This is a genomic window from Mycolicibacterium wolinskyi str. Jessa 2025, from assembly GCF_049241375.1.
GTDB classification, from domain to species: Bacteria; Actinomycetota; Actinomycetes; order Mycobacteriales; family Mycobacteriaceae; genus Mycobacterium; species Mycobacterium wolinskyi.
Genome location: NZ_CP185960.1, coordinates 2,365,534 through 2,422,338, shown reverse-complemented (window position 1 = coordinate 2,422,338; position 56,805 = coordinate 2,365,534). Strand labels below are relative to the sequence as shown.

General features: G+C 67.2%; 52 protein-coding genes and 2 tRNA genes (1 of these 54 only partly in view). 29 read left to right on the top strand and 25 right to left on the bottom strand.

All coding sequences use genetic code 11. The features are described from left to right. The first annotated feature begins 92 nt into the window (after nt 1–92). A complete protein-coding gene (locus tag ACOI2T_RS12035; RefSeq protein ID WP_409501380.1) occupies nt 93–1,397 on the top strand; it encodes a nucleotide disphospho-sugar-binding domain-containing protein in 1,305 nt (434 codons plus the stop codon). On the opposite strand, the gene ACOI2T_RS12030 is transcribed toward ACOI2T_RS12035, so the two are convergent. Further along, the gene (locus ACOI2T_RS12030) at nt 1,283–2,845 is read right to left on the bottom strand and encodes an FAD-dependent monooxygenase (protein WP_409501379.1); all 1,563 of its coding nucleotides are present in this window, start codon (nt 2,843–2,845) and stop codon (nt 1,283–1,285) included. The two genes, ACOI2T_RS12035 and ACOI2T_RS12030, sit on opposite strands and share 115 nt — an antisense overlap. Before the next feature lie 56 nt (nt 2,846–2,901). Between ACOI2T_RS12030 and ACOI2T_RS12025 the strand changes: the two genes are divergently transcribed. After that, entirely contained in the window at nt 2,902–3,543 is a 642-nt protein-coding gene (locus tag ACOI2T_RS12025) for a TetR/AcrR family transcriptional regulator C-terminal domain-containing protein (RefSeq protein ID WP_409501378.1), read from the top strand. Nucleotides 3,544–3,597: 54 nt separating this feature from the next. Here ACOI2T_RS12025 and clpX read toward each other — a convergent pair whose 3' ends face one another. Beyond that, nucleotides 3,598–4,878 carry an ATP-dependent Clp protease ATP-binding subunit ClpX gene (clpX, locus tag ACOI2T_RS12020; RefSeq protein ID WP_067847333.1) on the bottom strand — a complete coding sequence of 427 codons (1,281 nt, stop codon included), beginning with the start codon at nt 4,876–4,878 and terminating at the stop codon, nt 3,598–3,600. 355 nt (nt 4,879–5,233) lie between these two features. Between clpX and ACOI2T_RS12015 the strand changes: the two genes are divergently transcribed. Continuing rightward, nucleotides 5,234–6,001, top strand: coding sequence for a hypothetical protein (locus ACOI2T_RS12015; RefSeq protein WP_409501377.1), 768 nt, complete (start codon nt 5,234–5,236; stop codon nt 5,999–6,001). A 7-nt stretch (nt 6,002–6,008) separates the two neighbouring features. Further along, entirely contained in the window at nt 6,009–7,580 is a 1,572-nt protein-coding gene (locus ACOI2T_RS12010; RefSeq protein WP_409501376.1) for an HD domain-containing phosphohydrolase, read from the top strand. Nucleotides 7,581–7,644: 64 nt separating this feature from the next. On the opposite strand, the gene clpP2 is transcribed toward ACOI2T_RS12010, so the two are convergent. The 4 genes from clpP2 to ACOI2T_RS11990 all read right to left on the bottom strand — a co-directional run bounded on the left by clpP2 (nt 7,645) and on the right by ACOI2T_RS11990 (nt 10,531). Continuing rightward, nucleotides 7,645–8,292 carry an ATP-dependent CLP protease proteolytic subunit ClpP2 gene (gene clpP2 / locus ACOI2T_RS12005; protein ID WP_067847342.1) on the bottom strand — a complete coding sequence of 216 codons (648 nt, stop codon included), beginning with the start codon at nt 8,290–8,292 and terminating at the stop codon, nt 7,645–7,647. Continuing rightward, a complete protein-coding gene (locus ACOI2T_RS12000; RefSeq protein ID WP_067847346.1) occupies nt 8,289–8,891 on the bottom strand; it encodes an ATP-dependent Clp protease proteolytic subunit in 603 nt (200 codons plus the stop codon). The genes clpP2 and ACOI2T_RS12000 overlap by 4 nt, the downstream gene beginning before the upstream one ends. A gap of 106 nt (nt 8,892–8,997) precedes the next feature. Then, nucleotides 8,998–10,416: a trigger factor gene (tig, locus tag ACOI2T_RS11995; RefSeq protein ID WP_409501375.1), complete on the bottom strand. Its 1,419-nt coding sequence runs from the start codon at nt 10,414–10,416 to the stop codon at nt 8,998–9,000. A gap of 41 nt (nt 10,417–10,457) precedes the next feature. Next, nucleotides 10,458–10,531, bottom strand: a tRNA-Pro gene (locus ACOI2T_RS11990). Between the two features lie 124 nt (nt 10,532–10,655). Between ACOI2T_RS11990 and ACOI2T_RS11985 the strand changes: the two genes are divergently transcribed. From ACOI2T_RS11985 to ACOI2T_RS11975, 3 genes are all read left to right on the top strand, one after another. Continuing rightward, nucleotides 10,656–10,729 (top strand) — tRNA-Gly (locus ACOI2T_RS11985). A gap of 243 nt (nt 10,730–10,972) precedes the next feature. Beyond that, nucleotides 10,973–12,154: a serine hydrolase domain-containing protein gene (locus tag ACOI2T_RS11980; protein WP_409501374.1), complete on the top strand. Its 1,182-nt coding sequence runs from the start codon at nt 10,973–10,975 to the stop codon at nt 12,152–12,154. A gap of 52 nt (nt 12,155–12,206) precedes the next feature. Continuing rightward, nucleotides 12,207–13,010: a hypothetical protein gene (locus ACOI2T_RS11975; protein ID WP_067847355.1), complete on the top strand. Its 804-nt coding sequence runs from the start codon at nt 12,207–12,209 to the stop codon at nt 13,008–13,010. 80 nt (nt 13,011–13,090) lie between these two features. Here ACOI2T_RS11975 and ACOI2T_RS11970 read toward each other — a convergent pair whose 3' ends face one another. From ACOI2T_RS11970 to ACOI2T_RS11955, 4 genes are read right to left on the bottom strand one after another with little or no spacing between them, the layout of a single operon-like run. Continuing rightward, nucleotides 13,091–14,782: a cation:proton antiporter gene (locus ACOI2T_RS11970; protein ID WP_409501373.1), complete on the bottom strand. Its 1,692-nt coding sequence runs from the start codon at nt 14,780–14,782 to the stop codon at nt 13,091–13,093. A gap of 53 nt (nt 14,783–14,835) precedes the next feature. Further along, nucleotides 14,836–15,630: an Fpg/Nei family DNA glycosylase gene (locus ACOI2T_RS11965; protein ID WP_409501372.1), complete on the bottom strand. Its 795-nt coding sequence runs from the start codon at nt 15,628–15,630 to the stop codon at nt 14,836–14,838. 3 nt (nt 15,631–15,633) lie between these two features. Then, nucleotides 15,634–16,113: a ribose-5-phosphate isomerase gene (locus ACOI2T_RS11960; protein WP_409501371.1), complete on the bottom strand. Its 480-nt coding sequence runs from the start codon at nt 16,111–16,113 to the stop codon at nt 15,634–15,636. Between the two features lie 18 nt (nt 16,114–16,131). Further along, a complete protein-coding gene (locus tag ACOI2T_RS11955) occupies nt 16,132–16,689 on the bottom strand; it encodes a TetR/AcrR family transcriptional regulator (protein ID WP_067847366.1) in 558 nt (185 codons plus the stop codon). Between the two features lie 86 nt (nt 16,690–16,775). Here ACOI2T_RS11955 and ACOI2T_RS11950 point away from each other — a divergent pair, with 86 nt between their 5' ends. Further along, complete coding sequence (locus tag ACOI2T_RS11950) at nt 16,776–17,702, top strand: aldo/keto reductase (protein ID WP_409501370.1); 927 nt, start codon at nt 16,776–16,778, stop codon at nt 17,700–17,702. On the opposite strand, the gene ACOI2T_RS11945 is transcribed toward ACOI2T_RS11950, so the two are convergent. The 4 genes from ACOI2T_RS11945 to ACOI2T_RS11930 all read right to left on the bottom strand — a co-directional run bounded on the left by ACOI2T_RS11945 (nt 17,658) and on the right by ACOI2T_RS11930 (nt 21,202). Beyond that, the gene (locus ACOI2T_RS11945; RefSeq protein WP_409501369.1) at nt 17,658–18,617 is read right to left on the bottom strand and encodes an isopenicillin N synthase family dioxygenase; all 960 of its coding nucleotides are present in this window, start codon (nt 18,615–18,617) and stop codon (nt 17,658–17,660) included. The genes ACOI2T_RS11950 and ACOI2T_RS11945 overlap by 45 nt on opposite strands. Further along, entirely contained in the window at nt 18,614–19,060 is a 447-nt protein-coding gene (locus ACOI2T_RS11940; protein ID WP_409501368.1) for a nucleoside deaminase, read from the bottom strand. Before ACOI2T_RS11940 ends, ACOI2T_RS11945 begins: the two co-directional genes overlap by 4 nt. Next, nucleotides 19,057–20,451, bottom strand: a complete 1,395-nt coding sequence (locus tag ACOI2T_RS11935) for a purine-cytosine permease family protein (RefSeq protein ID WP_409501367.1) — start codon at nt 20,449–20,451, stop codon at nt 19,057–19,059. Before ACOI2T_RS11935 ends, ACOI2T_RS11940 begins: the two co-directional genes overlap by 4 nt. A 61-nt stretch (nt 20,452–20,512) precedes the next feature. Beyond that, nucleotides 20,513–21,202: a GntR family transcriptional regulator gene (locus tag ACOI2T_RS11930; protein ID WP_067847381.1), complete on the bottom strand. Its 690-nt coding sequence runs from the start codon at nt 21,200–21,202 to the stop codon at nt 20,513–20,515. A gap of 196 nt (nt 21,203–21,398) precedes the next feature. Between ACOI2T_RS11930 and ACOI2T_RS11925 the strand changes: the two genes are divergently transcribed. Genes ACOI2T_RS11925 through ACOI2T_RS11890 form a run of 8 tightly spaced genes read left to right on the top strand, consistent with a single transcriptional unit; the run spans nt 21,399 to nt 28,673 of the window. Next, nucleotides 21,399–22,220, top strand: a complete 822-nt coding sequence (locus ACOI2T_RS11925) for a transporter substrate-binding domain-containing protein (protein WP_409501366.1) — start codon at nt 21,399–21,401, stop codon at nt 22,218–22,220. Between the two features lie 33 nt (nt 22,221–22,253). After that, nucleotides 22,254–22,916, top strand: coding sequence for an amino acid ABC transporter permease (locus tag ACOI2T_RS11920; protein WP_409501365.1), 663 nt, complete (start codon nt 22,254–22,256; stop codon nt 22,914–22,916). Next, nucleotides 22,916–23,623, top strand: coding sequence for an amino acid ABC transporter permease (locus ACOI2T_RS11915; protein ID WP_409501364.1), 708 nt, complete (start codon nt 22,916–22,918; stop codon nt 23,621–23,623). Before ACOI2T_RS11920 ends, ACOI2T_RS11915 begins: the two co-directional genes overlap by 1 nt. Then, the gene (locus tag ACOI2T_RS11910) at nt 23,620–24,348 is read left to right on the top strand and encodes an amino acid ABC transporter ATP-binding protein (RefSeq protein WP_409501363.1); all 729 of its coding nucleotides are present in this window, start codon (nt 23,620–23,622) and stop codon (nt 24,346–24,348) included. Before ACOI2T_RS11915 ends, ACOI2T_RS11910 begins: the two co-directional genes overlap by 4 nt. Further along, entirely contained in the window at nt 24,349–25,938 is a 1,590-nt protein-coding gene (locus tag ACOI2T_RS11905) for an N-acyl-D-amino-acid deacylase family protein (RefSeq protein WP_409501362.1), read from the top strand. It abuts the gene before it with no gap. A gap of 37 nt (nt 25,939–25,975) precedes the next feature. Then, nucleotides 25,976–27,112, top strand: coding sequence for a mandelate racemase/muconate lactonizing enzyme family protein (locus ACOI2T_RS11900; RefSeq protein WP_409501361.1), 1,137 nt, complete (start codon nt 25,976–25,978; stop codon nt 27,110–27,112). Beyond that, a complete protein-coding gene (locus ACOI2T_RS11895; RefSeq protein WP_409501360.1) occupies nt 27,109–27,717 on the top strand; it encodes a bifunctional 4-hydroxy-2-oxoglutarate aldolase/2-dehydro-3-deoxy-phosphogluconate aldolase in 609 nt (202 codons plus the stop codon). Before ACOI2T_RS11900 ends, ACOI2T_RS11895 begins: the two co-directional genes overlap by 4 nt. A gap of 2 nt (nt 27,718–27,719) precedes the next feature. Continuing rightward, the gene (locus ACOI2T_RS11890) at nt 27,720–28,673 is read left to right on the top strand and encodes a sugar kinase (protein ID WP_409501359.1); all 954 of its coding nucleotides are present in this window, start codon (nt 27,720–27,722) and stop codon (nt 28,671–28,673) included. On the opposite strand, the gene ACOI2T_RS11885 is transcribed toward ACOI2T_RS11890, so the two are convergent. Then, a complete protein-coding gene (locus tag ACOI2T_RS11885; RefSeq protein WP_067847406.1) occupies nt 28,670–29,287 on the bottom strand; it encodes a mycothiol-dependent nitroreductase Rv2466c family protein in 618 nt (205 codons plus the stop codon). The genes ACOI2T_RS11890 and ACOI2T_RS11885 overlap by 4 nt on opposite strands. A 198-nt stretch (nt 29,288–29,485) precedes the next feature. Between ACOI2T_RS11885 and ACOI2T_RS11880 the strand changes: the two genes are divergently transcribed. From ACOI2T_RS11880 to ACOI2T_RS11850, 7 genes are all read left to right on the top strand, one after another. Further along, nucleotides 29,486–31,489 carry a S8 family serine peptidase gene (locus ACOI2T_RS11880; RefSeq protein ID WP_409501358.1) on the top strand — a complete coding sequence of 668 codons (2,004 nt, stop codon included), beginning with the start codon at nt 29,486–29,488 and terminating at the stop codon, nt 31,487–31,489. Next, nucleotides 31,486–32,802: an MBL fold metallo-hydrolase gene (locus tag ACOI2T_RS11875; RefSeq protein ID WP_409501357.1), complete on the top strand. Its 1,317-nt coding sequence runs from the start codon at nt 31,486–31,488 to the stop codon at nt 32,800–32,802. The genes ACOI2T_RS11880 and ACOI2T_RS11875 overlap by 4 nt, the downstream gene beginning before the upstream one ends. 9 nt (nt 32,803–32,811) lie before the next feature. Next, on the top strand, nt 32,812–34,305 hold the full coding sequence (locus ACOI2T_RS11870) for a tyrosinase family protein (RefSeq protein WP_409501356.1): 1,494 nt from the start codon (nt 32,812–32,814) through the stop codon (nt 34,303–34,305). Beyond that, entirely contained in the window at nt 34,305–35,090 is a 786-nt protein-coding gene (locus ACOI2T_RS11865; RefSeq protein WP_409501355.1) for a copper chaperone, read from the top strand. The genes ACOI2T_RS11870 and ACOI2T_RS11865 overlap by 1 nt, the downstream gene beginning before the upstream one ends. A 145-nt stretch (nt 35,091–35,235) precedes the next feature. Then, complete coding sequence (locus ACOI2T_RS11860; protein ID WP_409501354.1) at nt 35,236–35,619, top strand: DUF732 domain-containing protein; 384 nt, start codon at nt 35,236–35,238, stop codon at nt 35,617–35,619. 37 nt (nt 35,620–35,656) lie between these two features. Continuing rightward, nucleotides 35,657–38,227: an aminopeptidase N gene (gene pepN / locus ACOI2T_RS11855; protein WP_409501353.1), complete on the top strand. Its 2,571-nt coding sequence runs from the start codon at nt 35,657–35,659 to the stop codon at nt 38,225–38,227. Between the two features lie 174 nt (nt 38,228–38,401). Then, the gene (locus tag ACOI2T_RS11850) at nt 38,402–38,746 is read left to right on the top strand and encodes an HNH endonuclease (RefSeq protein WP_409501352.1); all 345 of its coding nucleotides are present in this window, start codon (nt 38,402–38,404) and stop codon (nt 38,744–38,746) included. Between the two features lie 102 nt (nt 38,747–38,848). Here the strand turns inward: ACOI2T_RS11850 and ACOI2T_RS11845 are convergent, their stop codons facing one another. The 3 genes from ACOI2T_RS11845 to ACOI2T_RS11835 are packed head-to-tail and all read right to left on the bottom strand — an operon-like array spanning nt 38,849 to nt 40,251. Further along, the gene (locus tag ACOI2T_RS11845) at nt 38,849–39,334 is read right to left on the bottom strand and encodes a DUF5130 domain-containing protein (RefSeq protein ID WP_067847429.1); all 486 of its coding nucleotides are present in this window, start codon (nt 39,332–39,334) and stop codon (nt 38,849–38,851) included. Continuing rightward, complete coding sequence (gene ctaJ, locus ACOI2T_RS11840; protein ID WP_067847432.1) at nt 39,321–39,554, bottom strand: aa3-type cytochrome oxidase subunit CtaJ; 234 nt, start codon at nt 39,552–39,554, stop codon at nt 39,321–39,323. The genes ACOI2T_RS11845 and ctaJ overlap by 14 nt, the downstream gene beginning before the upstream one ends. A 52-nt stretch (nt 39,555–39,606) precedes the next feature. Continuing rightward, nucleotides 39,607–40,251 carry an HNH endonuclease gene (locus ACOI2T_RS11835; RefSeq protein ID WP_067847435.1) on the bottom strand — a complete coding sequence of 215 codons (645 nt, stop codon included), beginning with the start codon at nt 40,249–40,251 and terminating at the stop codon, nt 39,607–39,609. A 195-nt stretch (nt 40,252–40,446) separates the two neighbouring features. On the opposite strand from ACOI2T_RS11835, the gene ACOI2T_RS11830 reads away from it, so the two are divergent. The 4 genes from ACOI2T_RS11830 to ACOI2T_RS11815 are packed head-to-tail and all read left to right on the top strand — an operon-like array spanning nt 40,447 to nt 44,361. Further along, nucleotides 40,447–41,346: an alpha/beta hydrolase fold domain-containing protein gene (locus ACOI2T_RS11830; RefSeq protein ID WP_409501351.1), complete on the top strand. Its 900-nt coding sequence runs from the start codon at nt 40,447–40,449 to the stop codon at nt 41,344–41,346. Then, nucleotides 41,343–42,410 (top strand): quercetin 2,3-dioxygenase, encoded by a 1,068-nt coding sequence (locus ACOI2T_RS11825; RefSeq protein WP_409501350.1) that lies wholly within the window; start codon nt 41,343–41,345, stop codon nt 42,408–42,410. The genes ACOI2T_RS11830 and ACOI2T_RS11825 overlap by 4 nt, the downstream gene beginning before the upstream one ends. Nucleotides 42,411–42,418: 8 nt before the next feature. Beyond that, complete coding sequence (locus ACOI2T_RS11820) at nt 42,419–42,823, top strand: globin (RefSeq protein WP_084356558.1); 405 nt, start codon at nt 42,419–42,421, stop codon at nt 42,821–42,823. Next, nucleotides 42,823–44,361 (top strand): glycoside hydrolase family 13 protein, encoded by a 1,539-nt coding sequence (locus tag ACOI2T_RS11815; RefSeq protein ID WP_409501349.1) that lies wholly within the window; start codon nt 42,823–42,825, stop codon nt 44,359–44,361. Before ACOI2T_RS11820 ends, ACOI2T_RS11815 begins: the two co-directional genes overlap by 1 nt. A gap of 68 nt (nt 44,362–44,429) precedes the next feature. Here ACOI2T_RS11815 and ACOI2T_RS11810 read toward each other — a convergent pair whose 3' ends face one another. The 5 genes from ACOI2T_RS11810 to ACOI2T_RS11790 form a co-directional block, all read right to left on the bottom strand. Further along, nucleotides 44,430–45,083, bottom strand: a complete 654-nt coding sequence (locus tag ACOI2T_RS11810) for a DUF8185 domain-containing protein (RefSeq protein ID WP_409501348.1) — start codon at nt 45,081–45,083, stop codon at nt 44,430–44,432. Then, a complete protein-coding gene (locus ACOI2T_RS11805; protein ID WP_409501885.1) occupies nt 45,080–45,442 on the bottom strand; it encodes an acyl-CoA thioesterase in 363 nt (120 codons plus the stop codon). Before ACOI2T_RS11805 ends, ACOI2T_RS11810 begins: the two co-directional genes overlap by 4 nt. A gap of 44 nt (nt 45,443–45,486) precedes the next feature. Further along, nucleotides 45,487–50,331, bottom strand: coding sequence for an NAD-glutamate dehydrogenase (locus ACOI2T_RS11800; protein WP_409501347.1), 4,845 nt, complete (start codon nt 50,329–50,331; stop codon nt 45,487–45,489). A 139-nt stretch (nt 50,332–50,470) separates the two neighbouring features. Beyond that, a complete protein-coding gene (ettA, locus tag ACOI2T_RS11795) occupies nt 50,471–52,144 on the bottom strand; it encodes an energy-dependent translational throttle protein EttA (protein ID WP_409501346.1) in 1,674 nt (557 codons plus the stop codon). Nucleotides 52,145–52,263: 119 nt separating this feature from the next. Beyond that, the gene (locus ACOI2T_RS11790; protein WP_085143667.1) at nt 52,264–52,725 is read right to left on the bottom strand and encodes a single-stranded DNA-binding protein; all 462 of its coding nucleotides are present in this window, start codon (nt 52,723–52,725) and stop codon (nt 52,264–52,266) included. Between the two features lie 220 nt (nt 52,726–52,945). On the opposite strand from ACOI2T_RS11790, the gene ACOI2T_RS11785 reads away from it, so the two are divergent. Both ACOI2T_RS11785 and ACOI2T_RS11780 read left to right on the top strand, forming a co-directional pair. Beyond that, on the top strand, nt 52,946–53,536 hold the full coding sequence (locus ACOI2T_RS11785; RefSeq protein WP_409501345.1) for an ADP-ribosyltransferase: 591 nt from the start codon (nt 52,946–52,948) through the stop codon (nt 53,534–53,536). Continuing rightward, nucleotides 53,537–53,704 (top strand): hypothetical protein, encoded by a 168-nt coding sequence (locus ACOI2T_RS11780; RefSeq protein ID WP_157894379.1) that lies wholly within the window; start codon nt 53,537–53,539, stop codon nt 53,702–53,704. Nucleotides 53,705–53,730: 26 nt separating this feature from the next. On the opposite strand, the gene ACOI2T_RS11775 is transcribed toward ACOI2T_RS11780, so the two are convergent. Both ACOI2T_RS11775 and ACOI2T_RS11770 read right to left on the bottom strand, forming a co-directional pair. Next, a complete protein-coding gene (locus ACOI2T_RS11775; RefSeq protein WP_409501344.1) occupies nt 53,731–55,743 on the bottom strand; it encodes a bifunctional copper resistance protein CopD/cytochrome c oxidase assembly protein in 2,013 nt (670 codons plus the stop codon). A 47-nt stretch (nt 55,744–55,790) separates the two neighbouring features. After that, nucleotides 55,791–56,805, bottom strand: partial view of a glycerol-3-phosphate 1-O-acyltransferase gene (locus tag ACOI2T_RS11770; RefSeq protein WP_409501343.1) — the 3' portion only. The gene runs 1,334 nt beyond the window's last position; only the last 1,015 of its 2,349 coding nucleotides appear in the window; the start codon falls outside the window, past its right edge; it ends in the stop codon at nt 55,791–55,793.

Below are 56,805 nucleotides of genomic sequence, written 5' to 3'. Positions count from 1 at the left end.
TCTCCACGAAACCTCCAAGCTCGCCCACCCGGTGATCGCCGACGATCGGATCAACGTCGGACCGCACAGATCACCGCAAAGGGGAGCCCACGATGGCGGACATTCTCATCGCCGCACTTTCACCACTCGGACATATCGGACCACTACTGACGGTGGCGCGCGGGTTGGTGGATCGGGGTGACCGGGTGACCGTGCTGACATCGGCCAAACACGCGCCCGCGATCCGGGCCGCCGGAGCCGCCTCATCGGCGCTGCCCGCCGAGGCCGACCTGGACGACACCCGACTCGACGCGGACAATCCCGGCAGGGCGCAGACATCGGGTATCAAACGCGTCAACTTCGACATCATCCACTTCTTCGTGGCCCCGATGGCACACCAAGCCGATGCGTTGACAAAACTGTTGGCGCGCAACCACTACGACGCGGTGATCGCCGACTACGGCTTCTTCGGCATCATGCCGTTCCTCCTCGGCGACCGGAAGAACACGCCGCCGATCCTGGCCTATACGACCACGCCGCTGATGGTGAGCAGCCGGGACACCGCGCCGAGCGGACTGGGACTTCCGCCGTCATCGACGCGGCTCGGACGGCTGCGCAATCGTGGCCTCAATCTCCTGACGCAGCGGGTGCTGTTGCGCCCGGCGCAGAACGCGGTGAAGGAGCAGCTTCACCGGATGAACTCCCGCGCATTGCCGACTTTCGTATTCGACGCCGCGGTGCTCGCCGACCGGTTGATCGTTCCCACCGTCCACGAATTCGACTACCCGCGTAGCGATCTGCCGGCCAACGTGCGCTACGTCGGCGCCGTGCATCCGGCGCCCAGCCATGCCTTCCAGCCGCCCACCTGGTGGGGACAGCTCGATGCCGGCCGGCCGGTCGTGCACGTTACGCAGGGCACCATCGACAATGCCGACCTCGGCCGGCTACTCGAACCGACGATCGAGGCACTCCGCGACGAAGACGTCACGGTGGTCGCCGCCACCGGCGGGCGTGACATCGACCTGCTGAAGGTCGCGGTCCCGTCGAATACCTTTGTCGCCGAGTACATTCCACATGACGTGTTGCTGCCGAAGGTCGACGTGATGGTGACCAACGGCGGCTACGGCGCGGTCCAGCGCGCATTGTCCACCGGCGTGCCGCTGGTGGTGGCAGGCAACACCGAAGACAAACCCGAGGTGGCCGCACGGGTGGCCTGGACGGGCGCGGGCATCAATCTGCGCACCGGCACCCCGTCCCCGGATGTCATCCGGCGCGCGGTCCGCGACGTGCTCACCGACGATCGCTATCGCAACCGGGCGCGCGGGCTCGAGGCGGCTTTCGCCCAGCGGGACGGTGTGGCCGAGATCGGCGTGCTTGTGGACGAGGTCATCGCCGAGCGGCAGCCCGTTGCGACATGAGTTGCGCCGATCCGTTCTGCCGCCCGTTCGAGCCCGCTGTCCGACCCGTCGACCGAAACCCAGGCGACGTGCCCGTCGGGCCGTACGAGCACCGCGGGCGGGATCGGCACGCGACCGAAGAGTGGCACGCGCCAACTCGCGCCGATGGGTATGGCCTCGACCGCGTCGCGGCCGAGCCCCGCACCGAAGTCGATGAGCACTGGCCGCGCGTCGTGCAGCAGCTCGTAGAGTCGGCGCAGCGTGCCGCCGACTCTGATGTCGCAGTCCGGGATTCGCCGCCCGACGAGCACGTGGTCGGCGTCGGACCCGTAGCTGACATCGAGGCCTGAGATCGCCGCGCCGACACGCTCGTTGACCGCGTCTATGTCGAGCAGCCCGCGGAACGTATCGCGCATCGCGGTCACATTGGCGCCGCCGGCCAGCAACGCCGTCTGCGCCCTGGTGTTCTCCAGGACCCGCTGCGCCACCGGGTGCCGCTCATCGTGGTAGGTGTCGAGGAGTTCGCGGCTCGCGTCACCCCGGATGACGGCCGCAAGCTTCCAGCCCAGATTCGTGGCGTCTTGGATACCGAGGTTCATGCCCTGCCCACCCAGCGGTGGATGGATGTGCGCGGCATCGCCGGCCAGGAACACCCGCCCGGCGCGGTAGTTCGTGGCTTGGCGGGACACGTCGGCGAACCGCGACAACCACACCGGTGAGTGGACGCCGAAGTCCTTGCCCGCCACGGTGTTCAGCGCCGTTCGTAGGTCGTCGAGACCAAGCTCGCCCTTCTGTTCGGAGGGCTCGTACTCGGTCACCATGACGCGCTGCCAGGTCTGCCCTGACAACTGCCCGAACGGCAGGAACGTGACCACGCCGGTGTCCGTGCGCTCCAGGAAGGTCCGCCCCGGCGGCGGGTCACCGACTTCGACATCACCGAGCAGCGTGACGAACTCGGCGTCGGTGCCCTCGAACGGAATTCCCGCGAGCCCGCGGACCGCGCTGCGGCTGCCGTCACATCCGACGACGTAATCGGCACGTCGTCGCTGCGGGCCGTCCGGCCCTGCGGTGGTGACGACGACACCGGTCGCGTCCTGCTCGAGTCCGGTCACCTCCACTCCCCACTGCACGGTCACGCCCAGTTCGGCGGCGAACCGCTCCAGCACACTCTCGGTCTCGGTCTGCATGATGGCCAGCGTGTAACCCCGCGGGGTCGGAAGCGCGGACATGTCGAGCCGTATCCCGGAGAAATGGCCGGCGTCCATCGGTGTGCCCTGCGCTTCGAACGCGTCCAGCATGCCGCGCTGGTCGAACACCTCCATGGTTCGCGCGTTCACGCCGGCGGCGCGGGACGTCCCGGCGCGTTCTCGGGCGCGGTCGACGAGTTCGACCGACACCCCGCCGCGGGCGAGCTCACCGGCCAGCATCAAACCCGTCGGCCCTGCTCCGACAACAACCACATCCGCCATCTCAACCTCCCTCTAACGATGTTAGGGAAAACTCTAACAGTGTTAGGGTGAACCGTGTGGCGCCCAAATTGAACCGCGATGTCATCGCCCGCACCGGGCTCGATCTGCTCGGCGAGCACGGGCTCGACGGGTTGTCGATGCGCATCCTCGCCACCGCCCTCGGCGTTCAGGCGCCCACGCTGTATTGGCACGTGAAGAACAAGCGGGAATTGCTCGACATGATGGCCGACGTCATCGCAGGCGAGATCGGCGAGCGGCTCAGGCCACGGCGGCCCGACGAATCGGCGCACGACTGGCTCGCCGATGTAGCGAGGGCGATCCGGGCCTCGTTGCTGGCCTACCGCGATGGCGCCAGAGTGTTCGTCGGCTCGGCGACCCCGTCCGCCCGGCCCGCCAACGAGTTGGCGCTGCGCGAATTACAGGCCGCCGGATTCGATCTGGACGCCGCAGCGCGCGCCGTGCTGACCCTGCTGCACTACGTCACCGGCAGCACCATCGAGGAACAGGCGCGCCGCGGCCTCGACTACGACGACAATCCCTACCGCAACGCATACCTGTTGAACGCCAAGCACTTTCCCCTCGGCGCCCAGGTCCGGGACGTATTGTTCAACCCCGACGCCGACGCGTCGTTCGAAGCGGGCCTGACGGTCGTGCTCGCCGGCATCAGTGCGACGTTAGGACCGCGAGCAGACGCGTGAGTACCCCATCGCGGCCGATTCCGGGTACCTGCGCGGTCTGCTCGCGGGAAAGTCTCAGGCGCTCTTGTCGCGCCGCTCGGTGCGAGAGGGCTTGCGCGGCACGATGGTCGGCAGCACGTTGTCCTGCACGGTCTCCTTGGTCACGACGACCTTGGCGACGTCGTCGCGGCTCGGGATGTCATACATCACCGGCAGCAGGACCTCTTCCATGATCGCGCGCAACCCGCGGGCGCCGGTGCCGCGGTGAATGGCCTGATCGGCGATGGCCTCAAGCGCGTCACCGGTGAACTCGAGCTCGACACCGTCCATCTCGAACAGCCGCACGTACTGCTTGACGAGCGCGTTCTTCGGCTCCGAGAGGATCTTGACCAGCGAGTCCTTGTCCAGGTTGGTCACCGAGGCGACGACCGGGAGCCGGCCGATGAACTCGGGGATCAGACCGAACTTGATCAGGTCCTCGGGCATGACCTCGGCGAAGTGGTCCTGCGTGTCGATCTCGGCCTTCGACCGCACCTCGGCACCGAAGCCGAGGCCGCGCTTGCCGACGCGATCGGAGACGATCTTCTCCAGCCCGGCGAACGCACCCGCGACGATGAACAGCACGTTGGTGGTGTCGATCTGGATGAACTCTTGATGCGGATGCTTGCGCCCGCCCTGTGGCGGCACCGAGGCCTGCGTGCCCTCAAGGATCTTCAGCAGGGCCTGTTGCACACCCTCGCCGGACACGTCGCGGGTGATCGACGGGTTCTCGCTCTTGCGGGCGATCTTGTCGACCTCGTCGATGTAGATGATGCCCGTCTCGGCGCGCTTGACGTCATAGTCGGCGGCCTGGATGAGCTTGAGCAGTATGTTCTCGACGTCCTCACCGACGTAGCCGGCCTCGGTCAGCGCGGTCGCGTCGGCGATCGCGAACGGAACGTTGAGCATCTTGGCCAGCGTCTGCGCGAGGTAAGTCTTGCCGCAACCGGTGGGGCCGAGCATCAAGATGTTGGACTTGGTCAGCTCGACCGGCTCGGAACGGGAGTCGCGGGACTTCTCCCCCGCCTGAATCCGCTTGTAGTGGTTGTAAACCGCTACCGCGAGCGTCCGCTTCGCCGTGTCCTGACCGATGACGTAACCCTCGAGGAACTCGCGGATCTCCGCGGGTTTGGGCAACTCGTCGAGTTTGACGTCGTCAGCGTCGGCGAGCTCCTCCTCGATGATCTCGTTGCACAGGTCGATGCACTCGTCGCAGATATATACGCCAGGACCCGCGATGAGCTTTTTGACTTGCTTCTGGCTCTTCCCACAGAACGAGCACTTCAGCAGGTCACCACCGTCTCCAATGCGCGCCATGTGGGGAGGTCCTACTTCCTGTTCGCGGTCGGTCGTTACGCCACTCGGTGGGTCACCCCGGGCGTAAACCCGACGCTACCCGTTCGTTCCGTCACGGTGCGACCTTAAGGCCGAATCGCTCCGGTGGTATTTATCCGTGTGCAGGAGAACATATCGTTCCCGGTGGCATCCCACCCGTCGGCACGCTGTCTGTGTCCTTGGCGTGTCGCCACGGTGATGCGACAGAAGTCAAGTCACGGCATCCGAACCGTGGTGTTCGCCGGCAACCACGATACCGTGCGCCGCGTAGGCAACGGTCAGCGATTTGAGGCAAACGCCCCATGCTCTGGGCGAACATCCGGAGCAGCGTGGAGCCATGACCAAACCACGTACCCCGTTGGACGCCGCAACCGCTGTCCTGTCCGATCCGACCCTGCCCACCGGCGCCGACGAACGATTCGTCGGCTTCGGCGTCATGGGCTTTCCGTTCACCAGCGGCCACTATCTGGCATTGCGCTACTTTCCGGCCACCACGTTCTCGCCGGGCTACCGATCGGTGTGGCACCGCAGCCCCGACGGCGTCTGGACGTTCTACGCCACGACGCCCGGCCGGCAGAGCTGTGCCCGGTACTTCAGCTCGGCCACCCCGAACGACGCGGTGCAATGCGAGATCGACGTCGCATGGGTGAACCCGTGGACGCTGCTCGTCGCCATCCCGGGGTTGCTGGAATGGACCGTCGACATCCGGTCTACCGTGTCGAGCCGCCTGGTCAGCGCCATCGGAAGAGCGCTGCCCACCCGGTCGTGGACCAATCCGGCGATGCTCGACCTCATCGGCCGCACCGCCGGAACCCTGCTGCGAGCCGGCACCGTTCAGCTCGCCGGAAAGGCACCCAACGGCCAGCGCTTCATGATCGCGCCGACCCAGGTGTGGTTGGCGGACGGGCACGCGGTGTTGGACGGCACCGACCTGGGCCCGCCGGGGCCACTTGCCGAGCAGGCCGTCCTGGCCGACTTCCGGCCACCGCAGCGCGGGATATTCGTCGTCGGTTCGGGGCACTTCGACACGTTCGACGCGACCCGCCACCGCGCCGCGGATCGCACCGTGCTGTTCGACGGATCTGCACCCGACCCGCGCGCATAATCGGCGAATGGCTTCGCAGCCGGCTCCGCCGGAGCCGTCGACCGGGTCACCGAGTCGAGCCGAGTTGCTGGCTGCCCTGTCGGTGGCCGTCGACCTCGGGCTGGGCCAGCCAAGCGAGCACATGCTGCGTTCGGCGCTCATCGCGACCAGACTGGCCGACCGGCTGGGCCTGACCGGGTCGCAACGCGACTGCGTCTACTACACGACGCTGATCATGTGGATCGGATGTCACGCCGACTCTCACGAATACGCGCGGTGGTTCGGCGACGACATCGCGGTGCGCCGCGACAGCTACCACGTCGACACGTCCGGCCTGCCGTTCCTGCGTTTCCTGATGAGCAATGCCGCCCGCGGCGAACCGCTGGCACACCGGCTCAGCGTGATGGCGACGCTGCTCGTCGATGCGCGCGGTCACCTGTCCCGCATGATCCACTCGCACTGCACGTCGGCGGCGCTGCTGGCCGACCGGATGGGGCTCGGGCCGGAGGTGCAGGCGGCGCTGGCCTACACGTTCGAGCGTTACGACGGCGGCGGAATGCCCGTCGGTGCGCATGGTAACGACATTCCGATCCACATGCGGGTCGCCCAGCTGGCCGAACTGGCCGAAGTGCATCACCGCACGCGCGGCGTGGCCGGTGCGGTGGCGCTCGTGCGCGGCAGGCGCGGCGGCCAGTTCGACCCACGGGTGGTCGACGTATTCGTGCGCGATGCGGACGCGATCCTGGCCGGTCCGCCGGCGGGCGACGCGTGGGCCGTCGCGCTGCGAGAGGCGCCGGACCGCCATCAGAATCTCGACGAGCCGGGCCTGGATTCGTTGCTCATGGCGCTGGGCGATTTCGTGGATCTCAAGTGCCCGTTCACGCTTGGCCATTCGCGAGCCGTGGCCGCACTGGCCGCCGAGGCGGCCAGGGTTGCCGGTCTCGACGCCAACACCGTGGCGTTGGTGCGCCGGGCCGGCCACGTCCACGATCTCGGACGTATCGGGGTGTCCAACCAGATCTGGTCCAAGGCCGGGCCGTTGACGGCCGCGGAGTTCGAGCGGGTGCGCCTGCATCCGTACCTGACCGTGCGGATCCTCAGCCAGGTTCGCGGGTTGCGGCCGGTGGCCGAGCTCGCCGGCAATCATCACGAATGTCTCGACGGGTCGGGGTATCCACGCGGTCTCACCGAGAGTGCGCTCGGCCTGCCCGACCGGGTATTGGCAGCGGCGGTCGGCTACCAATCCGGTTGTGAGCCAAGGCCGTACCGTGCGCAACTGACACCGGCGGCGGCAGCGCGCCGGTTACGCGAGCGGGTGAGTGCCGGTGAACTCGACGCGGTCGCGGTCGAGGCGGTGCTGCACGCGGCCGGGCACCGCGCCGATCGACCGAACGTGCGACCGGACGGTCTGACCCCGCGCGAGATCGACGTGCTGCGCCTCGTCGCCCGGGGCGCGTCGAACAAAGAGATCGCACAGTCCCTGGTGATCAGCCAGAAGACGGCACGCAACCACGTCGAGCGCACCTACGCCAAGATCGGCGTGTCCAACCGCATCGGCGCCAGCATGTACGCGTTGCGCCACGGTCTGGTGAATCCCTAAGGGCCCCAACGCAACTGACACGGCCCCCGGTTGAACCGGGGGCCGTGTCAGTGGAACGTCGAACTCAGGCGGTCTGGGCCGACAGCTTGCGGTACTCGAGCACTGTGTCGATGATCCCGTACTCCTTGGCCTCCTCGGCCGTCAGGATCTTGTCGCGGTCGGTGTCCTTGCGGATGACGGCCGGATCCTTGCCGGTGTGGCGGGCCAGGGTGGTCTCCATGAGCGTGCGCATACGCTCGATCTCGGCGGCCTGGATCTCCAGATCGGAGAACTGGCCCTGGATCACGCCGGACAGCGCGGGCTGGTGGATCAGCACCCGGGCGTTCGGCAGCGCGAGGCGCTTGCCCGGCGTACCGGCCGCCAGCAGCACCGCGGCGGCCGAGGCGGCCTGCCCCAGGCACACGGTCTGGATGTCGGCACGCACGTACTGCATGGTGTCGTAGATGGCCATCAGCGAGGTGAACGAGCCACCCGGCGAGTTGATGTACATCGTGATGTCACGGTCGGGATCGAGCGACTCGAGCACGAGCAGCTGAGCCATGATGTCGTTGGCCGACGCGTCGTCCACCTGCACGCCGAGGAAGATGATGCGCTCCTCGAACAGCTTGTTGTACGGGTTGGACTCCTTGACGCCGAAGCTCGAATGCTCGATGAACGACGGCAGGATGTAGCGCGCCTGCGGCTGAAGACGGGGGTCCGTGTGGTCGGTCATTTGTCGAGTCCTGCTCCTGGCCCTGAGCCGTTGACGTTGGCGTTGGTGATGATGTGGTCGACGAAGCCGTACTCGAGGGCTTCCTGCGCGGTGAACCAGCGGTCGCGGTCCGAGTCGGCCTCGATGCGCTCGATGGTCTGACCGGTGAACTCCGCGTTGAGCCGGAACATCTCCTTCTTGATCACCGCGAACTGCTCGGCCTGGATCGCGATGTCGGCCGCGCTACCCGTCACACCGCCGAGCGGCTGGTGCATCAGGATGCGCGCGTGCGGCAGGGCGTAGCGCTTGCCCTTGGTGCCCGCCGCGAGCAGGAACTCGCCCATCGAAGCGGCCATGCCCATGGCGTAGGTCGCGATGTCGCACGGCGCCAACACCATGGTGTCGTAGATCGCCATACCGGCGCTGATCGAGCCGCCGGGCGAGTTGATGTAGAGGTGGATGTCCTTGGTCGGATCCTCCGCCGACAGCAACAGGATCTGCGCGCACAGCCGGTTGGCGATGTCGTCGTCCACTTGGGAACCCAGGAAGATGATCCGCTCGGAGAGCAGCCGCTCGTACACCGAGTCGACAAGGTTGAGCCCCTGTCCGGCGCCACGCATGTCAGTCACGACTGGATACCTGCTTTCTCTTACGTCTTGGTACTGACGACACTAACCAACCTGGGCCGCCGCGCATGCCCGTAGAGGCCCGCGTTCGCTCACAGCGTCACTTGGCGGTGTCGTCGGCCTCGTCGGCGTTGTCGCTGTCGGAGTTCTCGGCGCTGTCGTCGGCCGCCTCGTCGGAGCCCTCAACGGCCTGCTCACCCGACGGGCCGAAGAACTCCGCGGTGTCGATCACGGTGCCGTCGGTGTCGGTGACCGTGGCGGCGTGCACCACCGCGGCGATGGTCAGGCCACGGCGCACGTCGGCGAACATCGCGGGCAGCTGGTTGTTCTGCTGCAGGATCTGGATCAGCTGCTGCGGCTCGAGGCCGTACTGACGCGACATCAGCACGAGCCGCTCGGTGAGGTCATTCTGGCCGACCTGGATGTCGAGCTTGTCAGCGACGGCGTCCATCAGCAGCTGGGTCTTGACGGCCTTCTCGGCGTTGCTGCGGTTGTCGGTGTCGAACTCCTCGCGGCTGCTGCCCTGCTCGGTCAGCTGCTCGGCGAACTTGTCCTCGTCGTGGTCGAGGCCGTGGATCGCGTTGTGCAGGGTCTCGTCGACCTGGGCCTGCACGATCTTCTCCGGCAGCGGGACCTCGGTCTGCTCCAGCAGCGCCTCGATCGCCTTGTCGCGGATCTGCTCGGCCTGCTGCACGCTCTTCACCCGGCGCACCTGATCGACGAGGTTGTTCTTCAACTCCTCGATCGTGTCGAATTCGCTTGCCAGCTGGGCGAACTCGTCGTCGGGCTCGGGAAGCTCGCGCTCCTTGACGGACTTCACGGTCACCGTGACCTCGGCGTCCTGACCGGCGTACTCACCGGCGGCCAGCTTGGTGGTGAAGACCTTGGACTCACCAGCCTTCAGACCCTTGATGGCGTCGTCGAGGCCCTCGATCAACTGACCGGAACCGACCTCGTGCGACAGGCCCTCGGTGGCTGCCTCGGGTACCTCTTTGCCGTCGACGGTGGCCGACAGGTCGATGGAGACGAAGTCACCGTCCTGCGCGCCGCGCTCGACACCGGTCAGGGTGCCGAACCGGGCCCGCAGGTTCTGCAGCTCGGTGTCGACCTCCTCGTCGGTGACCTCGATCGGGTCGACCGTGATCTTCAGCGCCTCCAGATCGGGCAGCGTGATCTCGGGGCGGACGTCGACCTCGGCCGTGAACACCAGTTCCTCGTTGTCCTCGAGCTTGGTGATCTCGATCTCAGGCTGGCCGAGCGGCTTCACGTCCTGGGTCGAGACGGCCTCGCTGTAGCGGCTCGGCAGCGCGTCGTTGACGACCTGCTCCAGCACGGCGCCACGGCCGATGCGGGCCTCCAGCAGCTTGCGCGGAGCCTTGCCCGGGCGGAAACCGGGCAGCCGGACCTGCTTGGCGAGCTCCTTGAATGCGCGATCGAAGTCCGGCTCAAGCTCGGTGAAGGGCACCTCCACATTGATCCGCACCCGCGTGGGGCTCAACTGCTCGACGGTGCTCTTCACTCTTCTTGCTCCTAGATAGTTCTGTCGTACTGACGGGTGAGTCGGGGTGACAGGATTTGAACCTGCGGCCTTCCGCTCCCAAAGCGGATGCGCTACCAAGCTGCGCTACACCCCGTGTCCTGGTCGATCCGCCGGCCGACACGCCCGCGAAAAGGACCACGCGAGATACTACGTGCTGACGACACGGAGCATTCAATTGGATTTGATTCGGGGCGCACCGGTACAGTGCTGGTGCACATGCGGGCGTAGCTCAATGGTAGAGCCCTAGTCTTCCAAACTAGCTACGCGGGTTCGATTCCCGTCGCCCGCTCCAATGAACCGCCCATACCGGGCGGTTTTTGTTTTGCCGCCCGATTTCGGTGCCTGACCGACCGGCGCGCCCACACCGGTCACGGGCAAGTCTCGAACACCTTTCGATCGGCACAGCGGGGCTGCGTCGTGCTGGACGCGCCCTTACATTGAGTAACAGGCGGGGATCACCGAGCGATCTTGAAACCGACGGCGCGCGTCGACGTCGAAAACGCGCCCATTGCCGCCACACCCGTGCAGGAGTCGAATGCCCGAGATGAGCACCATCGCAGGCAGCTGCGCACCGGAGTTCGGCGCCGTCCGCGACGCGTTCGAGCAGAACTTCGCCGAGCGCGGTGAGATCGGCGCCGCCGTCGCGGTGTGGGTCGAGGGCGACCTGGTGGTCAATCTATGGGGCGGCCGGGCCGACGCCGCGGGCGCCCGTCCCTGGCGCGAAGACACCCTGGCCAGCGTCTTCTCCGGATCCAAAGGTCTCACCAGCACGTGCGTGCATCTGCTCGCCGACCGGGGCGAGCTCGACCTGAACGCTCCGGTCGCCCGGTATTGGCCCGAGTTCGCGCAGGCCGGCAAGGAAGACATCACCCTCGCGATGGTCCTCGGGCATCGGTCGGGGGTGATCGGCCCGCGTGAACCGATGGACTGGCGTGAGGTCACGGACTGGGACGGGGTGTGCGAGCGCATCGCGGCCGCCGAACCGTGGTGGGAACCCGGCACCGCGCAGGGTTATCACGTGGTCACGTTCGGGTTCATCCTCGGTGAGGTGATCCGCCGGGTCACCGGCCGGACGCTGGGCCAGTACCTGCGCACCGAGATCGCCGAGCCGCTCGGCATCGACGTGCACATCGGGCTTCCTGCTGCCGAACACCACCGCTGCGCGGAGATGGTCAACAAGCCGACGGTGCAGGGGCTGCTGGCCGACAGCGGGTTCGTCGTACCGCCGGACACCCTGGACGTGCACCCGATGGCCGGCTGGGCGGTGTCGATGAACTTCGTGCCCGACGACGAGCTCGGCGTCCACAATCTCGACACGTGGCGGTCGGCCGAGTTCCCCAGCACCAACGCGCACGTGTCGGCGTTGGGCATGGCGACGTTCTACAACGCGCTGGCGCAGGAGAAACTGCTGAGCCGCGAGCACATGGAGTTGTGCCGGGTCTCGCAGGGCGGGTTCGACACCGACGTGGTGCTCGGCCCGCGCGTCGCCGACCACGGCTGGGGGCTGGGTTACATGCTCAACCAGCGCGGCGTGGCAGGCCCCAACCCCCGCATATTCGGCCACGGCGGCTCGGGTGGGTCGTTCGCGTTCGTCGATCTCGAGCACCGGATCGGCTACGCGTACGTGATGAACTATTTCGACGCCACGAAGTGCAATGCCGATCCGCGAACGGTCGCACTGTCCAACGAGGTCTACTCCGCTCTGGGCGTAATTTAAGGGCCTGCTCACAGACCCGGAAACCCCGTTTCCTGTAGGTACGCTGGACGCCATGAACGGCTTCGTGCTGGTACTCATCATCCTCGTCATCGCCGCGATCGCCTTCGCGGTCTACAGCTCGTCGAAGGCGAACGGCCGCTCGGCCGAAACCCTGGCCGACGCCAAGGCCGATGCGCGGCGCCTCATCGAGCGGCTCGGCGGGCAGGTGCTCAACCTGACCGGCAGCGACGACGCCTCCAAGCAGGCGCTTGCCGACGCGTCGGAGCGCTACACCGCCGCGTCGTCCCAGATCGACCAGGCCACGACCGTCAAGCAGGCCGAACTCGCCAAGGAAAGCGCGATCGAGGGCCTGTACTACGTCCGCGCGGCCCGCACCGCGATGGGTATGGATCCGGGGCCGGAACTGGAGTCGCTGGCCGGCCAACGCACTGCGGGCGCGGTCACCGAGGACCGGCGCATCAACTTCGAGGGCCGTGAGATCGAGGCCTCCCCCACGCCGTCGCAGCGCACGCCGAACTACTACCCCGGCGGCCGGGTCGCCGGGCGTCCGGTGCCCGCGGGCTGGTACTCCGAGCCGTGGTGGAAGCCCGCGCTGATCGCCGGCGCCTGGGGTTTGGGATCGGTCCTGCTGTTCGACGCACTGTTCTCCGGCATGCACGGCGTTGACTACGGCGCGCAGGGCTTCGAAAGCGGTTACGGCGACGGCTATTCCGACGGATTCGCGGCCGGGCAGGACTCGGGGATGGACGGCGGCGGCGACAGCGCCGGTGACTGGGGCGGCATGGACACCGGCGGCTGGGATGGCGGCGGCGACTTCGGTGGCGGCGACTTCGGTGGAGATTTCGGCGGCTTCTGACGCCTGTTCCTTGCGCCAGCAGACGCGTAAGTACCCGTCAGCACGCGTTTTCGGGTACCGCAGTGTCTGCTCGCGGAGGATCAGAACCGGCTGTCGAGCCGCGCGGACACCCCGGCCTCCTGCAGATCGAGGCGTTCGAGCATGGCCCGCGCCGCCTCGTCTTCGATGTGGCCGGCATCGCGCTCGGCGATGAGCGCGGCCCGCTGCGCGGACAGCACTTCGCGGTAGAGCGCCGAGAACACCGCGGCCCGTTTTGTGAGGGCGTCGGGGTCGGGCATCTCGTCGGCGTCCTGCGAGTGCCGGGCGATCATGGCGTGAATCTCGGCCACCACACGAGGGTTCAAACCCGCAGGCGGGTTCGCGAGGAACTCCGCGAGGACGACGTCCGCCGCGTCGTGGACCACGCGCTCGGCCTTGAGTTCCTCTTCGCGGTCGGCCGCGTGATCGTCGGAGAACCGCGACAGATGCAGGCGCCGGATCAGCCACGGCAGTGACCAACCCTGGATCAACAGCGTGCCGACGCTGACCACGAAGGCGATCGCCTGGATGGTGGCGCGCTCGGGGAACGGTTCGCCCGTCACGGTGGTGGCCGGGATGGCCGCCGCGGCGGCGAGCGTCACCACACCGCGCATCCCCGTCCAGGACACGACGACGTTCTCGCGCCAACTCAGCGCCCGTCGATCGATCATGGTGCGCCACTTGGCCTTCGTCTTGCTGCGCGGCTTGACGCCGAGCGCGCCGCGGCCGCCGCGCATCGGGACGGGCACGCTGAACTTGTTCTCCATGTGCCGGGACAGCTTGTTACGCCCGAATATCGCGAACACCGACAGCGGCCGGATCACCAGGACGATCAACAGCACGATGGTCGACGCGACCGCGACCTCGGCGAGCGACTCGTGGGCCTGCCGAAGATCCTCCAGCACGAACCGCAGATGCAGTCCGATGTAGGCGAACACGAACGCCTCCAGCAGCACGTCGACCGAGTTCCACACATAGCGCTCCTGCAGCCGGGTCTGATAACCCGCGCCCAGATTTCCGTTGCCGACCACGAATCCGGCCACCACGACCGCCAACACACCCGATGCGTGCAGCTCCTCCGCCGCGAGGAACGCCGCGAACGGCACCACGAGACCCTGGATGGTCTCCAGGCCGGGGTTGGCCAGCCGCTTGCGGATCCACAACGTCACAACGCCTAGCACCGCACCGACGATGGGTCCGACGGTCGCGCTGTAACCGAACAACAGGAACGGGTTTTCGATGAAGGTGTGGCTGCCCGCGACCTGAGCGACCGCGATCGAGAACAGCGTGAGCGCCGCGGCGTCGTTGATCAAGCTCTCACCGGTGAGGATCGCCATGACCCGTTTGGGCAGACCGAGTTTGCGTCCGACCGCGACGGCGGTGACCGCGTCGGGTGGCGCGACGATGGCGCCGAGCACGAGCGCCGTCGCGAATGTCAACGGCACCACCACCAACCACGACGACACCGCGGCGACCGCGAAGGCCGTCACCACCACGAGACCGACACCAAGGCCAAGGATGGGGCGGATGTTGCGCAGGAACGTCGGGAACGAGAAGTCCAGCGCGGCGGAATAGAGCAGCGGCGGCAACACCACGGTCAGCAGGATGTGCGAATCCAATTCGGGCGGTTCGAACTCCGGCAGGAACGACACCGCACTGCCGATGACGACGATGATGAGCGCGGGTTCCAATCCGCGCCGGTGCGCGATGGCCGTGACGACGATGGCTCCGACGACGACGAGGATCAGTTCCACCCCGAGATTGTCCCGTCAAACTCCGTGACGTGCCGGACGGGCCGATGGCGGGCTCAGGCCTGACAGGTGGGGCACCAGAACAGGTTGCGGCCCTCCAACTCCATGGTGCGCACCGGTGTCCCGCACACGCGGCACGGCTCGCTCGCTCTGCGGTAGACGTACGTGCGAGGTCGCCCCGTCCGGTACGACGGTGCACCGTGGTCGTGTTCGGGCCGCACGACGACGATCTTGCCGCGGCGCACCCCGACCTTCATCAGCTCGACCAGGTCGGTCCACATCGCGTCGAACTCGGCCTGGTCCAACCGGGTTCCGGGCAGGTGCGGGTCGATGCGGTGGCGGAACAGCAGTTCGCTGCGGTAGACGTTGCCGACGCCGGCGATCACCGCCTGGTCCATCAGCAAGGCTCCGATCGGCCTGCGGGACTTGGCGATTCGCTTCCAGGCCAACGCAGGATCGGCGTCGGCCCGCAGTGGGTCGGGCCCGAGTTTGGCGACGATGTCGACGATCTCGGGTTCGGCGATGAGCTCGCAGACGGTCGGACCGCGCAGATCGGTGCCGTACTCGGCACCGATCATCCGCATCCGCACCTGGCCGACCGGTTCGGGTAACGGCACGGGAGCCTCGGTGAACGCTCCGTACAACCCGAGGTGGATGTGCACCACGCGGCCACCGTCGTAGTGGTGGAACAGGTGCTTACCCCAGGCGGACGCACGCTTGAGGATGTGGCCGCTCACCGCGGCCGCCCCATCGCTGAACCGGCCCTGCGGGCTGGACACGACGACGGGGGCGCGGCCGAAGCGGCGTTGATGCAGCCGGGCCAGCCGGTGCAGGGTGTGCCCTTCCGGCACGTGTCAGGCCGGGGCGCCCGGAACCGGGGGCGCGACGTGGGTGCGCTCGTATTCCGCCATGATGTCGATCCGGCGCTGGTGACGCTCGGCGTCCGACCACGGCGTGGACAGGAACGCGTCGACGATCGCGAGCGCTTCCTCGGTGGTGTGCATGCGGCCGCCGATACCGATCAGCTGCGCGTTGTTGTGCTCACGGGCGAGTTTCGCGGTCTCAACACTCCACGCGAGCGCGCAACGTGCGCCGGGCACCTTGTTCGCGGCGATCTGCTCACCGTTGCCCGAGCCGCCGAGCACGATGCCCAGGCTGCCGGGATCGGCCACGGTCTTCTCGGCCGCCGCGATGCAGAAGGCCGGGTAGTCGTCGTCGGCGTCGTAGGTGTACGCCCCGCAGTCGATCGGCTCGTGGCCGGTCTTCTCCAAATGCTCGATGATCGTTTTCTTGAATTCGAGTCCGGCGTGATCGGCACCGAGGTAGACGCGCATGGCGGTAACCCTAACGCGTCAGCGGTCCGGCTCCGCGCCCGCTCTGACGCCGGCCGCCAGGAGGTCGAGCATTCGCTGCGCCTGCTCGGCCGAGCCGCTCGCGAGGAAGATCCCGAGCAGACTCGACACCACGTCCTCGGCACGGACGTCGGCGCGCAGGCTGCCGTCGGCGGCCCCCGCTTCGAGCAGCAGCTCGACCGCCCCGAAGATGCTCGCCCGCGTGTCGTTGTGATCGACGGCGCCGGATTCGAACACCGCCCGAAGCGACTCGGCCATCCCCCGCTTCGCCGCGACGAATTCGGCGTAGCGGTTCATCCACCGGCGCAGCGCCACCGCGGGCGGGTGGGAAGCCAGAAGCTCGGTGGCCGAGGCCGACACCTCGGCGAGTTCGGCACGGTAGACGGCCTCGATGAGCGCCTCGCGGCTGGGGAAATGCCGGTACAGCGTGCCGATGCCGACGCCGGCGTCGCGGGCGATCGCCTCGAGGGTGACGACGCCGTCCGCAGCCGCGAACGCAGCCGAAGCTGCCGCGAGAAGCCGCTCGCGGTTGCGTTTCGCATCAGCCCGTTCCGCCATAGCGGAGGCACCTCCGTTTTGTTATCGTGACAAGAAGCGGAGGCCCCTCCGCATCGGTTTCCAGTATCGCAGGTCAGGAGCACATCATGGGCACATCGCATCCCGGCGGCATCGGCACCCTGGGCGGGCACACGGTCGCGCGGATCGGCTACGGCGCCATGGGACTCGGGCATCAACTCCCCCGGGCCGATGCCGTTGCGGTACTGCGCCGCGCCGTGGCACTCGGCGTCAACCACATCGACACCGCGTCGTTCTACGACGACGGCGAGGTGAACCGCCGCATCCGTGACGCGCTGTCGCCGTACGCCGAAGACCTCGTCATCGTCAGCAAGGTCGGCGCGCGGCCCGCCACCGGTCGGATCCCGCTCGCACTGGCCCAGCACCCTGCCGAACTGCGTTCTGCCGTCGAACTCGATCTGACCCAGCTGGGCCTCGACCGGATCCCGGTGGTCAACCTGCGGCGCGCCGACATCGGGCCCGGCGTGATCGCCGAGGGTGACCAGATCGTCGACCTCGACGATCAGCTGGCCGAGATGATCACGCTGCGCGACGAGGGCAAGATCGGCGCGATCGGCATCAGCAACGTCGATCTCGCCACCCTGCGGCGTGCACTGCCTGCCGGCATCGTGTGCGTGCAGAACGCTTACAGCGTGCTGAACCGCGAACGCGAATCCGAGCTGGCGTTGTGCGCTGAACACGACATCGCATGGGTGCCGTTCTTCCCGCTCGGCTCGGCGTTCCCGGGCTTTCCGAAGGTCGCGGAAAACCCTGTGGTGCAACGTATCGCGGGCGACCTCGGTGCCAGTGGCGCCCAGGTCGGGTTGGCCTGGATGCTGGCGCACGCACCCAACACGCTGCTGATCGCCGGCACCACGTCTGTCGAACACCTCGAAGAGAACCTGCGCGCCGGCGACATCAGCCTGTCGGCCGATCACCTCGCCGAACTCGACGCGGTGTGGGCGGGTGCGTCACCCCACGGTGATGGCGTCGAGGCGTTCTTTGATGAACGCTGACGACGTCACGGGCTCCAGTCCCGATACGCGGCCGACCGGCGGCTCAAGCGGTGTCACCAATGCATCGTGGTTGGCCTCGTAGAAGTAGATCAGCGACACCAGATCTTCTTCCGGCGCATGGGGTTGCGGTGGCAGCACGCGATGGCGTCCCGACGGCCAGCGCCTGCCGCTCCAGTATTCGAGGAGGTCGCCGATGTTGATCGTGAGCGCGCCGGGCTCCCACGGTGCGTCCTCCCAGCCCGCCGCCTCCGAGTACACCTGCAGGCCGCCTGCGCCGGGTTCGCGATCCAGGACGGTCACGGTGCCGAAGTCGGTGTGCGGCCCGATCCGGAACTGGCCGGGCTCGGGCTCTCCCACCACGCTCACGGGCGGGTAGTGGTTGATGTTCATCGTCCACGTCGGCCGGTCGGCCAGTGCCACAAACGGATTCACCGAAAGCCCGAGCGCGTGGGCGAAGAGCGCGAGCAGGTCGTCGGAGAGCTTGCGCATCGCCGCGGTGTACTCGGCGACCAGCGGCTGCAATGCGGGTACCTCGGCCGGCCACACGTTGGGCGCGAACCAGATCCGGTCGACATCCGGGTCGCCGGTCGCGGTCTCGGCGCCCAGGCTGTAGCTCTCCTTGAGGTCCGGTGGCGTCTCGGTGCCTTCTGCGTAGCCATTGGCCTCGGCGCCGGGCCCGATCCAGCCGTGCCCACCGACCGGCACCGAGTAGCGCTGCTTGACCTCGGTGGGCAGCGCGAAGAACTCCCGGCTCGCCGCACGCACCCGGGCCGCCAGGTCGGTGTCCACACCGTGGCCGGTGACCACGATGAAGCCGGCCCGTTGCAGGCCGGCGTCGACCTCGGCGGCAACGGCGTCCGCTTCGGCACCGCCGGCATACCAGCGCGATATGTCCACTGTCGCAATGGCACTCATTCAGCCACCCCGATGTCCTCGTTCCATAGTTCTGGCCATTCCGCGATGAACTCCTCCATCATCGACACGCACCGCTGATCCTCGAGCAGTGTGATCTTCACACCGTTTTCGGCAAGCCAGTCGTGGCCGCCGGAGAATGTCTTGGCCTCGCCGATCACCACCGCGCCGATGTTGAACTGGCGCACCAGGCCGCTGCAGTACCAACACGGCGAGAGCGTCGTCACCATGACCGTGGACCGGTAGTCCCGCTGGCGGCCGGCGTTGCGGAACGCGTCGGTCTCGCCGTGCACCGACGGGTCGTCGTTCTGCACCCGGCGGTTGCGCCCGCTGCCCAGCAGCACCCCGTCGGTGGTGAACAACGCCGCCCCGATCGGAATACCGCCTTCCGCCAAACCCTTTCGGGCCTCGTCGACGGCGACGTCGAGCATCTGTTCCGGCGTCACACTGCCACCTTCTCAGCTTGGACCTTGGTGCGGCACAGCGCCAGATAGCAACCCGCGGCGAGCGCGAATCCGACGAAGAAACCGATGTCACCGAGTTCGGGCAGCGCCCGGACCACATAACCCACGAACAACTCCTGGTTGCAGAACAGCAGTACCGACACCACCAGACCGATCAGGAACGACAGTAGCCCCGGCCAGTTGGAGTAATCGCGGTCATAGAGAAATCCGTCGACTCGGTGACCGCGGCGCAGATACTGATCGGCGAAGACGACGCCCAGCCAGGGACCGACCCAATAAGCGATCAGGAACAGGAAGCCCTTGTAACTGGTGGCGGCATCGGCCAACGCCCACCAGGCGACGAGGAATCCGGCGACCCCGAAGAATGCCGTGGCCAGCGCCCGCGCGATGTGGGCGGGCAGCTTGACGCCGGTGGTGACGAATGCCATGCCTGCCGAGTAGACGTTGATCGCGTTGGCGGCGATGGCCCCGATCGCGATGGCCAGCAGCGTGGCGCCGGCCAGCCACCCTGGCAGCGAGCTCGTGAACGCGTCCGTCGGGTTGTCCGTCGGCGCCGTCACGATGGTCACCGAGGCCGCACCGACGATCGCCAGGATCGTGCACGCCGAGAACAGCCCGGTGGCGGCGAACAGGCCGGTGCGGACCGGTGACACCGTGCTCGGCAGGTAGCGGCTGAAGTCGGCGGCATAGGGCGCCCAGCCCGCGACATAGCCGAATGTGGTCCCCACCGTGAGCAGGAAGCCGCCGAGTCCGCCCACGCCGCCGTCGACCGCGGGCGCACCCAGATCGGCTTTCGACATGATGATCACCGAGGTGATCGCGAAGATCACCGCGAGCACCGGGAACGCCCAGCGCTCGAACGCCTGCACCAGATTGTGGCCGAAGAAGGCCAGCGCGGTCTGCACGGCGACCACGAGTACCAGCGCCGGAAGCGGGCCGATCCCGAACAGCGTCGAGAGCGCGAACGCTCCGCTGACGCTGTTGGTGGCGAACCAGCCGACGCCTGCGGTGACCGCCATCAGCGTCGACGGCACCGCATTGCCCCGGAAGCCGAACGGCAAGCGCCCCAACACCATCTGCGGCACACCGAGCTGCGGCCCCCGCGCGGAGAGGAAGAAGTGCGCCAGCGCGCCGAGGCCGGCGCCCACGATGATGCCCGCCGCGGCCTGCCAGAAGTTCATGCCGAAATAGGAGACCGCGAGCACGCCGAGGAAGATCGTCGCGAACTCGAGGTTCGGCGACGCCCACGTCCACAGCAGTTGGCTGGGGCGCCCGTGCCGGTCGGCCTCGGCGATGTACTCGTTGCCGCCCGGCTCGACGGCTGCGATGCGGTCGCGATAGGAACCGTCGGTGGTGGGCTCGGGCGCAGTCATGCGTTACACCGTGGCGTGAACCGCGGTGTAACGCAACCTGAACGCGACAATACGGTCGCGGTCAGTCCGGCTGGGCAGCCGCGAGCAACTGCCGCGCGCTCGCGACGATGTGGTCGTCGAGAGCCGCCCGCCGGGTGTCCGGGCCTCCGGTGGTGATCGCCTCGAGCAGCGCGCGGTGCTCCTCCGGGATCGCGAACGGGCTGTCGTGTCGTTTGGCGAGCCGGTGGATCTGCATCCGGATGCGTGGCTGCACGCTGGTCCACAGCTGCATGGCGTGCTCGGAATGGGCGCTCTTGACGATGGTCTCGTGGAACTGCACATCGAGTTCGTTGAGCTGTTCGAGGTCATCGACGAGCGCCGCCTTGTCCATGAGCTCGACGAGGCGCCCGAGTTCGGCGAGCACCGCGGGGGCGGCGCTGGCCTTCTCCACCGCGAACTGCTCGATGGCGAGCCGCACCGGCAGTAACACGCCCAGCAATTCATCGGCACTCACCGCCGCGACGAACGCCCCGCGGTTGGGGATGTGATGAACCAGCCCTTCACTTTCCATCTGGCGCAACGCTTCTCGCACCGGCCCCGGGCTCGTCGACAAATGCGCGGCGAGGACGTCCTGCTTGAGCTGGGCACCCGGAGCCAAGACGCCTTTCACGATCTGTTCGCGCAACCAGTCCGCGATCTGATGCCGCCGCGAGGAAGCGAACGGGGCAGCGGCGGCCAGCGGTTCGATGGCCCCCAACACATCCTCCGTCATACGTATCTCTCCCTTCGCGACGGTTGCCCGCCGCCCTAATCCTATGCAGCCGCGTTAGGCGGCCAGATGACAAACACGACGCACTGTTGCGTTGATTACAGATTATAGATAATCTCTGATCCACGCCATCCCGGCTCCGGACCGACGGACAAACGCCCATCCGGTAGCCGTAACCTCCCCTGAACAAAGGACACTCATGCGCACAGGTATCCGTGCGGCGATCGCCGCGCTCGCCGCCACCGCCGCGGTGATCACGGCGGGCTGTACATCTTCCGACCAGGCCGGCCCCGCCTCATCCCAGAACAGCGTCTTGTCGAAAGTCCTGACCACCAAGAAGCTCACCGTCGGCGTCTTCGCCGACGCACCGCCGTACGGCGTGATGAACAGCTCGGGCGAGTACGAAGGTTTCGACATCGACAAGGCGCGGGCACTTGCCGAATCACTCGGCGCGGAAGTCGAATTCGTCAGCACCACGAACGCCAGCCGGATTCCGATGCTCGAGACCGCCAAGGCCGACGTCGTCATCGCCGCACTGACCAACCTCGACGAACGCGCCCAGGTGGTGGCGCTGACGAGGCCGTACGCGTCCGAAGGCCAGCTCGTCGTGGTACCGGCCGACAGCCCGATCCGCAGCTACGACGACCTCGCCGGCCGCACGGTTGCCGCGACGCGCGGCAGTGTGCCCGCCACGATCCTGGAGGCCGAGTTCCCGCAGGCCAAGCCCAGCCTGTTCGAGGCCGTGGCCGACTCCATCCAGGCGCTGCGCAGCGGAAAAGTCGACGCCCTGATGGAGAGCACCGCAGTGGTGGCCGACATCCGGGCCAGCGAGGGCGGTGCGGTGCGCGTGCTCGACGCGCCCGCGCTTGCCCCCTCGTTCGTGTCCTTCGGCGTCAAGATGGGCGACCAGCTCTGGCTCAACTACCTGAACAACTTCATCATGAACTACAACATCAGCAAGGCCGCCAATGACTCCTACAACAGGTGGCTCGGCATGGACGTCCCCGATCTCATCAAGTAACTCGCTGCATCCCAACATCTTTCAGGACAACACATGCAGCTTTACTACGGGGACCTGATCCCCTACCTCCCGGCACTGCTCAAAGGTCTCGCGGTCAGCATCGGGGTGAGCCTGGTCGCCGCGATTGTCGGCGGCGCATTCGGAATCCTGCTCTACGCCGGGCGCACCTCCCGGGTGAGTGTCTTCCGGGCCGCGTCGTCGGCCTACATCGAGATCATCCGCAACACCCCACTGCTGTTGCAGCTCTACCTCGTCTACTTCGCGCTGCCGCAGGCGGGCGTCAACCTCGACCCGGTCGCGGCGGGCATCCTCGCGCTCAGCATCAACAACGCGGCATACATGGCCGAGATCTATCGCGCCGGCTTTCAGTCCGTACCCGCCGGCCTGCGCGAAGCGGGCGCGGCGCTCGGGCTCAGCCCACGTGACACGTTCTGGCGTGTGCTGTTTCCACCGGCAATGCGAAATGTCCTGCCGGCCATCACCAATCAAACCATCCTGCTGTTTCTGGCCTCGTCGATCACGTCGGTCGTATCCCTGCCCGACCTGATGCACGTGATGATGGGAATCACCTCGACCACGTTCCGCACCATCGAGGCGTTCACCGTCGGCGGCCTGCTCTACTTCGCGGTCGCATTCCTCATCGCGAGCCTGTCGCGAATCGTCGAAACCCGGTTCATCAAGTGGAAGGTGGCGTGATGTTCGAGGGACTCGGCACCCAACATCTGTCATTGATCTGGCACGGGGCGCTTGTGACGCTCCAGATATGCACGCTGTCAGTCCTTTTCGGCGGCGTCCTGGGAATCGTCATCGGGCTGATGTCCACCGGCCCCATCCGCACCCTGCGATGGGTGGCCGCCATCTACGTCGCGGTAATCCGCGGCATCCCGGTGTTGCTGATCATCTTCTTCGTCTACTTCGGAATACCGCTGCTGGCCCCCGGAAGCAGCCTCTCGGAGTACTGGGCCGCCGTCATCGCGCTGTCGGTGTTCGCGTCGGCCTACATCGGCGAGCTCGTGCGTGGCAGCATCCAAGCGGTCCCCCGCGGGCAGTTCGAGGCCGCCGACGCACTCGGATTGTCCTACGCGCAACGCATGCGGTGGGTCATCCTGCCGCAGGCAGCACGGGTGATCGTGCCACCCGGTGTCGGTTTCCTGGTGATCCTGATCAAAGACAGCTCGCTCGTCGCGGTCATCGGGCTCATCGAGCTGACCCGCGCGGGCAATGTCGTGAGCTCGCTGACCGCCGATCCGATCACCACCTACCTCATCGTCGGGGCCGGCTATTTCGTCATCTGCTACGCGCTTTCGTCCCTGGGCCGCCGCTACGAACGACGGCTCGGCATTCACGTCAAGGCGCCCGCGGTCGGCGACACCCTCACCCTCACCACAGGAGCGAACAAATGATCGATGTCGATGGACTGCGGCTGAGCTTCGGCGACACCGAAGTGCTGCACGGGGTTTCGTGCCGGGTGGCCGAACGCGAAGTCGTGTGCATCATCGGCGCGTCGGGTTCGGGCAAGAGCACGCTGTTGCGCTGCATGAACGGCCTGGAACGGCCGTCGCACGGCACGATCGTGATCAACGGGCACACGTTAGGGCCGCAGGAGAAGACCGCCGACCTGGCCGTGGTGCGCCGTGACGTGGGCATGGTGTTCCAGCATTTCAACCTGTTCCCGCACATGACCGTCATCGAGAACATCGCGCTCGCGCCGCGACGGGTGCTGGGGCGCACCAAGACCGATGCCGAGGAACGAGCCCGCACGCTGCTGGGGCGAGTCGGTCTGGCCGACAAGGCCGACGTCTATCCCGATTCGCTGTCGGGCGGCCAGAAGCAACGCGTGGCCATCGCCCGGGCGCTCGCCATGGACCCGAAGATCATGCTGTTCGACGAACCGACCTCAGCGCTGGACCCCGAGATCGTCGGCGAGGTGCTTGCGGTGATGAAAGACCTGGCCGCCGACGGCATGACGATGGTCGTGGTGACCCACGAGATGGGATTCGCCCGTGAGGTCTCCGACCGGGTGATGTACATGGACAAGGGCATGATCGTCGAAACGGCCAGTCCGGCATCGCTGTTCAGTTCACCGCAGGAAACCCGTACCCGGGAGTTCCTGAGCAAGGTGCTCTGAATGCCTGCCCTGGACTACCTGCTGACGGGTGCCGAGATCGTCGATGGAACCGGGACTCCCCCGCGCCGTGCCGATGTCGGCCTGCGTGGGGACCGCATCGCCTTCGTCGGGTTGTCGCCGGACGTGCGGGCGATCAGCACGCTCGACTGCACCGGCATGATCATCACGCCCGGGCTGATCGATCCGCACAGCCACAGCGACTGGTCGGTGCTGGGCAATCCCGACGCGTTGAGCACGATCCACCAGGGTGTCACGACTGAGGTGGTCGGCAATTGTGGTGTCACCTATGCCCCGATCGGCGAGGACGACGTCGACCCGACTGCAGGCGCGCTGCGGGCCATGGGTTACGACGGCCCGGTCGATTGGCGCAGCTTCGGTGACCTCGTGCAGCGGGTGCACTCCGGTCCGACGGCCCAGAACCTCATGTGGTTCGTCGGGCACACCGCGATTCGCTCCGCCGCGCGGTCGGCCGACGACCAACTCCGAGCGCAGGTCCGCCTGCTCGAGGAGTCGATGGAGGCCGGCGCGATCGGTTTCACGAGCGGGCTGGAGTACGGTTCAGGACGTTTCGCGCCGACCGAGGAACTCGTGACGCTCGCCTCGGTGGTCGGCAGGCACGACGGCATGTATGCCAGCCACATCCGGAATCGCGACGCCGGTCTCGACACCGCCGTGGACGAGTTCTTCGCCGTCGTCGACGGCGGTGGCGTGCGGGCTCAGCTGTCGCACCTCAACGTGCGCCATGACACCGGGGCCGAACAAGGCGCCTGGGAGCGCGCGGCCGAACGCGTGGTCACCGAACGACAGCGCGGAACCGATGTGCTGGCCGACATGACCCCCTACCCGCACGGCATCGGCATGGCCACCGGATTGCTGCCGGCATGGCTGGCCGAACGCCCCGGCGCCGAGGCCGCCGAGCTGCTCAAGGACCGAGAAGTCCGCGACCGGGTGCGCCGCGACAGCGACCGCTACTGGCGGTTCGTGCACCGCGGCCAATGGCACCGCGTGCGGCTCGGTGTCAGTCCAGCCCATCCCGACTGGGAAGGCCTGTCGTTCCCCGAGATCGCCGAGAAGCACGGCGCCGACGAATGGGAGTGCCTGTTCGACATCCTCACCGCGGCAGGCGCCGACATGGGCAGCGTGCAGCTGATCGGCGACCTGTTCACCGCGGGCCATCTCGCCGAGGCGATCGCGCACGACCACTTCCTGCTCGGGGTCGACGCGTTCACCACATGCCGGCACGGCGCGCTCGAGGGCCGGACCCGCAATCCGCTGTTCTACCACGGGCATACGCATTACCTGGCTCATCATGTGCCCGCACGCACGCTGTCGCTGGAGACGGCCATCCACAAGATGACCGGGATGGTCGCCGAACACTTCGGCATGCGCGACCGGGGTGAACTGCGCGAGGGCGCGTTCGCCGATGTCGTCGTATTCGATCCGGCGGTAATCGACCGCACCGACACCTGGACGCTGCCGACCCGATACGCCGACGCCGCACGCCACGTCTGGGTGAACGGCGTACCCGTCGTCACCGACGCCACCCACACGGGCCGCAGGCCCGGACTCATGCTCACCCACCGGCCGTGACCGCACGGCCATATCATCCCGAGGAGTACCAAACCACATGAAAATCACCGGCATTCAGACGTGCGGGCTGCGCGGCGCCACCCCGGAAGGGGGCTGGTCCAACGAACTGCGTCCCGACGACGTCGTGCACACCCTGGTCGCCGTCCACACCGACAGCGGCCAGGTGGGCATCGGCAGTGCCTTCACGACCGAGGGTTTGGTGGCCGCCGCCGTGGATGTTCTTGCACCGCAACTGATCGGGCAGAGTGCACTGGAAGCCGAGCGGCTCACCGAGACACTGCACCAGAGCGCGTTCTGGATGGGGCGCGGCGGTTCCTTGACCCACGCGACCAGCGCCATCGACATCGCGCTGTGGGATCTGGCCGGCCAGGCGCTCGGTCAACCGGTAGGGCGGCTGCTCGGTGGCCGCTATCGGGACCGGGTCCGCCCGTACGCCTCGGTGCTCATGGACGAGGCGCCGGTCATGACCGAAAACCTGTCGCAGCTGGCGGATCAGGGCTTCACGGCGTTCAAGATCGGCTGGTGGAAGTTCGGCCGCGTGGACAGCGAGACCGACGAGCGCACGGTGGCCGCGGCCCGTGAAGCCGTCGGCGATCACATGCTGGCGGTCGACGCCGGTGGTTCAGAGGCCTTCTTCCCCGGCGGATTGTCGTGGGCCAAACGCACGGCCGACATGCTGGCCGATTACGGCGTCGCGTGGTTCGAGGAGGCGCTGGCACCCGACGACGTCGACGGTTTCGTGGAGTTGAGACGGCATTCCAAGGTGCCGATCAGTGGCGGCGAGGTGCTGACCCGTCGGCAGACGTTCCTCCCGTTCCTCGATGCGGGGGCCTTCGACATCGTGCAACCCGACACCACCAAAGGCGGCGGCCTGAGCGAATCCCGACGGATCGGCTGGGCCGCGCAGGACCGCGGGGTGCGGCTCATCCCGCACGGCTGGAACACCGCGATCGGCCTGGCCGCCGATCTGCACCTGGCCTCGGCACTGGCCGCGACCGACTTCGTCGAGTACAAGACCGGATCGGCCTACATCGACGAACTCGTCAGCGGCGGGTGGGATCTCGACAACGACGGCATGCTCGCGGTGCCGGACGGGCCCGGGCTCGGCGTCACCCTGGACCGAACCGCTCTGGAGCGCTACGGCACTCACCCGACGTTCGCCGATGCGCGATGAGTGAGGTGTTCGATCACCGCGTGATCCCGCTGGCGACCGTGCAGGAGCCGAGTCACATCGACGTGATCGGCGACGGACTCGTCGACGGCGGCCTGCCCGTGGTCGAGGTCGGGATGCGCGGCGCGCACGGCCTCGACGCGATCCGCCGGCTGTCGGCGCGCGGCGACCTCCTGGTCGGCGCCGGAACCGTCCGCACCGTGCCCCAAGCCCGCGAGGTGATCGATGCGGGCGCACAGTTCGTGGTGTCGCCCGGTCTGGACGACGACGTGGTCCGGTTCGTGACGGATGCCGGGCTGCCCATCATTCCAGGTGTGCTCAGCCCGACCGAAGTGGGTGCCGCGGCACGTCTCGGTCTGCGTCGGGTCAAGCTGTTCCCGGCCACGGCCGTCGATGCCTCGGCTCTGCTCAGCGCCTACGCCGCGGTGTTTCCCGACGTCCGGTTCATGCCGTCGGCCGGTGTCACGGCCGCTTCCATGGCCGGATTCCTGTCCCAGCAGGCGGTTTTCGCCGTGAGCGGCAGCTGGATCACCGCACGCGCGGCCGACGGTGCTGCCGCGGTCGCCGCCGCGGCTCGAGACGCGGTCGCCGTGGCCGCGGGGGTGTGACGATGAGTTTCGACGTCGTCGCGATCGGTGAGAGTCTCGGGCTGCTGACCGCACCACGGCCCGGCCGCCTGCACCACAACCCCGCGCTGCGCCTGGGATTCGGTGGCGCGGAAAGCAACGTCGCCATCGGTGTCGCCCGCCTGGGCGGGTCGGCGGCCTGGATCGGGCGGATCGGCGCGGACAGTCTCGGAGAGTTGATTCTGCGCGAACTGCGCGCCGAGGCCGTCCACACCTTCCCGGCGCTCGACCACGACGCCGCGACGGCGCTCATGATCAAGGAGCGACCCCATCCGGGCGCATCGCAGATCAGTTACTACCGCCGCGGGCACGCCGGCAGCCGTCTGCAGCCCTGCGACATTCCGGCCACCGTCGTGGGCGACACGAAAATCCTTCACATCACCGGGATTTCAGCCGGACTGGGCAAAGCCCCGTTGGCCGCCGCGCACGCCGCGATAGACCTTGCCGCCGCGGCAGGCACCGTCGTGTCGTTCGACGTCAACCACCGCGACGCGCTGTGGGTCGACCGCGACGCCGCCGCGGCCGCCTACCGCGAGTTGGCGCGCCGAGCCGACATCGTGTTCGCCGGAGAGGACGAGGCACACCTGCTGACCGACGTCGAGACACCCGACCGGCAGCTCGACGCCCTGCTGGGCATGGGCGTCGAGTGTGCGGTGGTCAAGCGCGGCGCCCAGGGCGCCATCGCTGCGACCGTCGATTGGCGGCACTCGGCGCCTGCCGTGCCGGTACCGGTGGTGGACACCGTGGGCGCCGGTGACGCGTTCGTCGCCGGATGGCTCGCGGAGCGCGCCCGGTGCGCCGATCCGCGACAGTGTCTGGACACCGCGCTGGCCTGCGGGGCATTCGCCTGCACCGGCGAAGGCGACTGGGAATCCGCACCCACGCGCGACGACCTGCGGTGGCTACGCGAGGGTGCGGCGGACCCGGTGCGGCGTTAGTCGAATTCCGGGCGCTCGTTGCGGGTGCGCTTGAGCTCCCAGAAATGCGGATACGACGCGAACGTCACCGACGCGTCCCACAACTTGCCCGCCTCCTCACCGCGCGGGATGCGCGAGAGGACCGGGCCGAAGAACGCCACGCCGTTGACGTGGATGGTCGGTGTGCCGACGTCCTCACCCACCGCATCCATTCCGGCATGGTGGCTCTTGCGCAGGGCTTCGTCGTACTTGTCGGTCGTGGCGGCCTCGGCGAGTTCGGCGGGCAGGCCGACCTCCTCGAGGGACTGCGCGATCACCTCGTCGAAGTCCTTGTTTTCGAGATTGTGGATGCGAAAGCCCATCGCGGTGTAGAGCGGCGACAGGATCTCGGGGCCCTTGAGTTGCTCGGCGGCGATCGCGACCCGGACCGGACCCCAGGCCTTCTTCATCGCCTCTTGGTATTCCTCGGGCAGATCGCGGCCCTCGTTGAGCACGGCCAGGCTCATCACGTGGAACTGCACCTCGATGTCGCGCACCTTCTCGACTTCGAGGATCCAACGCGACGTGATCCAGCACCACGGGCACAGCGGGTCGAACCAGAAACCTGCGGTGTTCTTGCCATCCTTGTTGGCCATTCAACGCGTCCTCTCGATGCGAACTGGACAGAACTCCGTTCAGCACAACTCCATGCACCCCCACCCTGTTCCCGTCATCGGTGTCGCGCAACCGGCACGCGGTGTCGAAGCGGCGGAAAACGAGTAGTCAACTACTCATTCGCGCAGGCCTACTCCGGTTTTAACGTGACCTCACTCGGGTCGGCAGAGGAGGCACGCATGATCGGCGCCGATAGCAAACCGGTCGCGACCAGGCTGGCGCCCCGGGTCGAGGTGATCGCCGAGACCGCGCCGCAGACCAACCGGGCCAGGGCTCGCCAGTGTTCGTCGGTGGCGCTGGCCGCCACCGACTCCGGCGACACCATGATCAGCGTCTACGTCCACGTCGACGCCGAGCTCGACGAGACCAGCAAGAGCATCGTCACCGCGGCCCTCGCCGAAACCGCGCACCGGGTCAGATGGAAGTCCAACACCGCCATGGTCGAGGTCAGCACTCGCGATGTCGGCATGCTCGCGGGCATACCGGGAGTCGGTTACGTCGAAGCGGGGCTGAGCCTCAGTGCCCCCAAGCCTGTGCAGACCCGCGTCGACCGCGGCCCCGACGCCGGGCTGCGCCGGGTGACGAAATGCCAGCAGCAACACAAGAACGGCGAGGGTGTCCTCGTCGGCATCATCGACGTCAACGGATTCGATTTCTCGCATCCCGATTTCCTCGACAAGACGGGCCACACCCGCTTCGAGGCGATCTGGGACCAGGGCGGCGGCACCCGTCCCCCGCCACCGTCCCGGCGGGCCGGCGACAAGAGCGGTTTCGAGTACGGATCGTTGATCCGCAAGCGTCACATGGACGCGGCGATCGACGCCGCGAAGTCGGGGCGGATGGCGCCGACCGCGCTGGAGCCCCAGTCGCAGATGGTGCCGGGATCGCACGGCACGCACGTGGCGTCGATCGCCGCGGGCAACCGGGGCGTTGCGCGCAACGCCCGGTTGGCGGGCGTGCTGATCGACCTGGGTGATCGATCCGAGGAGTCTGCGAGCGGCTTCTACGATTCGACGCGCGTCACCGACGCCGTCGACTACCTGCTCGACCTCGCGGCCGAACTCGGCGGGGACGGCACGCCGTTGCCGGTGTCGATCAACATCAGCCTCGGCACCAACGGTCACGCGCACGACTCCACGAGCCCGACGGCTCAATGGATCGACCATGCGCTGTCGACCCGCGGCCGCAGCGTAGCGGTGGCCAGCGGCAACTCCGGGCAGACCGAGCAGGAAACCGCCGACGACCGCGGGTACATCAAGGGGCGCATCCATGCCAGTGGCACGCTGCGTGCCACCGGCCTGCGTCGGGACCTCTTCTGGATGGTGGAGGGCAGCGAGCACGTCGCCGACGTCTCGGAGAACGAGATGGAGATCTGGTATCAGGCCCAGGACAGGTTCGAGGTGGCGATACGGCCTCCCGGCGGCACGTGGAGCTCCTACATAAGACCCAACCGGCGCGCGGTCAACAAACGCCTCGGGGACGGCACACGCGTCAGCATCATCAATGAAACCTATTACCCGGCAAATGGTTTGAACCGGATCTCGATCATGCTCTCACCCCGATTCCCGGATCCGGTCGACGGCGTCGAACAGCGCCCGAAACCGATCACCGCCGGGCAGTGGACCGTGCGGTTGCGCGGAATCGTGGTGCGCGACGGATCGTTCGACGCCTGGATCGAACGCGACGACCCCCGCCGCAGGCCCGGCAGCGGGAATCTGTGGGATTTCCCGTCCTACTTCGGGCCGGGTTCCTACACCACCGACCGCATGATCAACTCGCTGGCCTGCCCGGACCGCGTGATCGCGGTGGCCAACATCGACGCCCATCGCGAGCAGGTCAACGTCAGTTCCAGTCGCGGACCCACCCGCGACGGCCGGTGCAAGCCCGACATCGGCGCCGACGGAACCGATGTCGTGGCCGCCTGCGGATTCCACCCCAGGAGCTTGTGGACCGCGATGACCGGCACCAGCATGGCCAGTCCGTACGTGTGCGGGGTGGCTGCCCTGATGCTGGCCGCGCACCCGTGGCTCACCGCGGCGCAGATTCAGGGCATCATCCGCGCGACGTCGACACCCCTCATCGGACACAACTTCGACTGGCGCAACGACTCCGGTTTCGGCTTGATCAACCCGGATGGCTGCGTCGAAGCCGCGGCCGGCTACAACGCGGAGGTCGCGAAATGAAACTGCATGCGTTCCACGCCACCGACGGCGACTGCCTGTTGCTCGAATCCGACGGCGGGAGAAGGGTACTCGTCGACGGCGGCCGCACCAAGAGCTTCGCCCAGTGCACCCAGCCCGTACTCGACGGGCTGGCGGCCGACGGCACGGCACTCGACCTCGTGGTGGTATCGCACATCGACGCCGATCACATCAGCGGCATCATCCCGTTGCTCGACGCCGTGGAGAAGTGGGCAAGTTTCGAGCACCAGGCCCAGGACGCCGAAGAACGCGACGGGCTGCGGCCGCCCAAGCTACCCAAACCGCCCGAGATCAAGGGTATCTGGCACAACTCATGGCGAAGCCAGCTCGGCAAGCTCGCCGACCCGGCAGGCAACCTGGCGCAGGCCGTCGCCTCGGCGGTCAACCTGGCATACGGCGCCGGCGACACCGACATCGGCGAACCCGCGCTCACGATGTCCAACCTCGCGACGAGCGTGCAGCAGGGTGAAGATCTCATGCTCAAGATCGAGGGCGCGCGCGTGCCGATCCCGTTCAATGAGCCGTTCGGCGGAATGGTGTTGCTGCGCAGCCCGATTCACGTCGAGAAGCTGGGCACGCTCAAGCTCAGCGTCCTCGGACCGGCCAAGAAGCACATCACCGAGCTACGCAAGAAGTTCCAGGTTCTCGTCGACGCCGTCCCGCAGCATGGACGGGATGCGGGCCATGGCGATGGCCACGCACTCGACCTCGGCGGTATCCCGCTGGAGATGGCGCTCGAGGCGTCGCGCGCGTTGATCGACGATGTGACCGCCCGGGCCGAGATCATCAAAGAGGCCGACGCGTCAAAAGTGACCGTACCCAACCGCGCATCGATCATTCTGCTCGCCGAAGAGAACGGCAGCACGTGCCTGCTCACGGGTGACGCCGCCGAACCGGAGATCATCGACGGTCTCAAAGCCGCCAAACTCCTTGGCCGCGAACCATTCCGATGCAACGTGCTCAAGGTTCAGCATCACGGCGCCGAACACAACGTCAGCGCCGAGTTCACCGAGCGCGTCCTGGCCGATCATTACGTGCTCAGCGGTGACGGCGCATCGGGAAATCCGAACCCGTCGGTGGTGCGCACCATCATCGAGACCCGCCTCGATGCCGACCCGTCGAAACCGTTCACCCTCTGGTTCACCACGTCGGCCACGAGGTCGAGCACCGATACCAAACGCGCCGTCATGCGCGACGCGATCGCCGAGGCCACCAAGGCCGAACAGGACCACCCCGACATGGTGTCCGTGCGCGTACTGGCCGACGACCAGAACTTCCACACGATCGAGTTTTGAGGTGACGTCATGAGAATTCGCAAGGACGTGTCGGCATTGACCACCGCGGCCGGCGCCGACTGGCCCGAGGAACTGACGAAGTACCGCGACGCGGTGGCGGCGATGCGACAGCTCGATCCGCCTGGCAACGGTAAACCCACCGATCCGCTGTCCTGGTCGTTTCAGGCGGCGATCCATGGCCGCAACCGGCCATCGGGCGGGCCGGACACGAGCAACCGGTTCTGGAGCAACTGCCAGCACGGCAGCTGGTTCTTTCTCGCGTGGCACCGGATGTATCTGAGCGCGTTCGAGACAATCGTGCAGCACTTCCTCGATGACGACGACTGGTCGCTGCCCTATTGGTACGCCATCGATCCCGACGACGAGGACAAGGCGGTGCTGCCGCCGGCCTTTCGAGAGAACACCCCGGGCAACGCGCTGTTCACCGAGATGCGTTCGGTGCCCGCCAATTCCGGCGATCCGCTGGCATTCGTCGAGCCGGGAAATCCGGCCCTGATCGAGGCCCTCGGTACCCCGTTGTTCAACACCGCCGACGGCATCCAGACCTTCGGCGGCGGCGAGCGCGCCACCCCGGCCTACAACGGCGGCGAGCAAGGTCTGCTCGAAGGCGTCCCCCACGGCCTGGTGCACGTGCTCGTCGGCAACGACTACGACGCCATCGGAAACCCGATTCGGTTCGGCTGGATGGGCAACTTCGGCACCGCCGCACTCGACCCGATCTTCTGGTTGCACCACTCGAACATCGACCGGCTGTGGCAGGTCTGGCTGGATGCCGACGACACCCATCGCAACCCGACCGGCGACCCGGCGTGGATGCGCACGAAGTTCTCGTTCCCCAAACCCGGTGGGGGCACTGTCACGTGGGAGATCGGCGACGTGCTGGACACCACCGCATTGGGCTACAAGTATGAGAACGTCAAGCCACCCAGCGGACTTGAGCCACCGGAGCCCGCGGGAGGAGGGCGAATCGATTTGGGTCTGGGTGAGGGCGAGCCGATACCGCCCCTGCCGCCGCAGGTGATCGGCGCGACAGTCGACGTGCCGATGGTGGGTGATGAGCGTGTCGACGTCGCGATGTCGCAACCCGCCGACATCGGACTCGGCGAACGCGCCGCGGCAGAGCGACTGCTGCTCCGGCTCGAAGGCATCACCGGGACTATCGCCGCGCCCGCCTACGACGTCTACATCGATGTGCCCGAGGGCGCCTCGCCGCCCGACTTCCCGGAACGCCGCGCCGGCACCCTAACCACCTTCGGGGTTCCCGAGGCCAGCCGTGGCACCGACGAGCACGACGGCACCGGACTGAACGCGGTTTTCGACATCTCCTCGGTACGCGACGCGCTCGCCGATGCCGGGCAGTGGGATCCGGCCAATCTGCGGGTCTCGTTCGTCCCGCTCGTCCCGTCCACCTCGAACCAGGCAGCTCTCGACGCGATCGCGGCGGGCGCGGCGCCCGTCACGCCGGATCTGCACGCGGCCCGGATCGTCGTCCTGGTCGCCTGATGGTCACGACGGCGGTCCACGACCGGCTGGCCCGTGCGCCGCAGACCTGGGTGTACGTCGTGGCTGGCGCGGCGATAGTGTTGCTGGTGGCCAACCACGTGGCCGGGTCGATGCCGCATCCGGTCGCGGCACCTGACCACCACGCGCACGGTCACCACATGCCCGGTGCGCCGATGCCGGATCAGGCAGCGAACACGCTCGCATCGACGTGGTTGTGGTGGACGGTGATGGCCGTGGCCATGATGTTCCCGCTGGCCGCGGCGGGCGCGCGCCGTATCGCGTTGGCAAGCCTTTGGCGCAGAAGGCATCTCGCCATCGGCGAGTACCTCGTCGGGTATCTGTCGGTGTGGGCGATCGCCGGTTTGGTCGCGATCGTCGCCGTCACGGCAGGGTGGCCGGACGGCGCACCGCCGCAAGCCGTTCCGGTGGCGTTGCTCATCGCCGCGCTGTGGCAGGTGTATCCGGTGCGCCGCAGGGCGCTGGCCCGGTGCCGAGGCAGCGGGTTCGTCAATGTGCGGGGATGGCGCGCCGACCGGGACTGCGTGGCCGACGGTTGGAATTACGGCACGAAGTGTCTGCTGACCTGTGGGCCGGTGATGGCGGTGATGGCTGTCGGGCACAGCCTGATCGTCATGGCCTGCGTCACAGTGCTGCTGCTGACCGAACGCGCCCGCGGCCCGAACCCGGCACAGCGCGCCGGCCGCCCCTTGGAGGCGGTCGCCCTCGTCGCTCTCGCGGGCGCCGTGTACGTCTGGGGTTTGAGCACCGAGATGCCGCTGCCCTGACACATATGGCGTCGAAACCGGGCACAGGAAACGCATAGTGTGCGGATCTTTACCGAATCGTGTTGCCACTGTGACCCTGGTAAACCAACGTTGCTCAAGGTACTAGAGCGCTCTGAGTGCTCTCCGTGACAACTGAGGAGAAATCATGATCGCTCGCACCGTCGTGCCGTTGATCGCAGCCGTCGCCGCCGCCGGGGTGTTGACCTCCGCACCCGCCAACGCCGACCCCGTCGACGACTCGTTTTTGAGCGCGCTCAACAACGCCGGCGTGGGGTACAACGATCCGGCCACTGCCGTCAACCTGGGCCAGCAGGTCTGCCCGATGCTGGTCGAGCCCGGCAAGAACTTCGCATCGGTCGCCACCAAGCTGCGCGGCGACGGCGGCCTGTCCCCCGAGATGGCGTCGTTCTTCGCCGGCATCGCCATCTCGATGTACTGCCCGCAGATGATGTCGCAGATCGGCGACGGCACCCTGTTGCGCATGCTGACGGTCCCCGGGCTGGGCGGGTTCACCGGGTTGCGCCCGTAGCCGGGCCCGACCCGCGGCCAGCCATTAGGTTGGACGGGTGGTACTTCCCAATCTCACTCGCGATCAGGCCATCGAGCGCGCGGCTCTGGTCACCGTCGACAACTACCGGATCGTCCTCGACCTCACCGACGGACAAGGCAAGCCGAGCGAGCGCACCTTCCGCTCGACGACGACCGTGGAGTTCACCGCGTTGGCCGGTGCTGACACCGTCATCGACCTCGCGGCCGCCAAGATCCACAGCGCGACGCTCAACGGCAAACCCATCGACGTATCGGCATATGACGAATCGACCGGTATCCCGCTCGTCGGGCTCGCCGAGAACAACGTCGTCGTGATCGACGCCGACTGCTTCTACTCCAACACCGGCGAGGGCCTGCACCGGTTCGTCGACCCCGTCGACGACGAGGTCTACCTGTATTCGCAGTTCGAAACCGCTGATGCGAAGCGCATGTTCGCGTGCTTCGACCAGCCCGACCTCAAGGCGACCTTCGACGTCGCGGTCACCGCGCCCCCGCACTGGGAGGTCATCTCGAACGGCGCGACGATCTCGGCCGAGGGCGGCACGCGCACCTTCGCCACGACTCCGCGGATGAGCACATACCTCGTCGCGTTGATCGCCGGCCCGTACGCGGTGTGGCGTGACGAGTACTCCGACGAACACGGCAAGATCCCGCTCGGCCTGTTCTGCCGCAAGTCGCTCGCCGAGTTCATGGACGCCGACCGGCTGTTCACCGAGACCAAGCAGGGTTTCGGCTTCTACCACGCCAACTTCGGCACCCCGTACGCGTTCGGCAAGTACGACCAGTTGTTCGTGCCGGAGTTCAACGCAGGCGCCATGGAGAACGCGGGTGCGGTGACCTTCCTGGAGGACTACGTCTTCCGGTCGAAGGTCACGCGCTACTCGTACGAGCGCCGGGCCGAGACCGTGCTGCACGAGATGGCGCACATGTGGTTCGGCGACCTCGTCACCATGACGTGGTGGGATGACCTGTGGCTCAACGAATCGTTCGCGACGTTCGCGTCGGTGCTGTGCCAGGCCGAGGCGACCGAGTACAAGCAGGCGTGGACGACGTTCGCCAACGTCGAGAAATCCTGGGCCTACCGGCAGGATCAGCTGCCCTCGACGCACCCGGTCGCCGCCGACATCCCCGACCTGGCCGCCGTGGAGGTGAACTTCGACGGAATCACCTACGCCAAGGGCGCTTCGGTGCTCAAGCAGCTCGTTGCCTACGTCGGGCTCGAGGAGTTCCTGGCCGGGCTGCGCGATTACTTCCGCGATCACGCCTTCGCAAACGCCACGTTCGGTGACCTGCTGGGCGCGCTGGAGAAGGCGTCCGGCCGCGACCTGTCGGGCTGGGGCCAACAGTGGCTCAAGACAACGGGTTTGAACACGTTGCGCGCCGACTTCGACGTCGACTCGTCCGGGGCGTTCACCCGCTTCGCGATCGCGCAGTCGGGCGCTGCCCCCGGCGCCGGTGAGACCCGGGTGCACCGCCTCGCGGTCGGCGTGTACGACGATGTGGACGGCAAGCTCGTGCGCGTACACCGCGAAGAGCTCGACGTCGAGGGCGAGTCGACGGAAGTCCCTGCGCTCGTTGGCGTTTCACGCGGCAAGCTGATCCTGGTCAACGACGACGACCTGACCTACTGCTCGCTGCGGCTCGACCCCGACTCGCTGTCGACCGTGCTGACCCGCATCGCCGACATCGCCGATTCGCTGCCCCGCACGCTGGCCTGGTCTGCGGCCTGGGAGATGACGCGCGAAGCCGAGATGAAGGCCCGCGATTTCGTGGCGCTGGTGACCGGCGGTATCCACGCCGAGTCCGAGGTCGGGGTGGCACAGCGGCTGCTGCTGCAGGCGCAAACCGCGCTCGGCGCATACGCCGATCCGGGGTGGGCCTACGCCGAGGGCTGGCCGGCCTTCGCCGACCGCCTGGTGGAATTGGCCCGCGGCGCCGAGCCCGGCTCCGATCACCAGCTCGCGTTCGTCAACGCGCTGACCACCTCGGTGCTGTCGACGCATCACGCGGTGTTGCTGGCCGATCTGCTCGACAAGGATCCGGGTTCGCTCGGCCTGCCCGGCCTCGTGGTCGACACCGACCTGCGGTGGCGCATCGTGACCGCGCTCGCCCGCTCCGGGCAGATCGACGCCGACGGTACCGAGACCCCGTTCATCGACGCCGAAGTGCAGCGCGACCCGACGGCGGCAGGCAAACGCCACGCCGCGGCGGCCTCTGCCGCGCGCCCGCAGGCAGCCGTCAAGGACGGGGCATGGGAGCAGGTGATCGAAGACGACACCATCGCCAACATCACCACCCGCGCGATCGTCGGCGGATTCGTGCAGCCCGGACAGGAGCAGCTGCTCGCGCCATTCCGGGACCGCTACTTCGGCGCGATCTCCGGGGTGTGGGAGCGGCGGTCCAGCGAGGTCGCCCAGACCGTCGTGATCGGGCTCTACCCGTCCTGGGACATCAGCCAGGACGGGCTCGATGCCGCCGACCGCTTCCTGTCCGATCCGGAGGTGCCACCCGCACTCCGCCGGCTCGTCCTGGAAGGCCGCGCCGGCGTCGAGCGCTCGCTCCGCGCCCGCGCCTTCGACGTGAGCTAGCAGGCTTGGCACCTGCGCGGGTCCCTTTGGCACCTGCGCGGGCCCCTTGGCGCCCGCGCGGGCCCCTTGGCGCCCGCGCGGGTTGGCTGGCACCGCGAGCGACCGTGTTTGTACAGCGACACGCCGTGATCGCTGTACAAACGCGGTCGCTCGCCGGGCTCATACGCTTGGCCCGTGGCGGTCAGTCGAACTCGTAGTGCCCGGTATTCGCGCAGGCGTAAGCGTCGGCTCGATGCCGTCGTCAACGACCTCACCGACGCGCAATGGGAAGCGATCAAGACCGCGTGGGGTGGGTGTGCCTACTGCTGCGCAACGGAGGGCCCGTTTCAGCGGGACTGCGTGATGGCGATATCGCGAGGCGGGCGCTACACCGTCGACAACGTGGTGCCCGCGTGCGCGTCATGCAATGCGAGCAAATGCAATGACGAGGTCACCGGGTGGCTGCGCCGCAAACGCCTCGACGAGCGGAAATTCTTGACGCGCTACGTGGAGATTCGTGCGAGCCTGATGGCGCTATAGCGCTGAGATGCGACGAGCGACCGTGTTTGTACGCCGATCACGGAGTGTCGGCGTACAAACACGGTCGCTCGCGGTGCAAGGCAAACAGCAAAGAAAACAGGCTCAGGCAGGTGAGACGCCGGCGGACAGCACGCGCACGGCGCTGATCAGCCCGTCGATCAGGTTGCCTTCCTTGAAGGACGCGGCGGCCGCCGAGACGCCGAGCGGTGCGGCCTCTTCGATGCCACGGCCTTTGACGTCGGCTCCGTAGACGACCTCGATCGCGTGCTGGTCGGGTGAGACCGCGAGCAGCACCGCGTTGTTGGGCGTCGGCACCTTGGCGAGGATCTCGCGGGCGGTCGCCGCGGTGTCCACGCCGAGCCCGCCGATGTAGACGGCGAACCGGGCCTTCGCCGCGCGCGACCCATACTTCAGGGCGTCGTCGAGCACGACGAGGTCCATGGTCGGGAACGGGTAGTGCACCGACAGCTCACCGGGTTCGGTGACGCCGGAGATCCGCCCGCTGGACGTCAGCGCGTAGCCGTAGGGCAGTTCGAGATCAGCGGGCGGGGCCGTCGCGAGTTCCGTTGTATGGCTACCACTTGCCACTTGCGCCGCCTCCGATCGTGACTCCGTGCGAATCGTGCCCTGCATGCCCGTGATCGCGGGGCTCCTCGGCGGCCCACAGGATCGGCTCGTGGGTCCACGGGTCGGACATCTTGTACGTGTCCGGGTGCGGTCCCTTACGGGTGAGGTAGATCAACGCCAGGACCGCGAACAACACCAGCGGAACCCCTCCGAGGAGGGAATGGGTAAGTGCTGTGCTCACGCGCAAACCGTATCAGTCGCGATGTGTCGGCGCGCCGACAGTAAGGCGTCCGTCACGCCGCGCCCTCGCCGAGATAGCGCACCCAGGCCGGGTCGAGCTCTTTGATGGTCGACAGCAAGCGCCAATGCTGACCTTTGGGCGGCATCGGCACCGCCCGCAGCGTCCACCCGAGCTCGGCCAGCAGGTGGTCGGCCTTGCGGTGGTTGCACGACGCACACGCCGCGACGCAGTTCTCCCACGAATGCTCACCGCCGCGGCTGCGCGGCACCACGTGGTCGACGGTGTCGGCCCGGCCGCCGCAGTAGGCGCAGCGAAACCGGTCGCGGTGCATCAGCGCCGCACGGGTCATCGGGATGCGGGCCCGGTAGGGCACCCGCACGAACGTGCGCAGCCGGATCACCGACGGGACGACGATCGTCCTGGTCGCCGAGTGGATGAGCGGGCCTGCGGGGTCGTCATGGACGACGTCGGCTTTACCGCACATCAACATGATGACCGCGCGGCGCAGCGGCAGCGCGGTCAGCGGTTCGTAGGTCGAATTGAGCAGGAGAACCCGGCGGCGACCCCACAGTGACGCTTCGGGATTGCTCGTCGCGAAGGTTTCGACGCTGTGCAGCGGGCGGTTCGGCGCGTGAGGTCCCGATGGGCCGGATAAGTGACCGGTCCGTCGTGAGTGGCCTTTTTTGCTGTGCGCCATAGAGCCTCCGAGGACACAGTCCACCACGGATCTCGTGCAATCGCACGACAATTCTGAGTGAGTTTCCTGGGCGGTTGAGTGAACACCGCATGACGAATCTGTTAGACTGGCTAACGCAGTCGCACTTGGGAGGGCCTTACAACCGCGTCAGCGGCAACCCAGGCCCGGGCACTGCATCTGTAGGAGTGATCCCCTTTGGACACCCGAACCTCCACGCATGAGTTCGCCCCCGGCCTGTTCATCGACATCGTCAAACCTGCGTCGACAACCGAACCGCACCCCGCGATCATCTGGTTGCACGGCGGAGGCTGGCGACTCGGCGACCGCACCGGCCGCCCCGACCTGAACCGGCACTTCGCCGTCCACGGCTACGTGATGGCCAGCATCGACTACCGGCTGGCGCCCGCGACGCGACATCCTGGTCAACTTCACGATGTCCGGGCCGCCGTGCGCTGGCTGCGCACGCACGCCGACGCACACCACGTCGATCCCGACCGCATCGGATTGTGGGGGTCTTCGGCGGGCGGCCACCTGGCCGCACTGGCCGGCGTGCATTCCCACGTCGTGCAGTTTCCCGGCGAAACGCCCACGCCGACCAGCGCAGCCGTGCAGGCCGTCGTCGACGGCTATGGTCCTGCGGACCTGACCGCCACCGCGAAACCCGAGGCGACCGACACGCCCGAGGCGGCGCTCCTGGGTGGCGCCATCCGCGACTGGCTCGACGCAGCCCGCGATGCGAGCCCCGCATTGCAGGTCGCCTCTGCCGCGCCGCCGTTTCTGATCATGCACGGGGCCGATGACGATCTCGTTCCGCCCGCGCACAGCGAGGCGCTCTACGACGCGCTCGCCGCGCACGGTGCCGAGGCCGCGTTGTATGTGATCGACGGGTTCGGGCACGGGTTCTTCAATCCCGGCGAGGTGCTGGAGTTGGGCCCCGGACAGGCTCTCGACCAGGGCCACCTGGATCGCGACCCGAACGCAACCGCGCGGATACGCGCCACCCCAGCGCTACGCAGCCTTGCCGAGGACCACCCGTCGGCATCGTTCAGCGCCGTCGAAACCTTCTTCGCCCGCACCCTGAAAGCAGCATCATGACCACGTTCGACGTCCCGTCCATCGACGAAGTCCAATCCGCGCCACCTCAGCGCGACACCCTGCCCGGCCGATGCCTGCCCTACTACGTGTCCGCCGGAGAGGGGCAACGGTATGAGCTCGGCGGTCAGCTCGTCACCGTCATCGCCAGGCCCGAGGACACCGGTGGGCAGTTCGGCGCGGCCTACGTCTACGGCGGCAAAGGCGTCGAGACCCCGTTTTTCACCCACGACCACGAACACCGCTTCCTCTACGTCACCGACGGAGCGCTGCAACTGTGGTTGCCTGGCGAAACGCAGCGGCTGATCTCCGGCGACAGCGTCACGATTCCGGCAGGCACACCGTACGCGTACCGGATGTTGGCGCACCGCAACCGGTTTCTGAGTTGGCTGACGGTCGGCGACGCGCACCGGTGGGCCCAAGCCAGCGGTACCGCCACGGCGTCGCACGTGTTCGACGCGACTGCCCGCGCGTCGACCGCCCGCCAGTCCGAACTGGCCGAGCGGTTCGGTGTGCGCATTCTCGATCTGGAGAAGAAGGTCCTGCCTGCTGTGACCGGCACGACGCTGCCGCGCAACGCGTCACCGTATGTGCTGTTCGCCGGTGAGGGCGACCGTTGGGCCGGCGTCGACGAACTCAACACCTACCTGGCCCGGCCGCACAACACCGACGGCAACTACTTCGCCGTGCACACCATCGGCGCCAAGACGGCGTACATCCCCCGCCATTTCCACCGCGAGCACACCGAGAACTTCTTCTGTCTCGAGGGCCGGTTGCTGCTGCATGTCAACGGGCAGGAGATCCTGCTCACCAAGGGCGACTTCGTGCACGCGCCGGCAGGCACCGTCCACGCGTTCGCGTTCGACAGCCACAACACCCAGATGCTGGGACTGCTCACGACCGGGGTGTTCGAGAAGTTCTTCGAATACATGAACACGCCCACCGACGCGCACATCCACGTCGAGGGAAGCGGCAAGGAGTTTCCCGCCGCGGGGTTTGCCCGTGCCAGGGCCGAGCTGGACCTGGAGGTCGTCGGCCCACCACCGGAACGCGGCGCCCGCGGTTGATCGGCACAATGGAGGGTGTGACGGCCGCTCAACGATCCTTCTACGACGAAGTCGGTGGCCACGACACGTTCCGCGCCATCGTGTCGAGGTTCTACCAACTGGTGCGCGAGGACGAGATCCTGCATCCGCTGTATCCCGAGGACGATTTCGACGGCGCTGAGGAGCGCCTGCGAATGTTCCTCGAGCAGTACTGGGGCGGGCCGCGGACCTATTCCGATCAGCGTGGCCATCCGCGGTTGCGGATGCGGCATGCCCCGTTCCGCATCGGCTACCTCGAACGCGACGCCTGGCTGCGGAACATGCACATCGCGGTCGGTGAGATCGATTCCGCGACGCTCGACGACCCGCATCGCAAGGCGTTGCTGGATTATCTGGAGATGGCCGCGGACTCGATGGTCAACTCGGCGTTCTGATGGCCGAGTGGTGGTCGCAGGCCGTGTTCTACCAGGCCTACCCGCGCTCGTTTCGCGACAGCAACGGGGACGGCGTCGGGGACCTCGACGGGATACGGGCCGAACTCGACTACTTGTCGGCGCTCGGAGTCAACGCCTTGTGGCTCAATCCCGTGATGGTGTCGCCGATGGCCGACCACGGCTACGACGTCGCCGACCCGCGCGACGTCGATCCCCTGTTCGGTGATCTGGAGTCCCTGGACCGATTGCTCGACGCGGCGCACGCCCGAGGCATCCGCGTGACGATGGATCTGGTGCCCAACCACACCAGCTCGGCTCATCCGTGGTTCGTCGAAGCGTTGGCCAACCCGGGCCGCCGCGATCGCTACATCTTCCGCGACGGCCTCGGGCCCGACGGTGCGACACCACCCAACAACTGGGTGTCGGTGTTCGGCGGCCCGGCGTGGACGCGCGTCACCGAACCCGACGGCACACCCGGGCAGTGGTATCTCCACTTGTTCGATCCTGGACAGCCGGATCTGAACTGGGAAAACCCCGAGGTGTTCGAGGATCTGGAGAAGACGCTGCGGTTCTGGCTGGACCGTGGGGTCGACGGGTTCCGCATCGACGTCGCCCATGGCATGGCCAAGCCGCCCGACCTGCCGGACATGTCGGTGACCGACACCGCGCTGCTGCGCAACAGCGACGACGACCCCCGCTTCGACAACGACAGCGTGCACGACATCCACCGGTTCATCCGCACGGTGCTCGACGACTATCCGGGCGCCGTGGCGATCGGCGAGGTGTGGGTGCACGGCAACGAGCGCTTCGCCCGCTACCTGCGGCCCGACGAGCTGCACCTGGGGTTCAACTTCCGGTTGGTACAAGCAGAATTCGACGCGACCGAGATCCGCGACGCGATCGACAACGCGATGGCCGCGGCGGCCCTTGAGGGTGCGACGCCGACGTGGACGCTGTCCAACCACGACGTGGAACGTGAGGTCACCCGCTACGGCGGCGGCCCGCTCGGCCTGGCGCGGGCTCGCGCGATGGCACTGGTGATGCTCGCGCTGCCGGGCGCGATGTTCATCTACAACGGCGAGGAACTCGGCCTGGCCAACGTCGACCTGCCCGACGAGGTCCTGCAGGATCCGGTTTGGGAACGGTCCGGACATACCGAGCGCGGCCGCGACGGGTGCCGGGTGCCGATGCCGTGGTCGGGTACCGCGCCGCCGTTCGGCTTCTCCACCACCGCCGACACCTGGCTGCCGATGCCCGAGGACTGGGCCACGTTGACCGTCGAACACGAGCTTGCCGACCCGGCTTCCACCTTGAACTTCTACCGTGAGGCCGTGCAATTGCGTTCCGGCCGTGCCGAATTCGACGGCGACGGCATCGAATGGCTCGACGCGGCAACGTTCCGGCGGCCCGGCGGGCTGGTATGCGCACTCAACACCGGACCCGATCCCCTGCCGTTGCCCGCCGGTGAGATCCTGTTGGCCAGCGGTCCGCTCACCGGTGGCGTGCTGCCGCCCGACACCGCGGTGTGGGTGGTCTGATCCCCCGCCCAACAGACGCGTAGGTACCCGAGAACGAGCGTTCTTGGGTACCAACGCGTCTGCTCGCGCTAGAGAAGTAAGGCCGGGTCGCCGCCGCGGCGCCGGTACACCGAACCGAAACGCGCGTCGATTCGCAGCCACGCCGGATGCGCACGCACCCGCACGATCTCGTCGGCGCTGACCTCGTCACCCGACTGGGGCAGGAAACCCATTGCCGTCAAGGCGAATACACATCGCATCGGAATGCCCACACTGACGTCGTCCGCGCTGACACCGACCACCTCCTGGTCCAGCAGCGACGCCGGCGGGCCGTGGGCGCTGCTGTGCTCCCTGGCGAGCGCGATGCCCTGCTGTGCCAGGTCGAGCATCACCCGGGCCGGGACGTCGTCGAGATGGGCGAACCCGGCCTCGGGCGGTAACCCGCCGCGCCACGCCGAATCCATCGGAAAGCCCGGATCCACATAGCCGCCAGGCGCCGACAATCCCGCCGCGAGGGCATCGGCCCCCGCCGACAGGTCGGACGGCCGCACCCGCGCCGACACCACGCGGCTGGCAAGCACGTCGAAACCCGTTGCCACCCAAGCCACCACGAGCTCGGGAGCACGCTCACGCAATCTGACCACTGCGGCCTCGTCGAGACGGAGTGCGCGTTCGACGAACGCCATCAGATCCTCGCGATGACGCGGATCCTCCACCCAGAGGCCGCGTTCGGGGGCGGTCATCGCAGATGGTGCTCTAAATATGCGCGTTGTGCGGGTGACAGTCGTTGCAGCCGTTGCTCTTCGATGTGCACGGCAGCCAGTTGCGTTTCGGCGATCACCGAAGGCTTCGAGTCCGGCGCGGCGGCCACCGACCGCACCTCGTAACCGATCGTGAAGTCGACCGCACGCACCCGCTTCGACCACATGGTCACCTGCAGCGGGGAATCCACGAGCCGCAACTGTCCTTTGTAGACGATGTTGACCTCGGCGATGAGCAGGCCGATGGTCGTGATCTCCTCGCCGAAAGGCTCACGCAGGAACGGTATCCGGGCCTCTTCGAGGATGGTCACCATGGTGGCGTGGTTGATGTGCTGGTACATGTCGATGTCGGACCAGCGCACGTGCACCGGCGCTACAAAGCTCGTCACCCAGTCGTTCCCGTTCCACTCGTTCGCGTCATGCTGCGGATCTGGCGGGCCGCGACGGACAGTGTGGCCAGATCCCGTTCCCCATCTTCGTATATCTCGGTGAGTGTGCGGCGGGCACGTGTCACCCGGGAGCTGTTGGTCATCTCCCACTCGGCGATCTTCTCCTCGCCGGTCTCGTCGGGTTCGCCGACACCGAGCACGTCGAAGCACAGGGCCCGCAGCGAGCCGTAGATGTCGTCGCGTATCGCCAACCGTGCCAGCGAATGCCACCGATCGTCGCGACTGAGCCGGGACACCGCGGTGAGCAGTCCGTCGGCCCCGAGGTGGTCCATGAGCGCGAAGTACGTATCGGCGACCTCGACCGGATCGCGGTCGACGATGTCGGCGATATCGATGACGTCGAGCAGGCTGTACTGGTACAGCCCGGTCGCCACCGTGTAGGCCAGGTCTTCCGAGACGCCGTGCGCGGCGAACTCGCCCGCCTCCTTGGCGACGATGGCTTTGTCGTCGCCACGCAACCATTCGGACATGCGTGGGGTGAGCATGGCGACATTGGCGGCGAATCGGTTGATCTCGGCGCCGACGGCCAGGGGTTGGGGCCGGTAGTTGAGCAGCCAGCGGCCGGCGCGGTCGACGAGGCGGCGCAGGTCGAGGGTCATGCGGTCGGTGACCGAGGTGGGCACCCCGGTGTCGGCGGCGGCGCGGATGTGGCGCCACACGGTGCCGACGTTGAAGATGGCGTTGGTGGCGACGTAGGCGCGTACCGCGTCGACGGGGCCGACGCCGACGTCTTCGGTGATGCGGTAGGCGTAGCTGATGCCGCTGGTGTCGACGAGGTCGTTGACGAGCATGGTCGTCACGATTTCGCGGCGCAGTTGATGCGCCCGGATTTCACTGCCGAACTGCTCGCGCAGCTTGACCGGGAAATAGGACGGCAGCCGCGAGGCGAACACCTCCTGATCGGGCAGATCGCTGGCCAACACGTCCTCTTTGAGGGCGAGCTTGACATGGGCCATCAACGTGGCCAGTTCCGGTGAGGTCAAACCGATCCCCGCCTCGGTGCGGCGACGGATCTCCTTCTCCGAAGGTAAGGCCTCCAGCTCGCGGTTGAGCCCGCGGTTGGCGACGAAGTCGCGGATCATGCGGGCGTGCACCGACAGCATGCTGGCGGCGTTGGCGCGGCTGGTGCCCATCAGGTCGTTCTGGTCTTGATTGTCGACGAGCACCAACTGCCCGACCTCGTCGGTCATCGACAACAACAGCTCGGTGCGCTCATCGGGGGTGACTTTGCCCGCAGTCACCAGCGAGTCGATGAGGATCTTGATGTTGACCTCGTGGTCGGAGCAGTCCACCCCGGCCGAGTTGTCCAGCGCGTCGGTGTTGATCCGCCCGCCCGCGAGATCGAACTCGATGCGCCCGAGCGAGGTCACCCCGAGGTTGCCGCCCTCACCGATCACCTTGGCCCGCACCTGATTACCGCACACCCGGATCGCGTCGTTGGCGCGATCACCGACGTCGATGTCGGCCTCGGACTCGGCCTTGACGTAGGTGCCGATGCCGCCGTTCCACAACAAATCCACGGGTGCGCGCAGGATGGCGCGCATCAACGCCGGCGGCGTCAACTCCTCCACGTTGGCCTCGATCCCCAGCGCCGTACGCACCTGGCGGCTGATCGGGATCGACTTCTGCTGGCGGCTGTACACGCCGCCGCCCTCGCTGATCAACGCGCGGTCGTAGTCCTCCCACGACGAGCGCGGCAGTTCGAACAGCCGGCGACGTTCGGCCCACGACGCGGCCGCGTCGGGGTTGGGGTCGAGGAAGATGTGGCGGTGGTCGAACGCGGCCACCAACCGGATGTGTTGGGACAGCAACATGCCGTTGCCGAACACGTCCCCGCTCATGTCCCCGATGCCGACCACGGTGAAATCCTGGCTTTGGGTGTCGACGCCCATCTCGCGGAAATGGCGTTTGACCGACTCCCAGGCACCCTTGGCGGTGATGCCCATCGCCTTGTGGTCATAGCCGATCGACCCGCCCGAGGCGAACGCGTCACCCAGCCAGAACCCGTAGGACTTGGCCACCTCGTTGGCGATATCGGAAAACGTCGCGGTGCCCTTGTCGGCGGCCACCACCAGATAGGCGTCCTCCCCGTCGCGACGCACCACATCGGCCGGGGTCACCACCGCACCGGTGGCCTTGTCGACGTTGTCGGTGACATCGAGCAGGCCCGAGATGAACAACTGATAGCACGCCACCCCTTCGGCGCGGGTGGCCTCCCGATCGACCGCGGCATCGCCGGTGGCCACCGGCGGATGTTTGACGACGAACCCGCCTTTGGCCCCGACCGGCACGATGACGGCGTTCTTGACCGCCTGCGCCTTGACCAGGCCCAGGATCTCGGTGCGGAAATCCTCGCGGCGGTCCGACCAGCGCAACCCGCCCCGCGCGACAAACCCGAACCGCAGATGCACCCCCTCCACCCGCGGCGAGTACACGAAGATCTCGAACTTCGGCCGCGGAAGCGGCAACTCATCGATCAAACCGGGGTTGAGCTTGAGCGCCAACACATTACGCGCCCGAGCCGAATCCTGGCTCTGCACAAAGTAATTGGTACGCAATGTCGCCTGGATCAACGACGCGAACGCCCGCAACACCCGGTCGGTGTCCAAACTGACCAACGCATCGATATCGGCGGCCACCGCGGCGGCCGCACCCTGGGCATCACGGCTCTGCGAGCCGTCCTCGGACGGATCGAACAGCGCCTCGAACAACTCCACCAGCGACCGCGACGTATGCGGATTGTCGTTGAGCACCGACTCGATGTGCGACTGACTGTAGGCAAAACCCGCCTGCCGCAGATACTTCGCATACGCCCGCAGGATCACCACCTGCTGCCAGGTCAACCCCGCCCGCAACACCAGCTCGTTGAACCGGTCGATCTCCACCCGGCCATGCCAGATCGCGGTCACCGCATCGGCGAACCGCTCGGCCGTGGCGGCATCGGTAGCAGCCGGGATACTGCGGTGGCGCGAGATCTTGAACTGATAGATCCACACCGGCAAACCATCGGCCCGAGCGACCGTGAACGGCCGCTCCTCCAACACCACCACACCCATCGACTGCAGCATCGGCAGCAATTCACTCAACGACGCCGACTGCCCACCCAAATACCACGTGAGCTTGGCGATCGGATCCTCATCGCCCTCGGTGAACACCAGTTTCACCGAATTGGGTTGCAGCGCTTCGATGATCGCGATGTCTTTGATCGCGTCGGCCGGCACGACGGCCTGTTTGTAATCCTCGGGGAAGGCCCGGGCGTAGTGCTCGACCGCTGCGGGATTGAGCTCGGCGGCAGCGGCCGCGCTCGTCATCCGGTCGGCCCAGTTGCGGGTCGCCTCGGTCAGCAGGGCCTGGATGCGGGCTTCGTTCTCGGTGGACGTGTCCACGGTGTTCGCCGGCGTCCCGTCGGGCAGCTTGACGGTGAAATGCACCACGGCCCATGGAGACTCACTCACGCGAGCCGAGTAGTCGATGCTCGTGCCGCCGAGTTCGCGAACCAGGATGTTCTGCATCTCCAGCCGCACCGCGGTCGTATAGCGGTCACGCGGCAGATACACCAGGCACGACACGAAATGGGCGAGCTGGTCGGCACGGAGGAACAGCAGCGTACGGCGCCGCGATCCCAGATCGATCACGGCCAGCGCCATCTCCAGCAGCTGCTTGGAACTCAGCGCGAACAGCTCTGGACGGGGAATGGTCTGGACGATGTCGCGCAGAAGCTGACCGGGATGGCTCGGGTCGCGGTGCGCCATCGCCAGGGCTTCCTCGACACGCCGCGAGATCAACGGGATGTCGAGTGCGTTGGCGTTCATCGCCGCGACGGTGAACAGCCCGACGAAGCGGTGTTCGATCACCCGCGACGCAGCGGCGTTCTCCCGTACGACGACGATGTACGGGTATGCCCCGTACCGCAGGTAGCTCGGAATGGTCGCCTGCGCCAGGACCAACAGATCGTCGGCGTTGGTCAGCGGTGGCAACACGTCCTCCCGCAGCCGCAGCACACCGAGCCTGCTGGCCGGGTCGACGGAGGCCTGCCCGTCGCTGATGGCGCACTGCTGGTAGCCCAGGAGCACGAAGTGCCCGTCGGACAGCCACCGCAGAAGCGCGGCGACGTCCTTGCGGTCGGCGTTCGGAAAGTGCCCTCGGACGTCGGTGGCGAGGTCGTTGGCCAGGCCGTGGAGTGCGGCGGCCATCGCACCGGAGTCCAGCCCGATCTGGCGCGCCTCGGCGAGGATGCCAGGGACCAGGCGCGTCGCTTCGGTCAGTGCCCCACCGTCGGCCGCGCCGGTGATCGGGACGAGGATCCAGCATTCGTCGACACCCTCGGCCCCGGCCGCTTCGGCCGCGGGACGAATGTCGAGCAACTGCCCGTCGGCGCCGCGCCGCACCCGGAACACCGGGTTCATGATGGCCGTGTACGCCACGCCGTGGCGGTGCAGCAGCACCGTCACGGAATCGACGAGTAGCGGCGCCTGGTCTGTGACGATCTGCAGAGCCGGACCGGTGTCGACATCGCCCGGGTACACCGCGACCTTGGTCTCCCCCGGCGCCCGCCGACTGCCCAGCTCGTAATGAGCTGCCACGGTCGCGTCGGAGGCCAGCTGCTCGGGAGCGCCGACGGACAGCGGCCCGGTCGCCGCGACGCCGGGGGCGTCGGCCTGCGGAGCCCGATAGGTCGAGAGGAAAGCCACGGCGAGGCGACGGATCACCGCCGACGTGGCGTCCTGCCCTTCCCGTTCGCTTTTCTCCTGTCCTGGAACGGATCCCGGATACGCCGTCATACGGATCACTCCTGACTCACGTCCTCGTACCGGCACTGGTACGTAACCGCGACCTTAGTCTCCCCCCGAGTCGCTCCGCTCCTACCCCGCCGGAGCGGTCGCCCCCTCGAGTCGCTCCGCTCCTACCCCCGGTCCCGGATCAGTCCCGGGTCAGTCTCCGGTGGGTCACGCGGTGCGGACGCGCCGCCTCGGCGCCCAGCCGCTGGATCTTGTTCTCCTCGTAGGCACCGAAGTTGCCCTCGAACCAGAACCACTTGGCCTCGTTGTCGTCGTCGCCCTCCCACGCCAGGATGTGCGTGCAGGTGCGGTCGAGGAACCACCGGTCGTGCGAGATCACGACGGCGCAGCCGGGGAAGTTCTCCAGCGCGTTCTCCAGTGACGACAGCGTCTCGACGTCGAGGTCGTTGGTCGGCTCGTCGAGCAGGATCAGGTTGCCGCCCTCCTTGAGGGTCAGCGCGAGGTTGAGGCGGTTGCGTTCACCGCCCGACAGCACGCCCGCGGGCTTCTGCTGATCGGGGCCCTTGAACCCGAACGCCGAGACGTATGCCCGCGACGGGATCTCGTTCTGGCCGACCTCGATGTAGTCCAGGCCATCGGAGACGACCTGCCACACCGTCTTGTTGGGGTCGATGCCCGCACGGCTCTGGTCGACGTAGGACAGCTTGACCGTGTCGCCGATCTTGACCGTGCCGCTGTCGGGCTGCTCGAGCCCGACGATCGTCTTGAACAGCGTGGTCTTGCCGACACCGTTGGGACCGATGACGCCGACGATGCCGTTGCGCGGCAGGGTGAACGACAGGTCCTTGATCAGCGTGCGGCCCTCGAAGCCCTTGTCGAGGTGCTCGACCTCGACCACGACGTTGCCCAGTCGCGGCGGAGCCGGGATCTGGATCTCCTCGAAGTCGAGCTTGCGCGTCTTCTCGGCTTCCGCGGCCATCTCTTCGTAGCGCTGCAGACGGGCCTTGTTCTTGGCCTGCCGGGCCTTGGCACCCGAACGGACCCACGCCAGCTCGTCCTTGAGCCGCTTCTGCAGCTTCTGGTCCTTCTTGCCCTGGACTTCGAGGCGCTCGGCCTTCTTCTCCAGGTAGGTCGAGTAGTTGCCCTCGTACGGGTAGGCCCGGCCGCGGTCGAGCTCGAGGATCCACTCGGCGACGTTGTCGAGGAAGTACCGGTCGTGCGTGACGGCCAGGATCGCGCCCTTGTAACTGGCCAGGTGCTGTTCGAGCCACAGCACGCTCTCGGCGTCGAGGTGGTTGGTTGGCTCGTCGAGCAGCAGCAGGTCCGGCTTGGACAGCAGTAGCTTGCACAGCGCGACGCGGCGGCGTTCACCACCGGACAGGTGGGTCACCGGCTCGTCGGGCGGCGGGCACCGCAGCGCGTCCATCGCCTGCTCGAGCTGGCTGTCGATGTCCCAGGCGTCGGCGGCGTCGAGCTCCTCCTGGAGCTTGCCCATCTCTTCCATGAGCTCATCGGTGTAGTCGGTGGCCATCAGCTCGGCCACCTCGTTGTACCGGTTGAGCTTGGCCTTGATCGCCACGCCGTCCTCGACGTTCTCGCGGACCGTCTTGGTCTCGTCGAGCGGCGGCTCCTGCTGCAGGATGCCAACCGAAGCGCCTGGGGCGAGGATCGCGTCACCGTTGTTGGCGTGGTCCAGACCGGCCATGATCCGCAAGACGCTCGACTTGCCGGCACCGTTCGGGCCGACGACGCCGATCTTCGCGCCGGGAAGGAAGTTCAGACTGACGTCGTCAAGGATGACCTTGTCGCCGTGCGCCTTGCGGACCTTCCGCATCGTGTAGATGAATTCGGCCATGCCGTTGATGTGCCTTTCTGAAGCTATCGGGAGCTATCGGGTCGTCCAGCGGGGCTCGCGCGAAAGTCGCGGCAAGCCCGTACGTGCTCGCGGCCCATCCTAGGCGTGGCCGGATACGGCTAAGCCGTCAGTGGCAGCGCCTCCTCGTCCAGGGGTTCGGTATCGGCCTGGATGTCCGCGTCGTCCGCCGTGCCTGCGGGCTCGGGCTCAGCCACCGCGTTCGGTTTCGGCAGCGGTGAGACCTTGGCGGTGCACCGCGACAGATCCGGCCCGACCGCGGTGGCCCGCACCTCGACCGATGACCGCCGCACGCCTTCCTTGTCCTCGTACTCGCTGGTGTAGACGTGGCCGACCACGACGACGGCGTCGCCCTTCGTGAGGGATGCGCTGGCCCCGGTGGCCAGGTTCCCCCAGCAGTTGACGGTCACATACAGGGAGTTACCCGGCTCCCATGTGCCCTGCGGGGTGCGCCGGCGCGAATTGCTCGCGACGCGGAACTTGTACAACTCCTGCTCGCCGAAGCGCAGCCGAACCGGATTGGTGACGATGGTGCCGACCACAGTGAACGGTGTCTCGAACATTTCTATTCCCTTTCGCTACCTGGTTGCGACGGCACCCGGTGGGAATCCGGGCGCGTCCTACCCGGTCATTGACCGTCGGCGCCCCGACATCGGCGGGGTCCGGCGGGCGGCGGGAACGCGTGGTTGTGGATGAAGTCCAAGTTGGGGATAAGTCCTGTGTTCCGAGGGTGAGGCTGAATATGTTGGCGTGGTGCGTTGGAGCTGACCGAACAATAGGGGCGTGGCGGCTGACGATCCCGGCGAGAACGATCCTCTGGGTAAGTGGGACTATGCCAATCCCGCACGCGAACTGCGATCACTCAGTCGGTTGACAGACGGTGAGATGGCGGCGATCGAATCGTTTGCTCTCAATAACTATGAACGCATCAACGGAGCGCTACGGGGGCAACGTGAAATAACCCCGGACATCCGGCGGGACATCAACGCCATCCGGTCGGGTTTGCGAAAGTACCCGCTCGACCATGATGTACGCGTTACGCGCGAGGTAGGTGGTGCCGTATACGGAATCACCGCGGCGAACGCGGGCAGCGCAGTGGAAGCACTCATCGGACAGGTGTTTGACGAGTATGGGTTCATGTCGGCATCGATGGCGCCAACGCCCGCGCACTCCGCCCGGCACCACGATCCGCTGACCTTAGACCTCCTCGTGCCGGCCGGTACACCTGCGCTGGCAGTCCAACAACTGTCCGAGTATCCGCTGGAACGAGAAATGCTGCTCATCGACGCAAGGCGATATCAGATTATCGGCGCGAGGTACGATCGAGCCCAGCGTCGCTGGCGGCTTTTTGGCCTGGTAGACCAGGAGGCATAAATGGGCAGCATGATCGATGACGAACTCCACCCGAAACGGGTCAAGCTGACTGCTCAACAGGTCACAGCTCGACGCAAAGCCGCGGAAAAGAAGTTGGGTGTCACTATTCCGGCATCAAAGTACGAACGCGATTTGTACGAGAGCGCCCACACATCTGCCAAGAGGTAGATAGCCCCGCAATCCAGTGACTGTGCTCAACGCGGCGGGTTATCCCGCCGCGCCATCTCGGCCAACATCGCGTTGTAAGCCGCGAGGTCGGCGTCGTCGTCGCGGTCGGCGGCCCGGTCCAGGCGTTTGGCGGTGCGCTGATCGCTGCGCCGCCACTGGATCAACAGCGCCAGCATCACGATGACGAGCGGCACTTCGCCTGCCGCCCAAGCGATCCCGCCACCGAGTTTCTGATCGGCGAGCAGGTCGGTGTGCCAGCTCAGCTGAAGCGAACGGTAGAACGACTCCCCGAGCACGTTCTGCATGCCCATCATGACCACACCGAAGAACGCGTGCAGCGGCAGTGACGCGAACACCATCGCGATCTTGCCGATGTGCGGTATCGGGCGCGGGGTCGGGTCGACTCCGATCACCACCCAATAGAACAGGTAGCCCGACAGCAGGAAGTGCACGTTCATCAGGACGTGCGCCGCGTGGTTGCTGACCGCGGCGTCGAAGATCCCGCCGAAGTACAACCCGTAGAACCCGGCGACGAACAACACCGTCGCGACCACAGGGTGGGTCAGGAACTGCGACACCCGGGAGTGCAGCGCGGCCAGCAGCCATTCTCGGGGGCCGGGCGGGCCGTCGCGGCCTGCCGCCGGAAGCGCCCGCAGCGCGAGCGTCACCGGCGCGCCGAGCACCAGCAGCACCGGCACCAGCATCGACAGCAGCATGTGGGCGATCATGTGCATGCTGAACATCGCGGGCATGTATCGGCCAAGGCCCGACGACGTGGTGAACAACAACGCCGCGCACCCCAGCAGCCAGGCGGCCGTCCGCCCGATCGGCCAGGCATCCCCGCGGCGACGCAGCCGGTACACCGCGGCCAGGTACACGAGCGCACCGACGATCGCCGCGGTTCCCAACAGCAGGTCGAACCGCCAGTCGAACAGCACCCGCGCGACCGTGGGCGGCCCGGAGAAGTCGTATCCGATCGCGACCTCCGTCGCGCTCGGCTCGGCCCGTTCGGGAGGCGGCGGTGTTCGGCCCAGCCCGACGGCGATGCCGAACGTCACGCCGAACAGTACGGCCTCGGTGAGCGCCAACCGGATGAGCGGGCGGCGTGCGGTCGGGTCGGCCGCCAGCGCGGCCACCCCGCTGCGCCGCTGCTGCCAGCCCAGAGCTCCCAGCAGGACGAGGGCGACGATCTTGCCGACGATCAGCAGGCCGTAGGGCGTCCGGAACAGGTCGGCGACCTGCATGCGCACCAGGGCGTTGAGCACGCCGCTGACACCCATCGCGACGAAGCACCACAGGGCAAGGGCCGAGAACCGGCGGGCAGCCAAGTCGGCGTGCTCACCGCCGCGCAGCGCGTGCGCCAGCAGGGCCAACAGGCCGCCGGCCCACAGCGCACCGGCCATGAGGTGGATGAACAAGCTGTTGGTCGCGAGATCGTGGGCACCGCCCGCCGAGGAGTGCCCGGTGAGCGCGAGCGGCACCAACGTGAGCATCGACGCCGCCAACAGCGCCGGCGTCCATGCCCAGCGCAAGACCGGCAGGCTGGCGATCGTCACGGCCGCGGCCAGGATGGCCGTCCAACGCCACGCCCCGGCAATGTCGACCAGGCTCGTGGCCGACCACACCTCGACCGGGCCGACGTGGTCGAGGAACGGCTGGCCGGATACGTCGGAGATCGTCAGCGGAACCAGGAGCGCAGCACACACCGTCCACACCGCCGATGCCGCGGATCCGAGCCGCAGCGCCCGATAGCCCGCAACGTCGAGCACGCCGTTGGTCTGCGGAGGCACCAGGAAGGCCGCGAACAGAAACGACCCGACAGCCACAACGGCGGCGATCTCGCCGGCCGCCCGCACGAACGGCAGGCCGTATGTGGTGACGGGGCCGGGATTGGGCAAGCCGGTGGCGGTCAGCGCGTCCGCGAGGGACAACGCACCGATACCGGCCGCGACGGCTCCGGCAAGCACGCCGACTCCGACGAGCACAGGCCACACCGCGCTGTTGCGCACGTCGGAGGCCACGCGGCCGGGCGAAGTCATGTTCTCAGGGTATGGCGTGGCTCAGACCACAGCCGAAGGCCCACGGGCTACGCAGGCTCACCGCGGAGTTGACGCCGCTCCGCCTCCCTCGCATAGAACTGGTCGCGCGCGATCTGCTCGACCTGGTCCATGTCGGCGAGGATGGCGCGCAGCTCGTCACGGAACGCCGCACGGCGTGCCCTGAGGTCCGGACCGGATTCGAGTAGGTCCTGATCGGCGGCGACCTGCCTGGCGGTGGCGAACAGCAGCGCTGACACCGACTCGTTGCTGCGCACCCGGCCCTGCGCGGCGTACTGGCGGCCGACCCCCAACGCGAGCTTCGTGAGGTCCTTCTCGGCGATCTCGGGCGGTGCGTCGCGCAGGACATCGGCGACGATCTCGTAGGCCTCGAAGAACGGACGCAACATCGCCCCGGCGATGAGCGGCTGCTTGGCGCGCATCAGTTGGTAGATCTCCTCGCCGCCCGCGGCGACATGCGACTCCCAATCCTCATGCCAGGACATCTCCTCGGCCACGTTCTCGCGGAACGCCGCCGAGTCGGCGAAGTAGAAATCGAACTTCAGCAGGTCGCGCAGCCGCATCACCTGCGTCCAGAAGCATTGCAGCGGATCGTCTTCGACGCGCGCGGCGTGCGCGAGTGCCAGCTCGACGATCGACGTCTCCAGGAACGCGTGGATCAACGAGTTGCGATAGAACGCGGCTTCGAGTTCGTCCTCGGGGGCGATGCGCCAGACCGGTTCACGTCCGCCGTCGACCAAAGTCACCGGGTGACCGTTGGACAAGGCGTCGACCGCCGAACGCACCCCGTCGGGCGTGCGGAGCCGCAGCGCACTGTTGGTCATCGGGGTGTTCTTGCGTTCCAGGTAGTCGAGCGAGTCCTGCAGGGTGTGGTGCAGCTGATCCAGCGTGAGCGCGACTCCGCGCGTGGCGAGCAGCAACGCGGACACCAGACCGGTGGCGTTGACCGGGGTCACCCGCAGGATCCGCCATGCCACCTCGAACGCCATCTTCTGCATGGCCAGGCGTTTGGCCGCCGCGTCCCGCGCGATCGGGCCGTGCGGT

Coding starts and splice junctions, on each gene's coding strand:
- ACOI2T_RS12035 (WP_409501380.1), top strand. CDS start 93: ATGGCGGACATTCTCATCGCCGCACTTTCACCACTCGGACATATCGGA.
- ACOI2T_RS12030 (WP_409501379.1), bottom strand. CDS start 2,845: ATGGCGGATGTGGTTGTTGTCGGAGCAGGGCCGACGGGTTTGATGCTG.
- clpX (WP_067847333.1), bottom strand. CDS start 4,878: ATGGCGCGCATTGGAGACGGTGGTGACCTGCTGAAGTGCTCGTTCTGT.
- ACOI2T_RS12015 (WP_409501377.1), top strand. CDS start 5,234: ATGACCAAACCACGTACCCCGTTGGACGCCGCAACCGCTGTCCTGTCC.
- ACOI2T_RS12010 (WP_409501376.1), top strand. CDS start 6,009: ATGGCTTCGCAGCCGGCTCCGCCGGAGCCGTCGACCGGGTCACCGAGT.
- clpP2 (WP_067847342.1), bottom strand. CDS start 8,292: ATGACCGACCACACGGACCCCCGTCTTCAGCCGCAGGCGCGCTACATC.
- ACOI2T_RS12000 (WP_067847346.1), bottom strand. CDS start 8,891: ATGCGTGGCGCCGGACAGGGGCTCAACCTTGTCGACTCGGTGTACGAG.
- ACOI2T_RS11980 (WP_409501374.1), top strand. CDS start 10,973: ATGCCCGAGATGAGCACCATCGCAGGCAGCTGCGCACCGGAGTTCGGC.
- ACOI2T_RS11975 (WP_067847355.1), top strand. CDS start 12,207: ATGAACGGCTTCGTGCTGGTACTCATCATCCTCGTCATCGCCGCGATC.
- ACOI2T_RS11960 (WP_409501371.1), bottom strand. CDS start 16,113: ATGCGCGTCTACCTCGGTGCCGATCACGCCGGACTCGAATTCAAGAAA.
- ACOI2T_RS11955 (WP_067847366.1), bottom strand. CDS start 16,689: ATGGCGGAACGGGCTGATGCGAAACGCAACCGCGAGCGGCTTCTCGCG.
- ACOI2T_RS11950 (WP_409501370.1), top strand. CDS start 16,776: ATGGGCACATCGCATCCCGGCGGCATCGGCACCCTGGGCGGGCACACG.
- ACOI2T_RS11945 (WP_409501369.1), bottom strand. CDS start 18,617: ATGAGTGCCATTGCGACAGTGGACATATCGCGCTGGTATGCCGGCGGT.
- ACOI2T_RS11935 (WP_409501367.1), bottom strand. CDS start 20,451: ATGACTGCGCCCGAGCCCACCACCGACGGTTCCTATCGCGACCGCATC.
- ACOI2T_RS11930 (WP_067847381.1), bottom strand. CDS start 21,202: ATGACGGAGGATGTGTTGGGGGCCATCGAACCGCTGGCCGCCGCTGCC.
- ACOI2T_RS11925 (WP_409501366.1), top strand. CDS start 21,399: ATGCGCACAGGTATCCGTGCGGCGATCGCCGCGCTCGCCGCCACCGCC.
- ACOI2T_RS11920 (WP_409501365.1), top strand. CDS start 22,254: ATGCAGCTTTACTACGGGGACCTGATCCCCTACCTCCCGGCACTGCTC.
- ACOI2T_RS11915 (WP_409501364.1), top strand. CDS start 22,916: ATGTTCGAGGGACTCGGCACCCAACATCTGTCATTGATCTGGCACGGG.
- ACOI2T_RS11910 (WP_409501363.1), top strand. CDS start 23,620: ATGATCGATGTCGATGGACTGCGGCTGAGCTTCGGCGACACCGAAGTG.
- ACOI2T_RS11905 (WP_409501362.1), top strand. CDS start 24,349: ATGCCTGCCCTGGACTACCTGCTGACGGGTGCCGAGATCGTCGATGGA.
- ACOI2T_RS11900 (WP_409501361.1), top strand. CDS start 25,976: ATGAAAATCACCGGCATTCAGACGTGCGGGCTGCGCGGCGCCACCCCG.
- ACOI2T_RS11895 (WP_409501360.1), top strand. CDS start 27,109: ATGAGTGAGGTGTTCGATCACCGCGTGATCCCGCTGGCGACCGTGCAG.
- ACOI2T_RS11890 (WP_409501359.1), top strand. CDS start 27,720: ATGAGTTTCGACGTCGTCGCGATCGGTGAGAGTCTCGGGCTGCTGACC.
- ACOI2T_RS11885 (WP_067847406.1), bottom strand. CDS start 29,287: ATGGCCAACAAGGATGGCAAGAACACCGCAGGTTTCTGGTTCGACCCG.
- ACOI2T_RS11880 (WP_409501358.1), top strand. CDS start 29,486: ATGATCGGCGCCGATAGCAAACCGGTCGCGACCAGGCTGGCGCCCCGG.
- ACOI2T_RS11875 (WP_409501357.1), top strand. CDS start 31,486: ATGAAACTGCATGCGTTCCACGCCACCGACGGCGACTGCCTGTTGCTC.
- ACOI2T_RS11870 (WP_409501356.1), top strand. CDS start 32,812: ATGAGAATTCGCAAGGACGTGTCGGCATTGACCACCGCGGCCGGCGCC.
- ACOI2T_RS11865 (WP_409501355.1), top strand. CDS start 34,305: ATGGTCACGACGGCGGTCCACGACCGGCTGGCCCGTGCGCCGCAGACC.
- ACOI2T_RS11860 (WP_409501354.1), top strand. CDS start 35,236: ATGATCGCTCGCACCGTCGTGCCGTTGATCGCAGCCGTCGCCGCCGCC.
- ACOI2T_RS11835 (WP_067847435.1), bottom strand. CDS start 40,251: ATGGCGCACAGCAAAAAAGGCCACTCACGACGGACCGGTCACTTATCC.
- ACOI2T_RS11825 (WP_409501350.1), top strand. CDS start 41,343: ATGACCACGTTCGACGTCCCGTCCATCGACGAAGTCCAATCCGCGCCA.
- ACOI2T_RS11820 (WP_084356558.1), top strand. CDS start 42,419: ATGGAGGGTGTGACGGCCGCTCAACGATCCTTCTACGACGAAGTCGGT.
- ACOI2T_RS11815 (WP_409501349.1), top strand. CDS start 42,823: ATGGCCGAGTGGTGGTCGCAGGCCGTGTTCTACCAGGCCTACCCGCGC.
- ACOI2T_RS11810 (WP_409501348.1), bottom strand. CDS start 45,083: ATGACCGCCCCCGAACGCGGCCTCTGGGTGGAGGATCCGCGTCATCGC.
- ACOI2T_RS11805 (WP_409501885.1), bottom strand. CDS start 45,442: ATGTACCAGCACATCAACCACGCCACCATGGTGACCATCCTCGAAGAG.
- ACOI2T_RS11800 (WP_409501347.1), bottom strand. CDS start 50,331: ATGACGGCGTATCCGGGATCCGTTCCAGGACAGGAGAAAAGCGAACGG.
- ettA (WP_409501346.1), bottom strand. CDS start 52,144: ATGGCCGAATTCATCTACACGATGCGGAAGGTCCGCAAGGCGCACGGC.
- ACOI2T_RS11790 (WP_085143667.1), bottom strand. CDS start 52,725: ATGTTCGAGACACCGTTCACTGTGGTCGGCACCATCGTCACCAATCCG.
- ACOI2T_RS11780 (WP_157894379.1), top strand. CDS start 53,537: ATGGGCAGCATGATCGATGACGAACTCCACCCGAAACGGGTCAAGCTG.
- ACOI2T_RS11775 (WP_409501344.1), bottom strand. CDS start 55,743: ATGACTTCGCCCGGCCGCGTGGCCTCCGACGTGCGCAACAGCGCGGTG.